At 72.3% G+C, this 57,671-nt stretch carries 43 protein-coding genes and 3 pseudogenes (1 of these 46 running past the window's edge); 19 read left to right on the top strand and 27 right to left on the bottom strand.

The features are described from left to right. The first annotated feature begins 171 nt into the window (after positions 1-171). Positions 172-681 (top strand): DinB family protein, encoded by a 510-nt coding sequence (locus tag B086_RS0108390; RefSeq protein WP_018565967.1) that lies wholly within the window; start codon positions 172-174, stop codon positions 679-681. Between the two features lie 31 nt (positions 682-712). Here the strand turns inward: B086_RS0108390 and B086_RS39535 are convergent. Further along, a pseudogene (locus B086_RS39535) lies at positions 713-1,808 on the bottom strand (IS630 family transposase). 266 nt (positions 1,809-2,074) lie between these two features. On the opposite strand from B086_RS39535, the pseudogene B086_RS42670 reads away from it, so the two are divergent. Continuing rightward, positions 2,075-2,570, top strand: a pseudogene (locus B086_RS42670) (transposase); the annotation flags it as partial. Here the strand turns inward: B086_RS42670 and B086_RS0108375 are convergent. Continuing rightward, a complete protein-coding gene (locus B086_RS0108375; RefSeq protein WP_018565965.1) occupies positions 2,518-3,204 on the bottom strand; it encodes a response regulator in 687 nt (228 codons plus the stop codon). The pseudogene B086_RS42670 and the gene B086_RS0108375 overlap by 53 nt on opposite strands. Next, positions 3,201-4,496, bottom strand: a complete 1,296-nt coding sequence (locus B086_RS0108370) for a sensor histidine kinase (RefSeq protein ID WP_037873130.1) — start codon at positions 4,494-4,496, stop codon at positions 3,201-3,203. Before B086_RS0108370 ends, B086_RS0108375 begins: the two co-directional genes overlap by 4 nt. Positions 4,497-4,738: 242 nt before the next feature. On the opposite strand from B086_RS0108370, the gene B086_RS0108365 reads away from it, so the two are divergent. Continuing rightward, on the top strand, positions 4,739-5,431 hold the full coding sequence (locus B086_RS0108365; protein WP_026252226.1) for an ABC transporter ATP-binding protein: 693 nt from the start codon (positions 4,739-4,741) through the stop codon (positions 5,429-5,431). Next, on the top strand, positions 5,428-7,836 hold the full coding sequence (locus B086_RS0108360) for an ABC transporter permease (protein ID WP_018565962.1): 2,409 nt from the start codon (positions 5,428-5,430) through the stop codon (positions 7,834-7,836). Before B086_RS0108365 ends, B086_RS0108360 begins: the two co-directional genes overlap by 4 nt. 284 nt (positions 7,837-8,120) lie before the next feature. On the opposite strand, the gene B086_RS0108355 is transcribed toward B086_RS0108360, so the two are convergent. Both B086_RS0108355 and B086_RS41900 read right to left on the bottom strand, forming a co-directional pair. After that, positions 8,121-9,335 (bottom strand): glycosyltransferase, encoded by a 1,215-nt coding sequence (locus B086_RS0108355; RefSeq protein ID WP_026252225.1) that lies wholly within the window; start codon positions 9,333-9,335, stop codon positions 8,121-8,123. Between the two features lie 338 nt (positions 9,336-9,673). Continuing rightward, positions 9,674-10,153 (bottom strand): hypothetical protein, encoded by a 480-nt coding sequence (locus tag B086_RS41900; RefSeq protein ID WP_018565959.1) that lies wholly within the window; start codon positions 10,151-10,153, stop codon positions 9,674-9,676. Between B086_RS41900 and B086_RS0108345 the strand changes: the two genes are divergently transcribed. Beyond that, positions 10,131-11,300 (top strand): LysR family transcriptional regulator, encoded by a 1,170-nt coding sequence (locus B086_RS0108345; protein WP_324604220.1) that lies wholly within the window; start codon positions 10,131-10,133, stop codon positions 11,298-11,300. The genes B086_RS41900 and B086_RS0108345 overlap by 23 nt on opposite strands. A 62-nt stretch (positions 11,301-11,362) precedes the next feature. Here the strand turns inward: B086_RS0108345 and B086_RS42665 are convergent, their stop codons facing one another. Next, positions 11,363-11,659 (bottom strand): hypothetical protein, encoded by a 297-nt coding sequence (locus B086_RS42665; protein WP_018565957.1) that lies wholly within the window; start codon positions 11,657-11,659, stop codon positions 11,363-11,365. Positions 11,660-11,900: 241 nt separating this feature from the next. Between B086_RS42665 and B086_RS0108335 the strand changes: the two genes are divergently transcribed. Then, the gene (locus B086_RS0108335) at positions 11,901-12,929 is read left to right on the top strand and encodes an iron-siderophore ABC transporter substrate-binding protein (protein WP_026252224.1); all 1,029 of its coding nucleotides are present in this window, start codon (positions 11,901-11,903) and stop codon (positions 12,927-12,929) included. Continuing rightward, the gene (locus tag B086_RS0108330) at positions 12,926-13,966 is read left to right on the top strand and encodes an erythromycin esterase family protein (RefSeq protein ID WP_018565955.1); all 1,041 of its coding nucleotides are present in this window, start codon (positions 12,926-12,928) and stop codon (positions 13,964-13,966) included. Before B086_RS0108335 ends, B086_RS0108330 begins: the two co-directional genes overlap by 4 nt. On the opposite strand, the gene B086_RS46190 is transcribed toward B086_RS0108330, so the two are convergent. Further along, positions 13,865-14,356, bottom strand: coding sequence for a carboxylesterase family protein (locus B086_RS46190; protein WP_420712543.1), 492 nt, complete (start codon positions 14,354-14,356; stop codon positions 13,865-13,867). The two genes, B086_RS0108330 and B086_RS46190, sit on opposite strands and share 102 nt — an antisense overlap. A 741-nt stretch (positions 14,357-15,097) precedes the next feature. Continuing rightward, positions 15,098-17,581 (bottom strand): helix-turn-helix transcriptional regulator, encoded by a 2,484-nt coding sequence (locus tag B086_RS39520; RefSeq protein ID WP_018565953.1) that lies wholly within the window; start codon positions 17,579-17,581, stop codon positions 15,098-15,100. 768 nt (positions 17,582-18,349) lie between these two features. Between B086_RS39520 and B086_RS41890 the strand changes: the two genes are divergently transcribed. The 4 genes from B086_RS41890 to dctA all read left to right on the top strand — a co-directional run bounded on the left by B086_RS41890 (position 18,350) and on the right by dctA (position 23,294). Next, the gene (locus tag B086_RS41890) at positions 18,350-19,336 is read left to right on the top strand and encodes a hypothetical protein (RefSeq protein ID WP_018565952.1); all 987 of its coding nucleotides are present in this window, start codon (positions 18,350-18,352) and stop codon (positions 19,334-19,336) included. Positions 19,337-19,665: 329 nt separating this feature from the next. Further along, a complete protein-coding gene (locus B086_RS0108310) occupies positions 19,666-20,550 on the top strand; it encodes a LysR family transcriptional regulator (protein ID WP_018565951.1) in 885 nt (294 codons plus the stop codon). A 73-nt stretch (positions 20,551-20,623) separates the two neighbouring features. Beyond that, positions 20,624-21,682: a tartrate dehydrogenase gene (locus B086_RS0108305; protein WP_018565950.1), complete on the top strand. Its 1,059-nt coding sequence runs from the start codon at positions 20,624-20,626 to the stop codon at positions 21,680-21,682. A 229-nt stretch (positions 21,683-21,911) separates the two neighbouring features. Next, positions 21,912-23,294, top strand: a complete 1,383-nt coding sequence (dctA, locus tag B086_RS0108300) for a C4-dicarboxylate transporter DctA (RefSeq protein ID WP_051115783.1) — start codon at positions 21,912-21,914, stop codon at positions 23,292-23,294. A 188-nt stretch (positions 23,295-23,482) separates the two neighbouring features. On the opposite strand, the pseudogene B086_RS42655 reads toward dctA, so the two are convergent. Next, positions 23,483-23,623 (bottom strand): annotated as a pseudogene (locus tag B086_RS42655) (transcriptional regulator); the annotation flags it as partial. Positions 23,624-24,839: 1,216 nt separating this feature from the next. On the opposite strand from B086_RS42655, the gene B086_RS39510 reads away from it, so the two are divergent. Further along, positions 24,840-26,045 carry a magnesium transporter MgtE N-terminal domain-containing protein gene (locus B086_RS39510; protein WP_234029276.1) on the top strand — a complete coding sequence of 402 codons (1,206 nt, stop codon included), beginning with the start codon at positions 24,840-24,842 and terminating at the stop codon, positions 26,043-26,045. Between the two features lie 341 nt (positions 26,046-26,386). Then, positions 26,387-27,979, top strand: a complete 1,593-nt coding sequence (locus B086_RS0108285; RefSeq protein WP_018565946.1) for an NRAMP family divalent metal transporter — start codon at positions 26,387-26,389, stop codon at positions 27,977-27,979. Between the two features lie 105 nt (positions 27,980-28,084). Here the strand turns inward: B086_RS0108285 and B086_RS0108280 are convergent, their stop codons facing one another. From B086_RS0108280 to B086_RS0108245, 8 genes are all read right to left on the bottom strand, one after another. Continuing rightward, positions 28,085-29,512 (bottom strand): M1 family metallopeptidase, encoded by a 1,428-nt coding sequence (locus tag B086_RS0108280; protein ID WP_018565945.1) that lies wholly within the window; start codon positions 29,510-29,512, stop codon positions 28,085-28,087. After that, positions 29,509-33,438, bottom strand: a complete 3,930-nt coding sequence (locus tag B086_RS39505) for a Pls/PosA family non-ribosomal peptide synthetase (protein WP_018565944.1) — start codon at positions 33,436-33,438, stop codon at positions 29,509-29,511. The genes B086_RS0108280 and B086_RS39505 overlap by 4 nt, the downstream gene beginning before the upstream one ends. Positions 33,439-33,818: 380 nt before the next feature. Then, positions 33,819-35,195, bottom strand: coding sequence for a sensor histidine kinase (locus tag B086_RS0108270; RefSeq protein WP_018565943.1), 1,377 nt, complete (start codon positions 35,193-35,195; stop codon positions 33,819-33,821). Between the two features lie 3 nt (positions 35,196-35,198). Continuing rightward, entirely contained in the window at positions 35,199-35,876 is a 678-nt protein-coding gene (locus tag B086_RS0108265; RefSeq protein ID WP_018565942.1) for a response regulator transcription factor, read from the bottom strand. 93 nt (positions 35,877-35,969) lie between these two features. Beyond that, positions 35,970-36,668, bottom strand: coding sequence for a BPL-N domain-containing protein (locus B086_RS0108260; protein WP_018565941.1), 699 nt, complete (start codon positions 36,666-36,668; stop codon positions 35,970-35,972). Beyond that, the gene (locus B086_RS0108255) at positions 36,665-41,029 is read right to left on the bottom strand and encodes a Pls/PosA family non-ribosomal peptide synthetase (protein ID WP_018565940.1); all 4,365 of its coding nucleotides are present in this window, start codon (positions 41,027-41,029) and stop codon (positions 36,665-36,667) included. The genes B086_RS0108260 and B086_RS0108255 overlap by 4 nt, the downstream gene beginning before the upstream one ends. A gap of 264 nt (positions 41,030-41,293) precedes the next feature. Beyond that, positions 41,294-41,986, bottom strand: a complete 693-nt coding sequence (locus B086_RS0108250; protein WP_018565939.1) for a hypothetical protein — start codon at positions 41,984-41,986, stop codon at positions 41,294-41,296. Beyond that, positions 41,983-42,543, bottom strand: a complete 561-nt coding sequence (locus B086_RS0108245) for an RNA polymerase sigma factor (RefSeq protein ID WP_018565938.1) — start codon at positions 42,541-42,543, stop codon at positions 41,983-41,985. Before B086_RS0108245 ends, B086_RS0108250 begins: the two co-directional genes overlap by 4 nt. Before the next feature lie 430 nt (positions 42,544-42,973). Here B086_RS0108245 and B086_RS0108240 point away from each other — a divergent pair, with 430 nt between their 5' ends. Beyond that, a complete protein-coding gene (locus B086_RS0108240) occupies positions 42,974-43,798 on the top strand; it encodes an SAM-dependent methyltransferase (protein ID WP_018565937.1) in 825 nt (274 codons plus the stop codon). A 45-nt stretch (positions 43,799-43,843) separates the two neighbouring features. Here B086_RS0108240 and B086_RS0108235 read toward each other — a convergent pair whose 3' ends face one another. From B086_RS0108235 to B086_RS0108225, 3 genes are all read right to left on the bottom strand, one after another. Continuing rightward, complete coding sequence (locus B086_RS0108235) at positions 43,844-44,203, bottom strand: hypothetical protein (RefSeq protein ID WP_158690372.1); 360 nt, start codon at positions 44,201-44,203, stop codon at positions 43,844-43,846. Between the two features lie 255 nt (positions 44,204-44,458). Further along, positions 44,459-45,193, bottom strand: a complete 735-nt coding sequence (locus B086_RS0108230; protein WP_018565935.1) for an SDR family oxidoreductase — start codon at positions 45,191-45,193, stop codon at positions 44,459-44,461. A 316-nt stretch (positions 45,194-45,509) separates the two neighbouring features. Next, positions 45,510-45,746 carry a hypothetical protein gene (locus tag B086_RS0108225; RefSeq protein WP_026252222.1) on the bottom strand — a complete coding sequence of 79 codons (237 nt, stop codon included), beginning with the start codon at positions 45,744-45,746 and terminating at the stop codon, positions 45,510-45,512. A 396-nt stretch (positions 45,747-46,142) separates the two neighbouring features. Between B086_RS0108225 and B086_RS0108220 the strand changes: the two genes are divergently transcribed. Continuing rightward, entirely contained in the window at positions 46,143-46,406 is a 264-nt protein-coding gene (locus tag B086_RS0108220; protein WP_018565933.1) for a GlsB/YeaQ/YmgE family stress response membrane protein, read from the top strand. A 300-nt stretch (positions 46,407-46,706) separates the two neighbouring features. Beyond that, a complete protein-coding gene (locus tag B086_RS0108215) occupies positions 46,707-47,873 on the top strand; it encodes a PP2C family protein-serine/threonine phosphatase (protein ID WP_018565932.1) in 1,167 nt (388 codons plus the stop codon). 175 nt (positions 47,874-48,048) lie between these two features. On the opposite strand, the gene B086_RS0108210 is transcribed toward B086_RS0108215, so the two are convergent. From B086_RS0108210 to B086_RS0108195, 4 genes are all read right to left on the bottom strand, one after another. After that, complete coding sequence (locus B086_RS0108210) at positions 48,049-48,546, bottom strand: MarR family winged helix-turn-helix transcriptional regulator (RefSeq protein ID WP_026252221.1); 498 nt, start codon at positions 48,544-48,546, stop codon at positions 48,049-48,051. A 279-nt stretch (positions 48,547-48,825) separates the two neighbouring features. Further along, positions 48,826-49,221 carry an STAS domain-containing protein gene (locus tag B086_RS39500; RefSeq protein WP_018565930.1) on the bottom strand — a complete coding sequence of 132 codons (396 nt, stop codon included), beginning with the start codon at positions 49,219-49,221 and terminating at the stop codon, positions 48,826-48,828. Positions 49,222-49,243: 22 nt separating this feature from the next. Continuing rightward, positions 49,244-50,353: a cobalamin B12-binding domain-containing protein gene (locus B086_RS0108200; RefSeq protein WP_018565929.1), complete on the bottom strand. Its 1,110-nt coding sequence runs from the start codon at positions 50,351-50,353 to the stop codon at positions 49,244-49,246. Then, complete coding sequence (locus tag B086_RS0108195; RefSeq protein ID WP_234029275.1) at positions 50,350-51,942, bottom strand: PP2C family protein-serine/threonine phosphatase; 1,593 nt, start codon at positions 51,940-51,942, stop codon at positions 50,350-50,352. The genes B086_RS0108200 and B086_RS0108195 overlap by 4 nt, the downstream gene beginning before the upstream one ends. Before the next feature lie 233 nt (positions 51,943-52,175). Between B086_RS0108195 and B086_RS0108190 the strand changes: the two genes are divergently transcribed. Further along, positions 52,176-52,535 (top strand): STAS domain-containing protein, encoded by a 360-nt coding sequence (locus B086_RS0108190; RefSeq protein WP_063725558.1) that lies wholly within the window; start codon positions 52,176-52,178, stop codon positions 52,533-52,535. A gap of 144 nt (positions 52,536-52,679) precedes the next feature. Here B086_RS0108190 and B086_RS39495 read toward each other — a convergent pair whose 3' ends face one another. The 3 genes from B086_RS39495 to B086_RS0108175 form a co-directional block, all read right to left on the bottom strand. Then, positions 52,680-53,858, bottom strand: coding sequence for an MAB_1171c family putative transporter (locus B086_RS39495; RefSeq protein WP_018565926.1), 1,179 nt, complete (start codon positions 53,856-53,858; stop codon positions 52,680-52,682). A gap of 1 nt (position 53,859) precedes the next feature. Beyond that, a complete protein-coding gene (locus B086_RS39490) occupies positions 53,860-54,366 on the bottom strand; it encodes a hypothetical protein (protein ID WP_234029274.1) in 507 nt (168 codons plus the stop codon). 148 nt (positions 54,367-54,514) lie between these two features. Next, a complete protein-coding gene (locus B086_RS0108175) occupies positions 54,515-55,006 on the bottom strand; it encodes a hypothetical protein (protein WP_018565924.1) in 492 nt (163 codons plus the stop codon). Positions 55,007-55,829: 823 nt separating this feature from the next. On the opposite strand from B086_RS0108175, the gene B086_RS0108170 reads away from it, so the two are divergent. Together B086_RS0108170 and B086_RS39485 are read left to right on the top strand one after the other, a co-directional pair. Then, the gene (locus B086_RS0108170) at positions 55,830-57,050 is read left to right on the top strand and encodes a DegT/DnrJ/EryC1/StrS family aminotransferase (RefSeq protein ID WP_018565923.1); all 1,221 of its coding nucleotides are present in this window, start codon (positions 55,830-55,832) and stop codon (positions 57,048-57,050) included. A gap of 554 nt (positions 57,051-57,604) precedes the next feature. Next, positions 57,605-57,671 carry the start of a DNA methyltransferase gene (locus B086_RS39485; RefSeq protein WP_018565922.1) on the top strand. Its footprint extends 251 nt past the window's final position, so the window shows 67 of its 318 coding nt (coding positions 1-67); its start codon is at positions 57,605-57,607; its stop codon lies off the right edge, out of view.

Genomic DNA, 57,671 nt, shown 5'->3' with positions numbered 1-57,671 from the left:
GATGACGTGGCTGCACGCTCGGCCAGGCTTTGTCGTACCCCCGGTGTAGCGTCCAGGCCGGAGTCAGGCTCATGCTCTACGGTTGACGGAGGCGCGCGGATGACGAGTACGGAAGTTGCAGACGCAGATGGCGAGCACCCTGGAACGCCTCGCCGAACTGTGCGCCGTCCAGTGAACGCCGAACTCGATGCCCTCAAGGGCGCTCTGGACCATCAGCGCGAGCACGTTCTCGGGATCCTCGAAGGGCTCTCGGAGAAAGATCTGCGGCGGCCGGTGCTGCCCAGCGGCTGGAGCTGCCTGGCTTTGGTGCGCCACCTCACCCTGGATGTCGAACGCTTCTGGTTCCCCGGGGTGATCGCGGGTGAGCCAGATGTGGCCGCCCAGCTCGCGGCGGGCGCGGAGGCGCACTGGTACGTACCCGAAGGGATGGGCACCGAGGAGGTCTTCGCCGACTACCGGGCGGCCATCGCGCGGGCGGACGCCGTGCTCGCCGCTGCCACGCCCGAGCAGGAGCCCGCCGCCTGGCCCGTGGAGATCTGGCCGGCTTGGCGGCTGCCTGACGTGCGGCACATCCTGATCCACGTGCTCACCGAAGTTGCCTGCCATAGCGGTCACTTGGACGCGACGCGTGAACTGATCGACGGCACCACCTGGCTCGGTGGCAACCCCTACGCCGGCTAGTTCTGTGACCGGGTGAGGTTCGCCGGGTTCTTCAGGCCGCGGTGGCGAGGGGGCGTCTGCTCCAGCGGACGTCTTTCTCGCTGCGGATGCGGGCGCGTTCGCGGCGCTGGGCGGCGAGGACGTCGGGATGCCGGGCGTTGGCGTTGCGCCAGCGCAGGTAGGCGTGCAGAGCGCGGGTCTGCGCGGTGTGGTTGCGGTGGTTGGGTGTTGGCGACGGTGAACTGCCGCAACGGCCCGAAGTGCGCCTCGATCGGGCTGGCCCAGGACGCGTAGGTCGGGGTGAAGCACAGCTCGACCCGGTGCTTCTTCGCCCAGCGCCGGATCTTCTCGCCCTTGTGGGCGGACAGGTTGTCCAGGATCACGTAGACCGGGGCGCCGTCCGGGCGGGCCTCGCGGATCGACCTCAGCGCGGCCAGAGTGTTCGCGGCGCCCTTCTTCCTGCGGTTGACGCCCCACAGGGTGTCGTCGCCGACCGAGTAGCAGCCGTGGAAGTAGCGCACCCCGTGAGTGCGGTGGTAGGTCGCGGGATGCCGCTCGGGCCGGCCCTGAGCGGCCCAACACGACCCGACGGTGGGCCGGATCCCGAGCGGCCCGAACTCGTCGAACGCGAACACCCGGTCCGGGAAGCGCTCCAGCACCTGCTCGATCCGGTCCAGCTTGGCCTCGCGCTCCGGGTCGGGTGACTCCTTCCATGTCTTGGTCCGCTGGAAGGTAACCCCGCGGCGTGCGAGCAGGCACCGTAACGCCTCTCGTCCGATCCTGATCACACGGCCGTGCACTATCCGCAGGAAGGCGGCGAGCTTCCTGATCGACCAGCGGGTGAAGGGCCGGCCGAGCTTGGTCGGGCGGGTAGTAGCCGTCGCCACGACGAAGTCCTCGTCGTCATCGCTGAGCAGGCGGGGACGGCCTCCCGCCCACCGAAGGTCCAGGCAGGCCAGGCCGATCTCGTTGAACCGATGGATCACGTCGCGGACGATGTCCTCGTCGGCCTGCACCAGCTTTGCGATCACAGGCACCCGGTTCCCGCCGGCCGAAGCGAGCAGCATCATCGCCCACCAGTAGCGCACCGAGCTGGTACTGCCCCGACGCACGATCTGCTGCAACTTCTGCCCCTCCTGGTCAGTGATTCGAGCAGAAACGAGCGGCGTGCGGTCAGTGCTCTTTCATCACGAGATGCAGCAGCGTCACCACACCGACACCCACCATGAGGGCGGTGCCAAAAGCCGGATGCTCGAAGGCGACATACACAGCGCCGCAGCCACCGCTCATCCGAAGGCCCTCCCTGCGTCTGCTCCGTCATCGCTGTCACAGGGGATAAACGACTGGGAGATGGACAGGATCCCCAACTCGATTACAGGCTATTGCGATCGTGTGGTATAAGAGGTCATCTTATTTGGTGAGTGGGCTGTGGGTTCGGCTGGTGCCGGACAAGCTGTGGGAACTGTTCCAGAAGGTCGTGCCGGAGGTGCCATCGCGGCCTCAGGGTGACGGCCGACGTCGGCACGGCGACCGCGAGGTTCTGGCAGCGATCGTGTTCGTGGCGACGTCGGGCTGCATGTGGCAGCAGTTGCCGAAGTCGTCGTTCGGGTCCGAATCCTGTCGACCGGGGTAAGTACGGCTCGAAGATCCACCTGATCACCGAGCGGACCGGTCTGCCCGTGTCTGTCGGCATCTCCGGTGCCAACGTCCACGACAGCCAGGCGCTGATCCCGCTGGTGAAGGGCATACCTCCGATCCGATCCCCGCGAGGTTCCCGTCGACGCAAGCCCGGCACACTGCACGCCGGCCGCTCGTGCCGCACGTTCCGGACAGGGCCTTGCCTCAGGAATGGTGTATCTACGTTCCTCCGCCGGGGGCGATCAGCCCCGACTCATAGGCGAAGACGACGGCCTGAACGCGGTCACGCAGGTCCAGTTTCGACAGGATGCGGCCGACATGGCTTTTGACCGTGGTCGGGCTGAGGAACAGCCGGGAGGCGAGTTCGGCGTTGCTGAGTCCCGTCGCGAGCAGGCGGAGCACTTCGAGTTCACGCGGGGTCAGGCCGGACAGATCGCGGTGCGGGGCGATGGTCTGCGGTTCGTCGTGTGGGGCGAAGCGCTCGATCAACCGACGGGTGATCGTGGGCGCGAGGAGGGCGTCGCCCGTCTGTACCAGGCGCAGGGCGGAGACCAGGTGTTCGGGGGTCACGTCCTTGAGCAGGAAGCCGCTGGCGCCGGCAGTGATGGCGGCGTAGACGTAGTGGTCGAGGTCGTAGGTGGTGAGGATGACGACCCGCGTTCCGGTCGGGCCGGCGTCGTCGATGATGCGCCTGGTGGCCTCGATGCCGTCCATCTGCGGCATCCGGATGTCCATGAGGACGACGTCGGGCCGCGTGCGGCGGACGGCTGCGACGGCTTCGATGCCGTCGGCGGCCTCGGCCGTCACTTCGATGCCGTCCGCGGTAAGGATCATCTTGAAGCCGGTGCGTACGAGGGCTTGGTCGTCGGCGATGACGGCGCGCAGGGGTGTCCGGTCCACGGTCATCGCGTGCTCCGTGGGATGAGGGCTGTCACACGGTAGCCGCCTGACGGCGTCGGTCCGGCCGTCAGCTCACCGTTGTAGACGGCCAGCCGTTCGCGCAGCCCCAGGTGGCCGCGGCCGTTGCTCTGCACCGGCGGAGCATCCTCGACGCCACCGGTGTCGGCTATCTCGATCTCCAGGCAGGTATCGGTGTGAGCGATCGTGACGGTTGCCTGGGCACCGCGTGCGTGTTTGATCGTATTGGTCAGCGCCTCCTGTACGACGCGGTATGCGGCGAGGTCCACGCCGGGTGACAGATCCGACGGAAGCGACACTCCGACGCTCACGGGCGTACCGGCGGCGCGTATCCGGTCGACGAGCGCGTCGAGCTGCGCGAGCCCAGGTTGGGGTTCCAGGCTGTCGGGCCTTTCGTGGTCCGGGGCAGCCAGCAGGCCCATGACGTGGCGGAGTTCGGTCATGGCGGCCCTGCCGCCCGCCTCGACGGCCAGCAGTGCCTCTTTCGACTGCTCGGGCGCCGTGTCCATCACTTTGCGGGCCGCGCCCGCCTGGATCACCATCACACTCACATTGTGGGTCACGACGTCGTGCAGTTCGGCGGCGATGCGGGCCCGCTCCTCCTCGACGGCGCGACGCATGGCCTCCTCCTGAGCGGTCTGCAGTTCTGTCAGCCGGTCCCGGCTGGAGGCGAGGCGCAGTTGGAGGAAGCGGACGAGGCTGGCCAGCATCCCTGCCACCAGGAGCACGAAGCCCGGGCTGGACCATCCGGGGACCACGGGGCCCGCATCGCGGAAAGCGAGACCGGACAGCGCGGCGGCCACCACCAGGACGGCGATCGCCACTGTCCGGTATCGGCTGTGCACAATGGCGCTGTAGGCGCCGACGACACAGGCCGATACGGTGATCCAGGTCGCGGAACTGCCGATGGCCAGTGCCGCGCCCAGGACCACCACGAACACCGTGAGCGGATAACGGCGCCGGACCGCCAGTGGTAGCGCCGACAGCACGACCAGGACCCACGGCACAGGGGAGTGTCCTTCCGCCACGGGCAACTGGGCGGGGCCGGGTGGCGAGGGCGGGGCCGGGACACCTGTCCCGATATCCACCGCAGGCGGGTTGACGTCGGCCGGTCCCTGACCGGGGTAGCGCACCGCCACGATCAGGGCGACGACGGTCAGTACAACGGCCAGCACCACATCGGCACGTACCGCTCGCCTCGACAGCGGGGCCGGCTTCGCCTCCGGGCGCAGCGTGTCGATGAGTTGTCGATGCCGGCTGCGCCGGTCTTCCGTGATCATCAGTGCATTGTGCTGGGCTCGCCGCCCGGTCCGCATCCACCTGCCCGAGGGGGCATGCCCTTCCCCGGGCCTCCTTCTCACGGATGACCGAGGGACTTCTCACGGATGACTCCTCGGCAGGATCCTCCGTGGGGAGGGTGTGGTGTCGGTTCCGTGGCCGACGCGCGCCGGACGCGGTCTGTCTAAGTTCTCAGGGCCAGCACTGGCATGTGTCTCCCGTGACCGTGAGGACGGACAACCGTATGCATCAAGTGATCGAACTGAAGGGTGTGTCGAAGCGCTACGGCAGCTCTGGCGCGCCGGCGCTCGGACCGCTCACGCTCAGCGTCGCCAAGGGGGAGGCGCTTGCCGTGACGGGTCCTTCCGGGAGCGGCAAGTCCACGCTGCTGAACCTCGTCGCCGGCCTGGACCGGCCGACCGATGGCGCCGTGACCGTGGCCGGGCGACGGATCGACCGGTTGAGCGAGTACGCCCTCGCGAGGTTCCGCCGCGAGTACATCGGCATGGCGTTCCAGTTCTTCAATCTTCTCGACGACCTCACCGTCACCGACAACATCCGGCTCCCGGCCCAGCTGTCCGGGACCGGTCGGCGTGAGGCTGCGGCCCGCGCGGGTGAGCTCATGGAGATGCTGGGCATCCACAAGCATGCCCGCGTCTACCCGGGCCGGCTGTCCGGGGGCGAACGCCAGCGGGTCGCGGTGGCCCGTGCGTTGGTCAACCGGCCTGCACTGCTGCTCGCCGACGAGCCCACCGGTGCGCTCGACACGGCCTCGGCTCATGGCGTCCGCGATCTGCTGGTGGATCTGCACCGCGCCGGGCAGACCATCGTGCTGGTGACACATGACCTGACGCTGGCGCAGGAGTGCGCGAGCCGCACGATCCACCTGGTCGACGGTCATGTGGCTCTCGACACGTGTGTGCGGGCCGTCCGGTGAGCCTGTTCGGTACCGGTGCGCTCGGCCGGGTCGTGCGTTCCGGGTTGGGCCGGCGGCGGGCGCAGACGGTGGTGATCGCCGTGGCCGCGATGATGGCCGTGGCCTCGGCCGTGGTCGCCGGGGCGCTGATGGTCGCCGCGTCCGCACCCTTCGACCGTGCGTTCGAGAAACAGCGGGGTGCGCACATCACCGCCCAGTACGATCCGGCCAAGGTGAGCCCGGGAGAGCTGGCGCAGACCGGAAAGCTGACCGGCGTCACCGCGAGCGCGGGACCGTACCCGGCCACAGAGTTCCGCCCAGTGGACCCGACGGGCTTTCGCCTGCCGACGTTGACCCTGGTCGGGCGGTCCGGTCCGGACGCCGACGTGGACCACGTGGAACTGAAATCGGGCCGGTGGGCGCAGAAGCCGGGAGAGATCGTGCTCAGCGCGGCCTTGGAGAGTCCCCTGGTCGCGATCGGCTCCGCCCTCAGGGCGTCGGGCGCCGCTGATACCCCCGCCCTCTCGGTCGTCGGCTTCGCGGTGTCGGCCAGCAGGTCCGCCGACGCCTGGGCGACCCCGGCGCAGGTCGACGCGCTGGCGGCGCCGGGCAACTCCGTCAGGAGTCAGATGCTGTACCGCTTCGACTCCGCGGGCACGCAGGAGCAGATCCTCGCCGGCCGGGCGAAGATCGCCGCCTTCGTGGGACCCGGGGCGCTGCTGGGTACGCAGTCCTGGCTGGACACCAGGCGCGCCGCGGATCAGGGTGCGGCCGCGACCGTCCCGTTCGTGATGGCTTTCGGTGTGCTCGGCATCGTGATGTCGGTGATCATCGTCAGCAGTGTGATCAGCGGGGCGGTCGGCACCAGTCTGCGCAGGATCGGCATCCTCAAGGCCATCGGCTTCACACCGTTCCAGGTCGTCCGAGCCTACGTGGCCCAGGCACTGATCCCGGCCGGGGCCGGCATCGCCGGGGGCGTCGTGCTGGGCAACCTGCTGGTGGTGCCGCTGCTCGCGGACACGGCGTCGGTGTACGGCACCGCCTCGCTCTCGGTGGCCTGGTGGGTGGATGCCGCAGTGCCGGCCGTCGCACTGCTCGTCGTGGGGCTCGCAGCGCTGATTCCGGCACTGCGCGGCGGACGACTGGATACGGTCGGGGCCCTCGCGGCCGGCCGGGCGCCGCGCACGGGACGTGGGCAGTGGGCGCACCGGGCGACGGGACGACTGCCGCTGCCGCGGCCGGTGACCTACGGCCTCGCAGCCCCCTTCACGCATCCGGTCCGTGCCCTGGCGGTGCTGCTCGCGGTGGCATTCGGCACGACCGCGGTGACCTTCGCGGTGGGACTGACCGCGTCCCTGAGCGCGGTAGGCGGCTCGCAGGATCCCGAGAGCCGCGCCGCGGTCACGGTCACGACGGCCAGGCTGAACGAGGTCACTCCTCCGCCGCCGCCTGGGGCGGGGGGCCGTGCGGCGATCCCGTCTCCCGTCGGCAGCGGCGCGTCCGGGCCGAAGGCTGGAGACCCGGAGAGGGTCCGGGCCGCCCTCGCGTCCGAGGCGGGGCTGGAGTCGTACTACGGCAAGCTCCCCACCGAGGTCACCGTGGCCGGGGTCTCCGGCTCCGTCCGGGCCGGCCTGTACGAGGGCGATTCGAGCCCCGGCGGCTACGAACTGCTCTCCGGGCACTGGATCACCGGCAAGGGACAGGTCGTCGTGCCCACGCGCTTCCTGCAAAGGACCAGCACCAAGGTCGGTGACACGCTGCGGGTGACCTACGAGAAGGACAGCGCCGACCTGCGGATCGTGGGCGAGTCCTTCGACACCTCCGGCAGCGAGCCGCAGATCCACGCGTACATGGCCGACTTCCCGTCGGCCAGGCCCAGCACGTTCCTCGTCCGGGTGAAGCCGGGCGTCCCGGCCGAGGAGTTCGCCCACAAGCTCGCGGTGGTCCTGCGGCCGCTGGGCGGGGACGCCACGGCCGCCCCGCCCGCTGATCACAAGGGCATCATCCTCATCATGGACGCCATGGCAGTGCTCCTCACCCTCATACTGGTCTGCGTCGCCGGCCTCGGCATACTCAACTCCGTCGTCCTCGACACCCGCGAACGCATCCACGACCTGGCCGTCTGCAAGGCGATCGGCATGTCGCCGCGGCAGACCGTGAGCCTTGTGCTCGCCCCGGTGACGGCAATCGGCGTGCTCGGCGGGCTGCTGGGCGTGCCCGCGGGGCACCTGCTGCACCGTGTCGTCATGCCGGTGATGGGGCGTGCCATAGGCACCCGTCTGCCGTCACCGGTCCTCGACGTGTATGAGCCTGTTCAGCTGCTCGTGTTGGGGCTGGGCGGGGTCGTGATCGCGGTACTGGGCGCGCTGGTCCCGGCCGGCTGGGCGGCCAGGGCGCGTACGGCCACGGCGCTGCGCACCGAGTAGCGTCCGGCGGAGCACAAGCCGCTGGGCCGATCCGGTCTCCCGGCCTCGGTGGAGTCCGGGTTTCTGCGGGCGATGCGCCTACTGGTCGTCCGGCGCACCGGGAGCCTTCCATCTGCGTCGTCCTGTTCGGCATGGTGGTCGGCGCGGGCACGACACGCGTCTACCCATGGCTCTGGGAGGCGGACCCGGGGGGGGACAACGGCGTTCGAATTGTCTGCATGTTTCGGCAGCACTGGATGCGGCACAGTGACTCGGGCAGCCTGGCGCAGCACCGCGATGCGGCTTCACCCGGCGCTCTCCGAGCCGATGTGGACGAGCAGCGGTGCGGTGCCGTCCTCTGCGGCGATCTGGCGGGCGAGTTCGGCCGCGCGGCGACGATGCGACGGCTCGGACAGGCAGGTCGTGATCGCGTCGCTGAGGGAATTGGCGGTGAGTTCCTGGAACGGCACGGGCCGTGGGGCAACTCCCAGCGCGTAGAGGCGAGATGCCCAGAACGGCTGGTCGGCCATGACGGGAACGGGCACTGCGGGCACGCCGGCCCGCAGTCCGGCTGCGGTGGTACCTGCCCCCGCATGGTGGACGACAGCGGCGGTGCGAGGAAACAGCCAGTCGTGCGGGATGTCGCCGATGGCCAGGACGTCGGCGCCGCAGCCGTTCAAATCGGCCCACCCCGTCTGGACCACCGCACGCACGCCTGTCCGCTTCACCGCCGCTGCCACCAGCTCACTGAGCCGTTCCCCCTGCCCCGCCGCCATACTGCCGAATCCGATGAACACCGGGGGCGGACCGGCCTGGAGGAAGTCGACCAGTTCGGCCGGGGGGTGCCAGCCGTCCGGGCGTGCGGGCCACCAGTAGCCCGCCACTTCGGCCCACGACGGCCAGTCTTCGGGGCGCGGCACTACCAGCGGGCTGAAGCCGTGGAAGACCGGCCGGACGTCCACCGGCGCCGGGGACGCGCCCGCGGGCAGGCCGAGACGAGCACGCAGGCGGGTCACGGCGCCCGCGAAGACCCCTTCCGCGCGCTTCAGCACATCCCGGCCGGCGGCGAGGTTGCCCTCCGGCCCCAGCTCATCGATGCTCCGTGCGTTGGGCAGCGGGAACTGTCCGGTGGCGAAGGACGGTGCGAGATAGGTACCGATGACGGGGACGCCGAATGCTTCGCCGGCCGTCCGGCTGAGCGGTGCCGGTCCGAAAGCAGTGAGCAGTAGATCGGCTCTGCCGGCCACGGCCTCCGCCACCCCATCGGCGAGCCCGTCCGCGTACGCCTTCGTCAACGCCTGAGCCTCCTTCCGTGACGCCGCCCGGGCCAAGTCCCGGATCAGCCCCTGCGGGTCTCCCGGCACAGGCCGGTGGTCGAGACCACACCCGCCGACGAGTGCGGCGAAGGACGGGTGAGCGGCCACGGCGACCTGATGGCCCGCATCCAGCAGACGCCGCCCCAGTCCCGTGAAGGGCGCGACGTCTCCGCGTGAACCGGCGGTGACGATCACAATTCGCATGGAGCGATTCTCCTCGGCGAGCGCCGTCCGGCCACCGCCGCCGGCCACCTGGCTACCGCGATCAAGAGTCGATGTGTGCTGTCGTTACAGCAACCACCCCTTCTATGACGCGAGGCGGGCACCCGCACCCGAGGTGGGCTCCCGCACCCCCCGGCGCGGCGAGCCCCCCCCCGGCGCGGCGAGCGCCGCGCCGGGGCGGCATCCTCCTCGCCCCCTCACCACGGCCCAGCCGTCGAGTTTCGAGGTCCGCACGTGGGTGCGCTGGGCGGCTTTCCGGCCCTGACGCGCCGGGGTGGGGTGTGGGGAGCGTCTGGCGATGTACTACCAGGCGGGCCGGCTCACGGCTGCCAGCAGGGCTCGACCGGGTCGGTTTCGCTGATGATGTGCTTGTCCGGCACCCAGCCGATCTTGCCGTGCGGTGAATCCGCCACCACGTACAGCCACCGGGTGGGATGGGGGCCGGTCTCACCGTTGGGGGCGCCGCCGTCATCCCGGCAGACGAACCAACTGGTGCTGGTGTTCAGCGTTCCGACCTGGTTGAGGTAATTGGGACCTCCGTACACCGCGGTCGGCGCGGTGTTGCGGCAGTAGTACGCCTCGTGGGGTATGACCTCCAGGTCCACCTTCATCCCGGCGTCCCAGCAGGCGCCCGCGGCTCGCGGCCCCGCCGTGTCGACGGCCACGTGATCCGTGGCCCCACCCGGCCGCGCGGCCGGGCCAGTCGTCGTGGCGTGCGCGGTGACGGGGCCGGCCAGGCCCAGGCCGGTCAACGCCGCGACGGCGAGCGCGGTGCCCGTGACGCGTTTCGATAACGACATCGCTTCCCCCAGTGAGGTGACGCCGCGTTCCTGTCGCGGACAGCGCGTGGACTGCCCGCGGTTCCGGCGCGGCGATGAGTGGTCTGGACCCATCCTGTCCGAGCGCATCGTGCAGGGTAAAGAGAAGACCGATGCCGACCGAGGGGGGATTGATACCGTGATGGATATGGATACCTCGGCAGAGGGCGGCTTAGCCGACGGCGGGAAGGGCTCGGCAGCCGGCTCCTTCCGTGAGCCGAGCGTGCATCAGTTGCGTCTGTTCGTCGTGCTGGCGGAGGAGTTGCACTTCGGGAATGCCGCACGGCGTATGTTCATCAGCCAGCCTGCGTTGAGCCGCCAGATCCGTGCTCTGGAACGGCGTCTCGGCGTGGGCCTGGTGGCGCGTTCGAGTCGCCGGGTGGAACTCACACCGGCGGGTCAGGTGCTGCTGCCGGAAGCCCGGACAGCGGTGGAGTCAGTGGATCGTGTACGCCGCGTCGCGCAGACTCAGGTCCGGCACACCCAGGGCCGGCTGGCGATCGGCTCCATCGGAGCGGAGGCCCAACAGCCTTACACACGAGCCATTCTGGCGGAACTCCGTGCGCGGAACCCCGATCTCAGGCTCGACGTGTGCAGTCTCGACATCGCACACCATGTCCTGGCGCTGACCGAGGGTGAGGTCGACGTGGTCTTCCTCGTCTCCCCCATGCCGCCGGGCATCGAGACCCTGACGCTCGCCACCGAGCCACGTGTGGCCTGCCTGCCGTCCGATGACCCGCTCGCCGGCCGGGCCAGCGTCACCGTGGCCGAACTGGCAGGGCGCCCGGTCGTCGACGTCCCGCCCGAATGCCCCCGGACGTGGTGGGACTTCTGGGCCGTCGACCCACGCCCGGACGGCACACCCGTGCGCTACGGGCCAGTTGTTCACGATGTCGAGGCGCTGTTCCTGGCCGTCGCCCACGGCGAAGCCATCGCCTTCCTGCCCGCCGCCGCACGGAACTTCTTCCCCCGCCCCGGTGTGCGCTACGTAGAGGTGTCGGATGTACCACCCAGCACCGCCGCCCTGGCCTGGACGGCCAGGAACCGCACGACACCCACGGTCAAGGCCATCCGCCGCGCTGCCCGCACAGTACTGCGAAGGACGCCGACGCCGGGCTCGGGCCGCTGACTCCACGCAGCACGGTGCTCCGCTGCGGCGTCCGTGCGTTCAGCGGGCCGGGCTACCGCCGCTCAGGGTGCAGCCGGACCCTGGGCGAGGTCGACGCTGGCGGGCGGTCCGGGGGCCGGGGCGGAACTGCCCCCCGCCGGAGCCCGGACCGCCTCGACGACACGACCGACGAGGTCCGCCCACGGACGCGGGGCGAGCACCGGAAAGACCGCACGCACCAGACCCCCGGGCCTCGCCAGACCGGGGAGCACGTAGTCACCTTCCACGACCACCGGCGTGTCGGTGTCCACATGGTTGGCCACCACCGCCTCGACCGCGGGCGCCAGCGCCCCGGCGACCGCAAACTGCCGCTCGACCACCGGCTCGGGCGCCCGACAGGCGGCCTCGGGGTGAGTGCGCCGGAAATGGACCAGCCCGGCTCTCTTTCTCCAAGTTCGCCCCGGCCGGGACAGAACGGCGGCCGGGCCAGCCCGACGGCAGCTGGGACATGTCGGGAGCCGCGTCGGGGTGGGACCGAGCCTTCCGCGGATGCCCGGTCGGTGAGGGAAGAGGGGTGAGGGGGGCGAAGAGAGGAGAAGAAACTTAGGTTAGGCTCACCTTATGAAAACCTGGACTGGCCGGATCCTTCCCGCCGTGGTGGCTGCCCTCTGCCTGGCAGCGGCAGGCTGTTCGAGCGACAGCAAGACGCCCTCGCACGCCTCTTCCGACGGGAAGACGACCACCGGCGACTCCTCGGCCTTCCCCGTCACCATCGACTCCGCCGTCGGCAAGGCCACCATCCCCGCCCGCCCCGAGCGCGTGGTCACGATCGGCTGGGGCAGCCAGGACGCGGCACTGGCCCTGGGCGTCACCCCCGTCGGCATGCAGGACATGAGCGGGGACACCGGGGACAAGACCGGGATCCTGCCGTGGGACGCGCCGAAACTGCACGGTGCCGAGCCGACGCTGCTGAAGTACGCCACCGGCGAGGTGCCGTACGAGCAGATCGCCGCGCTGCGCCCGGACGTCATCCTCGCGGTCGACTCCGGCCTCACCGGGGCCCAGTACCAGCAGCTCAGCCGCATCGCCCCGACGGTGGGCTACCCCGGCAAGCCGTGGCTGACCTCCTGGCAGGACCAACTGCGGCTGGTCGGCAAGGCGCTGGGAATGTCCACCGAGGCCGCCGCGCTGGAGAAGTCGACGGACAAGCTGATCGCCGACGCCAAGGCCCGGCATCCGGAGTTCACCGGCAAGACCGTCGCCTTCGGCTCCGGCACGACCACCAGCAGCTACAACCTCTACCTCTCCTCCGACACCCGGGTGCAATTGCTGCACCAGCTGGGCTTCACCGTCTCCCCGAGCCTGCCGTCGAGCGCCAAGTCCTTCGCCGCCCAGCTGAGCCTGGAGAAACTCGACTCGATCGACTCCGACGTCCTGGTCTCCTGGTACCTCAGCAAGCCCGTACAACAGCAGTTGGAGGCCAATACGCTGTTCCGGCGGATGCCCGCCGTCGAACGCGGCGGGTACGTGCCCCTCACCGACCCCGCGATGGTCTACGCGACCAGCGCCGTGTCGGTACTGAGCCTGCCGTGGATGCTCGACCGCTACCTGCCGCTGCTGAGCACAGCGGCCAAGGGAAAGACCTCGTGACCACAGGGCGCCGACGGCCGGGGCGGACAGCCGAGGACACCGGGCCGGACCCGGCCGGCGCCCCGCCGCCGCTCGACGGCCGGTGCGCGGCACTCCTCGGCGAACTGGCCGCCGACGCCCGTGTCCTCGGCTGGTCGGAAGGCGTCCACCTGCGCACCGAGTACCTCACCGCCCGCAACGCGGTCGTCCGCCACCTCGTCGAGCGGCACGCGGTCCGGGCCATCGCCGCCGAGACCAACTTCGCGCTGTCCCGGCCCACCGACGCGTACATCCGCGGCCTGGGCCCGGACGAGCCCACCCCCGCCGCCGTCACCGGCATGTGGTCCTGGAGCAGGACACCCCTGCCGGACAACCGCGCGCTGCTGCGCTGGCTGCGACGGCACAACACCACTCTCGACCCCGCCCGGCACGTACGGTTCTACGGACTGGAGATGTACGGCACAGCCCCCGAGGAACCGGGCGAAGCACCGCGGCACACCGTGCTCGACGACCCCGCCGACCGTCCGCACGCCGCCCACCTCCACCGCCTCCTGCTGGAGCACCGCGCCGCCGGTGGCGACCACCGCGACCTCGCCGTCCGCGACGCCGCCCAGTACCTGACGCTCCAGGAGGTCGCACGCCGCCACCCGGACGGCCGGATCCTCCTCTTCGAACAGGTGGAACACCTCGACCGGCGCGTGACCGGCTCGCTCGGCGCACACCTCGCCCGACGGGAACTCGGCCGCTTCCGCGCGGTCGGCGCCGTGTGGCGCGACGGCGACCCGACCGTACGGTACCCACTGGGCCGCTACCGGGAGCTGAGCCGCAGGCTGCACGACCTGACGAGGGCCGGATCGTCTGGCGTCGTCGGCGTCCCCGCCCCCGCCCCGCTCACCGGATCTGCCGGGTCTGTGGTGTTCGACCTGAGACCGTGGCAGCCGGCCACGGCCGACAAGTCACCGGCGGCGCACCCCGACGCGCCGCTCGTCGACACCGCCACCGCGTTCGACGCCGTCCTCTACACCCCCACGCTGAGCCCGGCCGGACACATCCGCTGAGCCCGGCGGGATGCAGCCCCGCCGGATGCCGTGCTGCGAGTGGTGGGCCGGCGGCCGCGCCGGCTTCCACGTCCTCCGCCACGGCGTCGCACAGCCGGTCACGGCCACCAACCCGCTCTTCACCGCCGTCGCCCTCGACGCACTGCCCAGGATCCCCGGCACCGGACGGCAGCACCTCAGTGTGCGGCAGCCGAGCGCGCCGCGGCCCTTGGCGGCGAGTTCGTTCTGCGGGGCGAAATAGGTGGCGGCGGGGTCGCCGGAGGCGAGCGTGTTCTTGGGCCAGCTCTCCAGGCACGAGCCGCTCTCGATTACCGCGCGGTGGAAGAGTCCCGCGGCGTCGGGAGAGGTGAGCCGCGCGCACACGCTCGCGCCGCCGGAGGACTCGCCCATGAGCGTGACATTGCCGGGATCGCCGCCGAACCCGCGACCGGCCGGGGGCCGGCCGCTCCTACGGCGGGGGTGGTGACGTTGAGGTAGAGGCAGTCCTCCGCGGAGTCGGGCACCTCGCACCGAGTTCCCCGAGAGCGCGAGGTCCGGCGACGGCATGCGCGTCGTCACCACGGACCAGCCCCCGGCACGCCGGTACGTCCGCGAGCGTCGAGTACGCCCGCACGGACGGCCACCCCTTGCGCGCGCATGTTCTGGCCCCTTCCGGAGGCGACTCCTCAGACGGCCGCACCACGGCGCCCACGCGCCTCACGGAGGGTGACCAGCGCGTCAGCGACGAGCCGCCGAACATCCGCTGCCTCATGGACTGCCACGGACCCATCGGCGTCTCCCGGACGAACGAGGCGCCCTCCCGTCATGAACCACATCGGGCCCGGCAGACCCGAGGGCATGCTGATCGGCGTCGTCAGCGCACCGGAGCATCCCGAACGGGGGGCACCGGCCATGGAGACGAAGTTCGTGAAGTTCGTGAAGCCCACCCCCGGACTCAGGCCCCTGCTCGTCGCGGGCGGTTGCCGTGCATGGCGGCAAGGACCGGCTCGTTCCCTCCGGCCGGCGTGTACTGCTGTACAACGCGCTCGCAGGGCCCGCGCTGACCCTGGGCGTCCGGCCGGGCCGGGCGGCGTGCCCGCGGCCGGGCCGGGCCCGTAGCTCGAAGCGGCCTGCGTGTCCCGGGCCGGTCCATCAGCTCGGTGTCGCAGGGCCGGCGGCTCGGCGGCCCGGTCCGCCGGAGGACGCCTCGGAAAGGCCCGCCCAGGAGTGGAGTTGTCTGCGCGAGGACACGGAGAGCTTGCGCATGGCGTTGGCCACATGGTGTTCCACGGTCCGCGGGGAAAGGTGGAGGGTGCTGGCTATCTCTCTGTTGGTCAGGCCCTGTCCCGCGAGGTGCGCGACCTCGTGTTCACGCGGCGAGAGGCAGTCGCGGTAGGCGGGCCGGCCCGGACGTGCGCTCGGCACGGTGACGAGAGGGCGGACGCGCGCCCGGACCCGGGACGCGTCCCAGGCAGCTCCGAGTCCGGCCAAGTGGCCTGCCGAGTCGGTCAGTTGCTGGATCGCCGCTCGGTCCGAGGCGTCCACCGCCAGAGCGCAGGCGGCAGCGGCCTCAGTGGCGAGGATCGCGGAGTAGGGCCGGGGCACAGCCGCGTACAGGTCGGCGCAGGCCCGGTAGTCGTCGGCCGCTCCGACGAGGTCGTCCCGGGCCTCGGCCAGTGCGGCACGGCACCAGCGCTGCGCGGCTGCCACCAGGGAAGAGTGCGGCGGGGTCACACCGACGGTGAACTCCGTCGCCATCTGCTGGGCGACGGAGACCCGGCCTGCGCGCACGGCCGCGGTCACGGCCCAGGGCGCCACCTCCGCCGCCCACGCCCAGATGGCCTTTCCGCGCAGCCGGGACCAGGCCGCCGCGGCCTCGGCGCAGGCCGCGACATGGTCTTCCCGGGCCAGTGCCAGCCTGATGCGGACGGTGGAGGCGACCATCGACAGCGGGACCAGCTGCCGACCGGCTCCCCCGCATCGGTCCAGCCATTGCTCCGCCTCCGGCCAGGCGCCGCGCGCCAGGGCCAGCGAGGCCAGTACGGCGTACGCCTCGTCGCAGAGGAGCGGGACGTCGGCGCTCTCGGCGGCCAGGTGCTCGGCGAGGGCCGCCAGACCTGCCCAGTCACCGGTGAACCAGCGCAGCAACAGTGTGCTGCTGCGGATGGTGTGGCCGGTGAGATGCCCCGCCTGGCGGCGGTCGGCCAGTGCCTGTGCGCTGTCGAGCAGGTCGCGGGCGTCGTCGTAGCGCCCGAGCCACACCGATGCGTCGGCCGCGTTGCACAGTCCCCGCACCCGGTGCCGTGCTTGTTCGGGGAGCTCGTCCTCGGGAGGTGCGGCGTCGAGTGTGCGGCGTACGGCGGCGTCCTGGAGGGTGAGCAGCAGGGAGACGCGGTTGGCGGCGACGGCGGCTCGTGTCACCGGGTCGGACGTCACGGCCGCCGCCGCGTCGGCCTGCTCCAGCCAGTGGCGGTGCTCGGTGAGGGAGATGCCGGGCCAGTGGGGCATCGACATACCCGATGTCACACGTGCGACCAGTTCCGTGTCGCCCGGCAGGGAGTGGACGATCTGCTCCAGGCGCAGCCAGTCGTCGCGGTCGAGCGGGGCCGGTGTGCACAGGAACAATCCGCGCAGGACGCTCGCGTGGCCGCGGATCTGCGGCGGAAGGGCCTTCGCGTCGGCAAGGGTGTCCAACAGGGTTCTGGCGGCGTCGGGGGGCAGGGCCGCGGCGATGTGCCGCAGCTGGCCGACGGCCAGCCTGGACCGATCGGCCGGTGTCATGGCGTTGTCCGCAAGGGTCTGACCGAGCAGGAGCGCCGCCTCCTTCGGGCGCCCGTCACGCAGGTGCGCCGTCAAGGCGCGTTCCACCGCCCTGCACCGGCCGCGCTGCCGTCCGGCCGCCCGCAGGTGTGCCGCCACGGACGGCCAGGGTGTGTCCTGGCGCTGCCTCAGGACGTGGGCGGCGCGGGCGTGCAGGTCACGCCGGAGGGGCCCGGGGAGGGCAGCGGCCACCGCGTGGGCCGCGAGGGGGATGCCGAAACCGTAGCGGTCCGGTCCCTGCTCGTCGATCGCGGACACCGAGAGGGCGGCGAGCAGCGCCACGCGCCCGGTGGCCGGTTCCAGACCCGACACCGCCACCAGTTCCGCCTCCGAGGCGGGCTCGGCGAGGACGGCTGCCGCGCGTATCAGGGGACGGTGCTCGGCGGCCACGGCCTGTGTCCGGGACAGGGTCGCCTCCGCCAGCCGGACCGGAGGACCGAGCCGCGCCGTGTCCTCGACCGTCAGCGGACCTGACTGCCGTGTCGAGGACGCGAGCTGGACGAGTGTCTCCACCACCACCTGCGCGATGCCGCCGGTGAGTTCGCACAGCCGGTCCGCCGCTTCCTGCTCGCACGGCAGGCTCAGCAGGTCGTCGGCCAGCCTCCCTGTCGCCTCCTTGTCCAGCGGCCCGACCCGGCACCGTGCGAGCAGGACCCGGGACGGACAGTCGAGCGGTTCGCCCAGCAGCCCTCCTGGTACGGGGAGTTCATCGGGGCGGCAGGTCATCACCAGGACCGCGCCGATCGGCAGGTCCCGCACCAGACGGCGCAGAGCGGCCATGGTGGCGGGATCGGCGGCGTGGACGTCCTCGACCACCGCGAGCGTGGGACCCCGGGCATCGGTGACGCTCCGTACCCATCGTGCCCGGACACCGTCGTCCACAGGCCGGGCGCAGGACAGGCACGACAACTCCGCCCCGGCCGGTCGCGCCGTCCCCAGCCGACGCACCAAGTGTGACTTGCCCACCCCGGGGGCGCCTTCCACCACCAGGACGAGCGATGACCGAGCCGAGGGCCGCAGGACTCGGTGCAGCAGGTCAGCGCATGCCTCCTCCTCCACCAACGGCACCGTCACGGTCTGTCGTCTTCCGTCCACGCAGCCGCCGCAGGGGTCGTCACCTGTCTGTGAACCGGCAGTCCTCTCATACCTGTGCTCTCTCCCCTGTCAGCCCATCGGGCAGTTCAATCATGGACATGTCATACATCTCCGGAGGTGTGCTGCGCCACCGGTACGGCGGACCGGCTCGCCTCCCGTGCTCTCCTCGCCGGTGCCGACGCCCGCGTTCCGGAAGTCGAGGAGCGCCGTACCGGGCCTTCGCCGCGGATCCTTCCGGTGCGGATCCTTCCGGTGCGGTGGATCCTCGTGCTTCACCGGTCTCCGGTCCGGACCCACCGGTGTTCCGAGCCGGTGCAGGAATTCTCTGGGCATCCGTATTTCGCCCCTCCGCATTGAACGGGCGTACGCCGGCGCAGCAGCCTGTTGGCCGCCGGGAGAACCGCTCCGCGCTGGCCCCTGCCGACCGTACCGTCCATCCCCCCGCCTGGCGCCTCCGCTCCGCTCGTGCGCCAAGTAAGGAACCGCATCATGAAGTCACTCGAAGCCGTGCCCACGATCGTGGCCTGCGCCGTCGTCGCACTGTCGGCGGGTACGGGCACCGCGAGCGCGTACGACGGCGCTCGAACCGCGGACTCCGCCGTCACGACGAGCCGTTCGGCGGCCCCCGCCGTCGCCGGGCTGTGCACGTCAGGTGCGCTCTCCGGCCAGGGTGTGGCAGGCGCGCGCTCTCCCGGCGAGGTGACGCGTCGGCTCGGCCCGCTGACGCGGCAACACCGGGCGGCGCGCGGCTACGTGGCCGGCAAGGGCGCCCAGGCCGCTCCCGGCGGCTCCCGGACAGACGGCAAGCCGATGGCGGCGACCATCCACCCCGCACAGGGCACCGCGTTCAAGCAGCTTCAGGGCAGCGACGGCGCCTGCGCCACACAGTCCGTCTCCACCCAGGTACGTGTCAGAGACGCCGGTACCACCATCTACACCCCGACCATGTACCCGGCGGGCGGCTCGTGCATCGAGCTGGTCACCGTCTACAACCAGGGCGAGGCATCGGTGTCCGCCTGGGACTGGTGCCGCAGCGTCACCTTCAAGGCGTCGGTGCCCATCGACAGCGCCTTTCTGAACACCTACAGCGACGGCCGCACCAGCGCCTACACCGGACGGGTCGTCAAGACGTCCGCGGCGACCAACACCTGGGCCGCCGACCTGTACAACTACCGGACCGGCGGCTGGGACCGGCTGTACACCCAGTCGGGCACCACGCAGGCCCGTTACGACGGCTGGGACATCTACGAGCTCTACTCCACGGTCGGGTCCTCGGGCCGGTCCGGCTCCTGTGACGCCATGTCGGGCATCACCTTCGAATCCGCGAACATATCGGTGCGCACCAACGGTGTCTGGGCGGCGGCCTCCCCGGCCAACTCCGACACCGGGTACGACGCACCGAACAGCGCCTTCTACTGCCCCACCCGCACCTACCGCATGGTGAACGCCTACGACCACTGGCTGGCCGTCGGCTGACGGGCTGTCCCCGGCTGTCCCGCGCCGCCATGTGGTCCCGCGGTGCCGGGACGGCGGCCGCGATGCGCGCGGTCGCCGCCGAGTGCGGTCGGGTTGCCGACGATCCGGGTCAGGGGGCAGTGCAGGGTCCGCTGCGGCAGGCTAGAGGACGGCTGCCGAGCAGAGGGCAGCAAGGGGGCAGGGATGCAGTAGCGGCCGCCAGTTGCATGCGGGGGCGGACGGGGTGCCGGGAACGGCCACGTCGACCCGTTAGGGTTCGCTTGGCTGGAGAAGCGGTACCTGGCGATCACCCGCCCGCGAAGCAGCTCGGCCGGAGCGAGGGAAACGGTATGGATGTCCGGCAGTTGGAGTACTTCCTGGCTGTCGTCGACCGGGGCGGCTTCAACCGGGCCGCGTCGGCCCTGTATGTGTCGCAGCCGTCGTTGTCGCAGGCCGTGCGCGCGCTGGAGCGTGATCTGGGGGCGGAGCTGTTCCACCGGATCGGTCGCCGGGCGGTACTGACGGAGGCGGGCAAGGCGCTCATCGAACCCGCTCGTGGCGCTGTCCGGAGCCTGGACATCGCTCGGGCAAGTGTTGCCTCGGTGCGCGAGCTGAAGGAGGGACGGCTGGATGTGGCGTCGATGCCGTCCCAGGCGGTGGAGCCGCTCACCACGTTGATCCGGTCGTTCCGGCAGCGGCATCCGGGCGTGACTCCGGCGGTCAAGGCCGTCTTCACCGCCCGGGACGTCATCGATGCGGTGCGCACGGGCGCGGTGGAGCTGGGGCTGCTGGCCTCCGCGAGTGAGGTGCCGGACAAGGAAGTACGCGCTCATGTGCTGGATGAGCAGCGGTTCGTCCTGGTGGCCCCGCCCGGTGGTCCGTTCGGTGGCCGGCGCACGGTGCGGTGCGAGGAACTGGCGGGGCAGCGGCTGATCGTGGGACAGCCCGGTACCGGTATGCGGGCCTACGTCGACTCCCTGCGTGACCACGGCATCGAGTTCAGCGTGGCGGTCGAGACGGAGCACCGGGTGGCGCTGCTGCCGCTGGTGCTGGCGGGCGTCGGGCTTGCCGTCGTCACGGAGTCCTGGCGGGGCATCGCGCAGGAGACGGGGGCCGAGGTGCTGGACATCGAGCCCGCGACCGCGCTGCGGGTGTCACTGGTCAGCCGCCGGGGTGTGCTGTCGCCGGCCGCCGCCGAGTTCTGGAGCATGACCGTCACCGCCGACGGCGACTGATAGGTGGTGCTTATAAGGCAGATTCGGTTTGTGTCTTGGACGCGGTCACCGGGTCGTTGCTGCAATCGACCGTATGACGAACCACCGCATCGCCCTGATCCCCGGTGACGGCATCGGCGCCGAAGTGCTGCCTCCCGCACAGCGGGTCCTCGGCGCCCTCGGCCGCCGGCACGGCTTCACCCTCTCCTACACCTCCTACGACGACTGGTCGTGCGAGCGGTACCTGCGCGAGGGCGCGATGATGCCCGAGGACGGGCTCGACCGGCTCCGTGACAAGGACGCCATCCTGCTGGGCGCGGTGGGCTGTCCCGGGGTGCCGGACCACGTGTCGCTGTGGGGGCTGCTCATCCCGATCCGGCGCAGTTTCCGCCAGTACGTCAACCTCCGCCCGATCCGGGTCTTCGAGGGCATCGACAGCCCGGTGCGCGGCGCGGTGGCCGGTGAGGTCGATCTCGTCGTGGTCCGGGAGAACGTGGAGGGCGAGTACAGCGAGGTCGGCGGTCGGCTGAACCGGGGTTTCGACGACGAGATGGCCGTGCAGGAGGCCGTGTTCACCCGGGCCGGGGTCACCCGTGTCCTGGACTACGCCTTCGGCCTGGCCGCCCGCCGCCGTGGCCGGCTGACGTCCGCGACGAAGTCCAACGGCATCGTGCACACCATGCCGTTCTGGGACCAGCTCGTCGCCGAGCGGGCCGAGCACTTCGATGAGGTGTCCTGGGACCAGGAGCACATCGACGCCCTGGCGGCCAAGTTCGTGCTCGAACCGGCCCGGTTCGACGTCGTCGTCGGCTCCAATCTCTTCGGGGACATCCTCAGCGACCTGGCCGCCGCGGTCGCGGGGTCGATCGGTATCGCCCCGGCCGCCAATCTCAACCCCGAGCGGGAGTTCCCCTCGATGTTCGAGCCGGTGCACGGCTCCGCGCCCGACATCGCCGGGCAGGGTATCGCCAACCCGCTCGGCGCGATCTGGGCGGCGGGCATGATGCTCGACCACCTCGGTCACCCGGACGCCGCCAAGGACATCACCGACGCGATCGCCGCCGTCCTGGCCAAGACGGACGTCCGCACCCGGGACCTCGGCGGCACCGCCACCACCGCCGAGTTCACCGACAAGCTCCTCGAACTGCTCTGACCCGCCCGCCCGGTGCGACGAGCGGACCGCACGGCGGACGTCCGCGAAGGCCGCTGCCGCGCAGCAGCCGCCGGGGCCGCGTGGACGACGCCGCTCCCTCCCGCGCGGGCTCCCGGCCCGCCCCTTCTTCCCCTTGGCCGCACGCCGCACCGGTCCACCCGCGCCGAAGGCCGGTCCACACCCCGGTTGCGCCCCGGTCGCGCCCCGTTCCTCGACGAGGAGAAACGCCATGGCAGCACCCGCGACCTGCACGTCAGAGCCCGCCGAGGCAGCACACAAGCCCTGGTACCGGCAGTTGTACTGCTGGGTGCTGACCGCCATCGTCACCGGCGTCCTCACGGGCTGGCTGTGGCCCGGCGTCGGCACCGCCCTGGAACCGGTCGGCACCACCTTCGTCGCCGCGATCAAGATGCTGATCACGCCGATCGTCTTCCTGACCGTCGTGGCGGGCATAGGCAGCGTCGACAGCCTCGGCCGGGTCGGCCGCGTCGGCCTCAAATCCCTGCTCTACTTCCAGGTCGGCACCCTCGTCGCCCTGCTCGTCGGCCTCGTCGCCGTCAACGTCTTCCAGCCCGGCGCCGGCGTCCACGCCCACCCCGGCGACCTCCACCTGGAAGGAGACGCGAGCCAGTACGTCAAGGACGGCCAGAACCAGGACTGGTGGCACTTCCTCACCGACCTCGTGCCCAGCAGCGCCGTCGGCGCCTTCGCCGAGGGCGACATCCTCCAGGTCATCTTCTTCTCGGTCCTCTTCGGCGTCGCCCTCAAAGCCGTCGGGCCCGTCGGAGAGCCCCTCGTCGACGGCGTCCAGCGCCTCAGTTCCGTGATTTTCAAGATCCTGCACTACGTGATGCTGGCCGCCCCCGTAGGCGCCTTCGGGGCCATGGCCTACACCATCGGCAAGTACGGCATCTCCACCCTGACCAGCCTCGGCCGGCTCATCGGCCTGTTCTACGGCACCTCCGCGTTCTTCGTGATCGTGGTCCTCGGCGCGGTGACCGCCGCCCTGCGGCTGAACATCTTCCGGCTGCTGCGCTATCTGCGCGAGGAGTTCTTCCTCGTCCTGGGCACCTCGTCCTCCGAGAGCGCGCTGCCGCGGCTGATGGTCAAGCTCGAAGGACTCGGCATCCGCCGCGACATCGTCGGCCTCACCGTCCCCACCGGCTACTCCTTCAATCTCGACGGCAGCTCCATCTACCTCTCCCTCGCCGCCGTCTACATCGCCCAGGCCACCGACACCCCCCTCAGCATCGGCCAGCAGCTCAGCCTGCTCGCCGTCATGATCCTCGCCTCCAAGGGGTCCGGCGGGATCACGGGGGCCGGCTTCATCGCCCTGGCCGCCACCCTCTCCACCGTCGGCACCGTCCCCGCCGCCGGCATCATGCTCATCTTCGGGATCGACAAGTTCATGTCCGAATGCCGCGCCCTGACCAACCTCGCCGGCAACGCGGTCGCCACTCTCGTCGTCGCCCGCTGGGAGAAAGCACTCGACACCGCACACGTGGTGACGGTCCTGCGGACCGGAGAGCCCGACCCGCTGCCCGAGCCGTCACCGCAGCCGGCCGTGAACCCGTCGACCGGCCTGCCCGCTCAGCAACCCTCGAACGTCTGACCACAGACGTCCCGGGCCTCATGTCGCGCCAGGCCCGGGCAGGCGGACGCCCGACGCGTACGCCGCCTCGGTGCCCGGCCCGCACTCGGCCGGGCACCTGGGCTCGGTCTGCTCCAGCCCGGACGAAGCCGACGGTGTCCGGATCGCAGCAAGAGCGGAGCGATCCCGAGGATCTCCCGCGCCTACAGGTCGGTGAACCGGCGGTACACGAAGGTCGCCGCCGGGCCGCGGTGTGCCGGGGTCCTGCCGAGCAGGGGCGGGGCCAAGTCGTTCTCCACCAGGGGCTCGTGCAGGTCGGTGACGACGCGCGCGGGGGTGTTGGACAGCACGGGAGCTGCGAGGTCAGCCGCCTGGGGGAGATCTGCGCTCCCCTGGTGTCCGCAGCGGGGAGGCCGCGTTCCGGGGTTCCGCCGGGGCCTGGCGGTGTTCTTCGGCGGCCTCGACGATGAGGCGCGCGGCGTGTGCCGGAAGGGCCAGGTTCCTTTGCAGCCATGCGGCACTGGTCTCCGGGGTCTGGGCGGTGGCCAGGATCCATGCTGCGTACATGCGTTCGATAGGTGGCCCGTTCGGTGCGTCTGAGACGGCCCGTGCCGCCTCCTCCGGAAAACCGTCCAGGGCGTGGGAAGCGAACCAGGTCGTGCCGACCGGACCGGCAGGCCGGGCCGGTGGGTTCCGTCCGCCCCGTCGCGCGAGGGACTGCCGCAGCACGGTGCCCACGGACAGGGTGACAAGGGCGGCGGTCAGCACGAGGGCAGCCACCCATGCGTGACCGGTCCCGGGGTGCTGTGTCCAGAAGGGAAGCAGCCACTCCGTCATGCGTCCGCTGGGGAGGACGTGGGGATTCGCTCGCATCTGAAGCCTTTCGTCGCCCTGGACGGGCGGCTCTGCCGGCCGGACCGGAGTCCTCGGGCACGCGCAGTCGCTGAAAGGGGCCGCCCGTACGCCGGGCGCTTGCCGCGTGCCTGTCCCGTTCGGATGACAGGCCGTATCAGGGCTACTGCCTCCATGGTCTCACCTTCCGCGGCTGTCCTGCGGGGCAGAGTCCGGCCCCGCAGGACAGCGTGGGCGGGGCGGTGCTCGCCATCGAGACCTCATCCCGGCCGGCCGGACGATCCTCACCAGTTTCTTGTGTTCATCGTCCGGGCGGGCCGCGGGTGACGGCCCGGTCGGGCGGCCGGGGGCGGTCGCTTCGTGGCGGGGGTGTTGTCGTCGGTCTCCGGGCAGGTCACCGCGTATGCAGCGGACTGAGCGGTCCGTGCCGGGTACCTCCTGCCCGAGCGGGCGGCGCGGGCGGTCCGGCACCACCGGGAAGAGGTCTTTCATATGTTCCGGACGGACCATGGACGTATGGCCTCGTGACGTCCCGCAGGCGGCGGGCCCACGTGCCGCCGAGATCGGCAGGGCAGAGTGATGACCGGCAGTCCGTCCGCGCCACGGCAACCCGCCCACCAGCGGCAGCTGCCCGGCGTTCCCCTCTCGTCGCTGGTCAGGCGACCTGTGGCGGACCGTGGTGGGCAGGTACTCGGCCGTCTGGCCGATGTGATCGTGAGGTTGCGCGGCGCGGACTACCCGTGGGTGACGGGGGTGGTGGTCGGTGTGGGCCGCCGACCGCTGTTCGTCCCGGTCGAGCAGGTGTCAGCCCTGGACAGCGAGGGCCGGGTGCGGCTGGCCAGCGCCCGGCTGGATCTCCGCCCCTTCGAACGCCGGGCGGGCGAGGTGCTCCTGCGCGCCGATGTGCTGGGGCACCGGCTGATCGACGTCGCCGAAGCCCGCCTGGTGCGGGCCTCCGACGTGGAGCTGATCTGGCGCGACGGGAAGTGGCTGGTGTCGTGTGTGGACACTCGTCGGCCCCATCGGCTGCCGGGGCTCCCCCGGGGGCACTCGGCGGTGCACGGGCTCCGGGACTGGCAGGACTGGAAGGAGTTCGAGCCGCTGATCGGGCACAGCCGCAGCGCTCTCGCCCGCCGTCCCACGGCCCGCATCCGTCGCCTGCGGCCGGCGAAGATCGCCGACCTCCTGGAGGACGCCTCCCGGGACGAGGAGCGCGAGATCCTCGGTGACGTCCGGCAGGATCCGGAGCTGGAGGCGGACGTCTTCGAGGAACTGGAGGAGGACCGGGCGTCCCGGCTGCTGGATGCCCGGACGGACGAGGAGATCGCCGCCGTCCTGACCCGGATGCGCGCGGACGACGCCGCGGACGCCATCGACGATCTTCGCCAGCGCCGCCGCCGTCCGGTGCTGGACCTGCTGCCAGCCGGGCAGCGGGCGAAGGTGCTGACCTTGATGGGCTACAGCCCCGACAGTGCGGGAGGTCTGATGGGCATGGACTTCCTGGCCCTTTCGGCGGACGCGACGGTGCGCGAGGCCGTGGCCGCTGTCCGGGACGCGCGCCGGCTCCAGCCGCAGGCGCTGACCACCGTCCACACCGTCGACGGCGCGGGGCGCCTGCTCGCCCTCGCCTCTCTCGTCGCCCTCCTTCAGACGCGGGGCGCCGTCCGGCTCGGGGAAGTGAGCGAGACGGACCCCGTGCGGGTCGGTCCGGACACCGATCTGGTGGACGTCACGCTGCTGATGGCCGACTACAACCTCCTCACCCTGCCGGTCGTCGACGAGGAGGGAGTCCTGCTCGGCGTCATCACCATCGACGACGTTCTGGAAGCGACGCTGCCGGAGGACTGGCGGCGCCGGGAGGTCGCGCCGCCCCCGGACGCTCACCGCACGGAAGGACCCGAGAGCAACGCCGTCTCCTGATGCCGCAGGGAGTCCTCACCATGAACGAGCCCCAGCCGCCCCGCCGCCAGCCTGCCCCTCCCGTCCCTCCGGCCTCTCCCGTTCCTCCCGCTGCGCCTTCCGTTCCTCCCGCTGCGCCTCCCGCGCCTGCCGACCGACGCGGCCCGCCCGGTGCGGAGGGACACGCTCCCGCGCCGGACACCGGGCCCGGAACCCCGCCTTCCGGTCACGGCCGCCCCGGCCCCGGCCCCGCCGAGCGCGGTGCGCCGCCGCGCCGCCGCAGGCCCGGCGAGGACGCCGCTCCGACGACGCCTCCGCCCGAACCCCGGCCTGCGGCCGCTCCCCGGTCGCCCCCGGCCGCGGTGCTGGACACGGCCCACCTCGGCGACATCGAGGGTGCCCTGGGGCACATCCGGTTGCAGGAGGCGGACATCGGCCGGGGCCTGAAGCGGCGGCTGCTGACCTTCCTGGCGATCGTCGGCCCCGGTCTGATCGTGATGGTCGGTGACAATGACGCCGGGGGCATCTCCACGTACGCCCAGGCGGGCCAGAACTACGGCTACAGCCTGTTGTGGGTGCTGCTGCTGCTCATCCCCGTTCTCATCGTCAACCAGGAGATGGTGGTACGGCTCGGCGCCGTGACCGGTGTCGGGCACGCCCGGCTGATCAACGAGAGGTTCGGCAGGTTCTGGGGCTGGTTCAGTGTCGGCGACCTGTTCGTGCTGAACTTCCTGACGATCGTCACCGAGTTCATCGGCGTCTCGCTCGCCCTCGGCTACTTCGGCATCAGCAAGTACGTCGCCGTACCCCTGGACGCTCTCGCACTCGTCGCGATCACCGCCACCGGCAGCTTCCGGCGCTGGGAACGCGCGATGTTCGCCTTCATCGCCGTCAGTGTCCTGCTGGTGCCGCTGACGTTGTTGTCGCACCCACGCTACGGCGCGGCCGCCCACCACCTTCTCGTCCCGGGCGTCCAGGGCGGCGTGACGTCCGGGGCGGTACTGCTGATCATCGCGATCGTCGGCACCACCGTCGCCCCCTGGCAGCTCTTCTTCCAGCAGTCCAACATCATCGACAAGCGCATCACCCCCCGGTTCATCGCCCATGAGCGGGCCGACACCATGCTGGGCTCCCTGGTCGTGGTCGGCGGTGCCGTCGCGATCGTGCTCGTGGCCGACTACGCCGTGCGGGGCACGAGCGCCGCCGGGCACTTCTCGGACGCACTGGGAATCGCCGACGCGCTCGGCGGGCACAGCCGCGTCCTCGGGGCACTGTTCGCCCTCGTGCTGCTGGACGCCTCGGTCATCGGCGCCGCTGCCGTCACCCTGGCCACCAGCTACGCCTTCGGCGACGTGTTCCATCTGCGCCACTCCCTGCACCGCAGCTTCGGCGACGCCAAGGCCTTCTACTCCACCTACGCCGCGATGGTCCTGGGCGCCGCCGCGATCGTGCTCGTCCCCCACGCTCCCCTGGGGCTGATCACCACCACGGTGCAGGCGCTGGCCGGACTGCTGCTGCCCTCCGCCAGCGTCTTCCTGCTCCTGCTGTGCAACGACCGGGCGGTCCTCGGCCCATGGACCAATCCACACTGGCTCAACCTCCTGGCCGCAGTGATCATCGCGGTACTCCTCATGCTGTCCGAGGTCCTCGTCGCGACCACCCTGTTCCCCTCGCTGAACACCGCTCTGGTCGCGGTCTGGCTGGCCGGGGTCCTGGTCGTCGGGCTCATCGCCGCCGGAGTGTGGTTGCGGCTCGGTCGTGGCCGACGGCCGCCGGCCACCCGCCGGACCCCGGAGGTACCGCGTCGTGAACGTGAGAGCTGGCGCATGCCGCCTCTCGCCCTGCTGAAACCGGTCACCTGGTCGCCCGGCATGAGACTGGGGATGAGCCTCCTGCGCGGCTACCTGGTCGTCGCCGCGCTGCTGTTGCTGGTCAAGGCCGTCCAGCTCGGCTGAGCAGACGGACCGGGACCGGACCGGGACCGGACCGGCGTACGCATCGCCCCGGGCCAGGGACCTGGCTGCCCAGCCGGGCAGGACGATCGCCGTGCCGGGCCGTCCTCAGGTCCGGCCGGCGCCCGGCGGTGGCGGTGGCAGAGGCGGGAGCGGCTCGTCGTAGAGCCAGGCGTGCAGGAGCGGTCCGGTGGTGTGGGGGGCGTGGCGGGCGGCGTGGGCGACGAAGGCGCGGGTGTCGGCGCTGCGCCCGCGGTGGGCGTGGTGCCAGGAGCGCAGCAGGGTGAAGAAGCACTCGTCGCCCATGGTCAGGCGCAGGGCGTGCAGGGTGCAGGCGCCGCGGGTGTAGACGCGGTCGTCGAAGATGCGGTCCCGGCCGGGGTCGCCGAGCCGGAGGTTCTGCGGCCGGCTGTGCAGCGCGGCCCACTCGCGCCGGGCGATCGCGTCGGCCGGGTCCTCGCCGATGTGCTCGGACCACAGCCACTCGCAGTAGGTGGCGAAGCCCTCGTTCAGCCAGATGTCGCGCCAGTCGCGCAGGCTCACGCTGTTGCCGAACCACTGGTGTGCCAGCTCGTGCGCGACGAGTGTCTCCCAGGTGCGGCCGCCGTCGATGTGGTTGCGTCCGAAGACGGGAAGGGTCTGGTTCTCCACGGGTTCGTCGAGGTCGGCGTCCACGACGACGGCGCCGTACGTCTCGAAGGGGTAGGGGCCGAACCAGCCGGTGAACGCCTCGATCATGGCGGGCTGGCGGCCGAGGTCGTGGCGGGCGCGGTGGGAGAGGTGGGCGGGATAGGCGTCGCGTCCGGTGACGGTCCGGCCGGTCGCGCTGTCGCGGGCCCGCCAGGTGTCGTGGGCGAAGCGGCCGGTGTAGAGGGCGGCGAGGTAGGGAGCCATGGGACCGCTGTGGTGATACGTCCAGCATTCGGTGGCGCCGTCCGCACGGTGTTCCGCCAGTGTGCCGTTGGCGAGCGCGTGGTGGCCCCGGGGCACGGTGATCCGGAAGACGAACTCGGCCTTGTCGTCCGGGCGGTCGTTGCAGGGGAACCAGGAGGGGGCGCCGAGCGGCTGGGCGGCCACCAGCGTTCCGCCGTGTGCGTCGCCGGTGCGGTCCCAGCCGATCGCGCCGAACGGGCTGCGTACGGGACCGGGCCGGCCGCCGTAGGCGATGTCCAGGGTGAAGGGGGCGCCTGCGGCGAAGGGGTGCGGGGTGGGCAGGAGCAGCTTGCTCCGCCTCGTCCTGGCGCGGACCCCGATGCCGTCCACGCGGGCGCTGCGCACCGTGAGCCGTGCGAGGTCGAGTTCGACCTCGCGCAGCGGCCGGGCGGCCACGGCCCGGATGAGCGCCCGGCCCTCCAGGACGCCGGCCGCCGGGTCGTAGGCCAGGCGCAGCTCGTAGGAGGTGGTGTGGTGGCCGTACGAGCCGTGGCCGGGGAAGTACCGCTCGGCGGCGGGCTGCGAGAGGCGGTCGGCGGCGGTCGCCGCGAGCGGGCCGAGGGCGGCGCCGCGGATCAGGGCCCGCCGGGTGCACCGGGTCATGCCGCCTCCTCCGTCGGGAGGACGCCGTCGGCGCGGGGCGGGGTCGCACCGGCGATGGGGTTGCCGGCCCAGCGGGTGCCGCCGGGCACGGTTTCACCGCGCATCACGAGCGAGGACGCGGCGATCGAGGCCCCGGTGCCGATCGTGGTGCCGGGCAGAGCGATGCTGTGCGGGCCGAGGGACGCTCCGTCGGCTACGCGCACCGTGTCCATCCGCATGATCCGGTCGTGGAAGAGGTGGGTCTGTAGGACGCACCCGCGGTTGATGCTGACCCCGTCGCCGAGGCTGATCAGATCGGTCTCGGGCAGCCAGTACGTCTCGCACCACACCCCGCGCCCCACGCGGGCGCCCAGGCTGCGCAGCCACCAGTTGAGCGCGGGGGTGCCGAGGTGGGCTCCGGCTCCCCATGGCACGGCCAGCACCTCCACGAAGGTGTCGAAGAGCTCGTTGCGCCACACGAACGACGACCACAGGGGGCGTTCACCGGGCTGGAACCGGCCCACGAGCAGCCACTTGGCGAGGGTGGTCAGCAGACAGGCCGTCAGGCCGGCGGCCAGCAGGAGCGGAGCTCCGGCGAGCGCCGCCAGCGGCGGTCCGCCCGCGACCAGTGCGTCCTGCTCACCCAGCAGCACGCACTCGGCGAGCAGCGTGCCGAGGACGACGGGCAGCAGGCGGCAGGTCTCCACGGCCGCGCGGGCGGCCACCAGCCGCCGGGACGGGGCGAACGTCCGTGCCGGGTCGGAGTGTTCGGCGACCCGGGGCAGCGGCATCGCCGGGCGGCCGATCCACGACGTGCCCGCCCGGCCGTGGGCCGGTGCGTCGGACAGTACGCCGATCAGCGCGCGGTCGGGGACCTCGCGGCCGGGCCCGACGATGCCGGAGTTCCCGACGAACGCGCGCGTCCCGATGCGCACAGGTCCCAACCACATCCAGCCGCCGTGCAGTTCGTACGGCGCGACGAGCGTGTCGTCGGCGAGGAACGCGCCGTCCCGCACGTCCAGCAGGGACGGCAGGGGCAGCACGGTCGAGATCTCGGTACCGCGTCCGACGCGCGCGCCGAGCAGGCGCAGCCAGTACGGAGTGGCGAGGCTCGCGTAGAGGGGGAACAGGCCGGCCCGGGACTCGTCCAGAAGCCGGGTGACCAGCCAGGCCCTCCAGGCCACGGCCCCGTCCGCGCGGTGCGGGCCGGGGGTGATGGCGCGGCTCAGCAGACGCACGGCCAGGGCCGTGATCAGCATGCCGCACACCATGGTCGTGACCGCGAGGACAGGTGCGGCGACGAGCAGGCGCAGCGCCGCCTCGGACAGGGCCGGTGTGTGGCGCACCAGGAGGTAGGTCGCGAACAGGGCGGGTGTGGAGGCCAGCAGCGACAGCAGGGGCAGTCCGGCGAGGGACAGCGCGTAGGCCAGGTGGCGGCGGCCGCGCCGCCCCTGGGGCGGCGCGGGCCGTCCGCGGTCCGCCCCGCGCCCGGCCGCCTCGGCGGGCCGGGCGGGGGAACCGGTCCACACCTGTCCGTCGGGGACATGTGTGTCCAGGCAGCTTCCGGCGGTGAGTTCGGCGCCGTCCCCGACCGCGGCGCCCGGCAGCAGCATGCTGCGATGCCCCACCCGTGCGTCGGCGCCGACGCTGACGCGTCCGATGTGCAGGGTGTCACCGTCGAGCCACCAGCCCGAGAGGTCGGTCTCCGGCTCGACGCTGCATCCGTCGCCCAGGTCGGCCAGGCCGGTCACGGGCGGCATGGCGTGCAGCCGGACGTCCCGGCCCGTCGTGCATCCCAGGACCCGGGCGTACCGGGCGGCCCAGGGGGTGCCGAGCAGGGACGGCACGCCGAAGGCCGCCACGGCGCGCTCGGCGCTCCACAGCCGCAGATGGACGGTTCCGCCGCGCGGGTGGGGGCCGGTGGTGACCGAGCGGGTCAGCATGCGGGCGAGGGCCGCTCCGATCAGGCAGCGCGCCGGTGTGCTGAACAGCACCAGCCAGCCGAGGAGGACCAGCCACCACGAGGTGTGCGGGGTCCACGCGTGCGGGGCGAACCAGCCGAGGACGTCGTCGGCCGCCGCCAGTCCGACCAGCGCGCGCAGTCCGGCGACACCGTAGGCGGCCGTCTGGACGCAGAACTGGATCACCGAGGTACGCCTCGGGACCGGGCGGGCGGGCCGTACGGCGGCCGTGGTGGTGGCCAGGGAGTCGAGGTGGTCGGCCAGGTGCCGGAGCACGGGGTGCCGGTAGACGTCGGCGACGGAGAGGCCCGGGTGCCGCTCCCTGAGCATGGACGTCATCCGGGCCGCCGTGAGGCTGGTCCCGCCCAGGGCTGTGAAGTCGCTGTCCGGGCCGGGCCGCCGGCCGAGCAGTTGCTCCCAGAGGTCGGCCAGCCGTGCGGCCGTCCCGTGCAGGTCGTGCTCCGGGCGGCCGGTGCCGCACTCGTCCCCGTCGAGGGGCACGGGCCAGGGCAGGGCCGGGCGGTCGATCTTCCCGGAGGGACGGACGGGCAGGTCGGTGACCTCTGCCAGTACCGGTACGAGCGCCGCGGGCAGCCGCTCCGCCAGCAGTGCCCTGGCCCCGGCCGCGTCGAAGACCGGCCCTGCCCCGGCGGGCGGTGCGGGGACGACGTAGCCGACGAGCAGGTCCGTGCCGCCCGCGGTCGTCCTGACGGTCGCGGCCGCCGCCCCCACCGCGGGCAGGGCGAGCAGGGCCGCGTCGATCTCCCCCAGTTCGACCCGGCGGCCGCCGAGTTTGACCTGGTCGTCGGCGCGTCCGACGAACACCAGACCTTCGGGGTCGGCACGTACGAGGTCGCCCGAGTGGTAGGCGCGCGGTGCGCCCAGGGCGGGGCAGGGCCGGAACCGTTCGGCGTCCTTGACCGGGTCGAGGTAGCGCCCTGTGCCCGCGCCCGCGATGACGAGTTCGCCCTCCTGCCCGTACGCGACCGGTTCGCCGGCCGCGTCGACGACGGCCAGCCGCCAGCCCCGCAGGGGCAGTCCGATCCGTACGGTGCGGCGTGGGGCGAGGAGTGCGGCGCAGGCCACGACGGTGGTCTCGGTGGGGCCGTACGTGTTCCACATCTCGCGGTCCGGCGCGGCGAACCGGTCGACGAGGCCGGGCGGGCACGCCTCACCGCCCAGGATCAGCAACCGGACGCGCCGCAGCGCCTGTTCGGGCCACATGGCCAGCAGCGTCGGCACGGTGGAAACGGCGGTGATGCGCCGTGCGTCGAGCCAGGGGCCCAACTCGTGGCCCGCGCGCACCAGGGCGCGTTCGGCGGGGACGAGGCAGGCGCCGGAGCGCCAGGCCAGCCACATCTCCTCGCAGGAGGCGTCGAAGGCGACCGACAGTCCCGCCAGGACGCGGTCGCCCGGTCCCAGCGGACGTTCCCGCAGGAACAGGTCCGCCTCGGCGTCGACGAAGGCGGCGGCGGACCGGTGGGTGACGGCGACCCCTTTGGGCGCGCCGGTCGAGCCGGAGGTGAAGATGATCCACGCGTCGTCCTCGGGTGCGGGTGCGCGCAGTTCGCCCGCCGCCGCGCCGGTGGGCGACGGCAGACCGGCAGGCTGCGGGCCGGGGGTCAGGACGGCGCACACCCCCGCCTCGCGGAAGACGGTGGCGGCCCGCTCGTCGGGGTCGTCGGCGTCGACCGGTACATAGGCCGCGCCGCAGCTCAGCACGGCGAGGATCGACAGATACAGCTCCGCCGTGCCCGACGGCAGCCGGACGCCCACTCTGTCGCCGGGTCCGATGCCCCGGCGGGCCAGGCGCCGGGCGCGCTCGCGGACCTCGGCGCACATGTCGCCGTAGGAGAGTGTGTCGCCGCCGGTGTCCAGGGCGGGCGCCTCTGGATGCGTGCGGGCGGTGGTGTGCAGGACGTCGATCAGCGTGCGTGGGGACGGCGCGTCCGCGGTGCGGAAGAGAGCCCGGTCACCGGACGACATGTGCGGTCGGCCGAGCGGCTCGAATACAGGCGAAGACAATGCGGTGCCTCTGTCCGTGGTGCCGGGTGGGCGTCATGCCCTTGTCGGCCTTTCAGATGCCGGGAGATGCCAGGTGGTGCACCAATGAACGGCAAGTCATTCCGCACCGGCCCATGGGAAGGAATTGAGGAACCGTAGATGATGCGTTCTTCCGTGTTCGACCGAAAGGAAATAGCGAAGGGGGTTTCGGTGATCCGGAAAGAAAGCGGCGAGAAAAAGGGGCGGAAACAGTTCTGTTCAGGTAAGGAATTGTCGGCGGTTCCCGGTTTCGAGCCCGTGCCGCTGCCGTGCGAGGCCGGGCGACGTGGACCGGTGTGCCGCAGCCGGGCGGGGCCTTCGCTTCACGGGGGTTCCGTCGGCAGCAGGACGACCAGCCGGGCGCCGGGCCGGTTGTCCTCGACGCGGGTGCTGCCGTGGTGGGCCATGACGGCGTCCCGGACGATGGCGAGGCCGAGGCCGCTGCCGCCGGTGTCCCGGGCACGGGCGTCGTCGAGGCGGGTGAAGCGTCCGAAGACGCGTTCCCGGTCGGCCTCGGGGATGCCGGGGCCGTCGTCGGCGACGACCAGTCGCGCGGTTCCGTCGTCCGTGCGCAGGCTGACGTCGACCCGTGTGGCGGCGTGCCGCAGCGCGTTGTCCAGCAGGTTGCGTACGACACGGGAGAGGGCGTCCGCATCGCCCGTCACCCGTGCCGCGCCGACGGCGTGCTGGTCGACCAGGAGCCGGGTGCGCCGCCGGACGTCGCGCACCTCGGCGAAGACGATCTCGTCGAGGTCGACGGGCCGGGCCCGCAGCCGGGGGCGGGCGTCCAGTTGCGCGAGTCCGAGCAGGTCGTCCACGAGCCGGGTGAGCCGTTCGGTCTCGTGCAGCAGACCGGTGGCGAGGTGCTGCGCGTCGGTCGAGCCGGGATGGCGGGCGGCGATCTCCAGGCGGGTGCGCACCGTGGTGAGGGGGCTGCGCAGTTCGTGGGCGGCGTCCGCGACGAACCGGCGCTGGCGCCGTGTCGCGGTGTCGAGGCGGGCGAGCAGGTCGTTGAAGGTCGCCGCGAGCCGGCCGAGCGCGTCACCGGCGGACGGTACGTCGACGCGGCGGCTCAGATCGGAGGCGCTGATCTCGGCGGTCTGAGCGCGCATGGCGTCCACCGGCCGCAGCGCGCGCCCGGTGAGCAGCCACACCACGCCGGTGAGCAGCGCGACAATCGCGGGCACACCGGTGGCCAGGCCCACGACGAGCTGGTCGAGACTGTGGTCCACGCCCTCGGTGGGCACGGCCACGTACACGGTGAGCGGGGTGTGCCGCGTGCCCGCGGGGACGCCGACGGCGCGCCAGGTGCCGCCCTCGCCCACCGGGACGTCATGGACGGTACGGGCGTGCGGGGTGTCGGACCGGCTCGCGGGGAAGGTGAACGCCCGTGGCTTCCCCCGCAGGTTGGGCGAGCTGGAGCGCACGGCCCCCTTGCCGTCGACGACCTGTACGGCGACCTCTCCGTGGTCGGTCGCCGGTACCTCGGCGGTGATGCGGTCGCTGATCTGGTCGGACGCCACCAATTGAGCGCGTTCGAGCGCGGTCTGGTCGAGACCGCCGATCAGGCTGGCGTGGAGCCAGGCGACGAGCAGCACGGCGGCTGAGACCAGTCCGGCGGCGATGCCCACGGCCGCGGCGGCGGTCAGGCGCAGCCGCAGCGAACGGCGGGCCCACCAGGACCGGACGCCGGGGACCACCTCTCACCTCGCGCCGCCGCGCAGCCGGTAGCCGGCGCCGCGGACGGTCTCGATGGTCCGGCGGTCGAACGGAACGTCGATCTTGCGCCGGAGGTAGCCGACATACACCTCGACGATGTTGGTGTCGCCGTCGAAGTGCTCCTCCCAGACATGGGAGAGGATGTCCGTCTTGCTGATGACCTCGTCCTTGTGTCTGACGAGGTATTCCAGGAGCGTGAACTCCCGTGCCGTCAGGTCGATGTCCCGGTGACCGCGGCGGCAGCGGCGGCGTGCGGGATCGAGGGTGAGGTCGTCGACGGTGAGCACGGCGGGCCGGGCCGGTGCTCCTCGGCGCAGCAGGGCTCTGAGGCGGGCGACGAGCACCACGTAGGAGAACGGCTTGCTGAGGTAGTCGTCGGCGCCGAGGTCGAGGGCGTCCGCCTCGTCGTATTCCCCGTCCTTCGCGGTGAGCACCAGCACCGGCGTCCATATCCTGGCCGACCGCAGGCGCTTCAGCACCTCGTACCCCGACAGCGAGGGCAGCATGATGTCCAGGACGATGACGTCGTACCGCTCGTACTGTGCCCGCCACAGACCGTTGACCCCGTCGTACGCGACGTTCGCGACGAAGCCCTCCGCGGCGAGCCCTTCGGCGATGGCCCCGGCGAGCGGGCGCTCGTCCTCGATGATCAGCATCCGCATGGCGGCCTCTCCGCTCCACGATAACGCCGGACGGCGACGGCCGTTTCCGGAGAGGACACCCAGGACGGCTGGAGCGGTCCTCGTGTGCGCGGGTCACCCGCGCAGCGCCGAGTCCACCAGGTCGACGGCCAGGTCCCGGGTGTGCTGGACCGGCAGGCCGTGGTCGAGATACCAGTCGTCCGTGGCCTCCGGGTGGGGGCCGGTGACCGCTACGCGGCCCGCTCCGAACCTGGTCACGAGGGCGGCCGGGGCGCCGTTGTCGTAGACGGCGAGGACGGTGGCGTCGGCGTGCTCGTCGAGGGCGAACAGGGGGCCGTCCTGGAAGTAGAGGGTGCGGGGACGGCCCCGCCAGGTCACCGGGACCAGGGCGTCCCTGTCGTGGCGGACGGTCGCGCCCGGTGAGGAGATGTACCGGTCGGTGTCCCCGGGCAGCAGCCCGAAGCCCGGTGTGGCCCCTGCGAGATAGCCGCCGAGGCAGAACCCCAGGTAGCGGCCGCCGCCCCGGACGAAGGCACGTATGTCGCGGCGGTGCCGCCGCAGCTTCCGGTAGGCGGAGGTGAGTTCCCCGCCGCCGGGCTGGGCGTACAGCAGGGCCTGCGACAGGGACTCCGCCGAGAGCGGGAGCGTCTCGCGGGGGCCGGTGAACCGGACGGCCAGGTCCCACGGCCCGGCGTCGAGCATCTCGGCCACCGTCTCGGAACATCCGGGCAGCAGGGCGGCGGGGCCGCGGTAGACGAGGGCGAGGCGACGGTCCGGGGTGGCGGTGCGGGGGGCGGTACCGCGCGCCGTCATCCGGGGCCTCCGCGTCCTCCGGGACCTTCGGGGTCTCCGGGACCTCCGGGGTCTCCGCGTCCTTCGGGGTCTCCGCCGCGTACGTCCGCGGATCCCTCCGCGCCCGCTTCCGCGGGAAGCCCGCGCCAGGACGTTCCCGGTGCGAGCCGCTCGCCCTTCATCACCAGCGAGAGCGCGCCGAGCCGGGCGCCTGCGCCCACGACCGTGTCGTAGAGCACGATCGTGCGGGTGCCGACGCTCGCGCCCGGACCGACGCGCACCGTGGACATCTTCATCACCCGGTCTTCGAACAGATGCGTCTGGAGGGAGACGTTCATGCCGACGTCGGCGTCGTCCCCCACCTCGACCAGGTCGAACTCGGTCAGGAAGGTGGTGCCGATCCAGGTGCGCCGGCCGATGCGGGCGCCGAGCGCGCGCAGCACCGGTGGCAGGAACGGCGTCCCCACCAGGGTGCCGACGCCCCCCGGGACCGCCGCCGCCTCGAACAGACCGGTGACGAACTCCGTACGGCGCACGAACAGGCTCCACAGGGGCTCCACGCGCGGCCGGTACCGGCCGGCGACGACCCACTTGGCCGCGACGCAGAACCCCAGGACGGCCAGCGCCGAGCCCGCGGCCAGCAGCGGGGAGACGAGCAGCGGCGCCACCAGCCCGGTGCCGCGGCGGGCCGTCCAGGTCAGGGCGAGCAGGTACAGGAAGGCACCGGTGGCGAGTACCGAGGCAGGCACGGTGGCCCGGAAGAACTCGATCACCAGACGGACGAGCACGGCCTCGCGGGTGGGCCGGAACGTCAGCTTCTCGGGGTACGTCCCGCTGTCCTGGCGTACCGGCAGCCGCAGCGCGGGCGAGCCGAGCCAGGTGCTGTCGGCCGGGACCCGCTCGTCGGCCGGTACCGTGCCGACGCCGACGAGGCTGCCCGGACCGAGCCGGGTTCCGGCGGGCACGAGGGCCGCGTTGCCCACGAACGCGCGCCCGCCGACCTCGGTGGGGGCGAACGCCACGCGGTCGGCGGCGAAGGTGGCGACGCCGATGCCCGCCATGTCGGCGACGAACGAACCGTCGCCGAGGGTGAGCAGGTCCGGATCGATGTGCGACGCCGTGGAGACCTCGGCGCCGCGGCCGGTCCGGGCGCCGAGCAGCCGCAGCCACGGCACCGTGTAGAGCGTGGCGTACAGCGAGTTGGTGAGGAGCAGGCTGTGTTCGAGCAACTTGTCCGCGATCCATTTGCGCACGCCGAGCGCCGACCGCACCGGGTGGATGCCCGGCGGTGTCCTCGGCAGGACCAGCCGCTTGCCGAGGGCGACGACCAGGCAGGTCGTGACGACGAGGAGCGGACCGGACACCGCGGTGGCCACCAGTGCCCCGACGATGCCCGCGCGCGGCCAGGCCCACCAGAACAGCGCGACGCCCGGCAGGGCGGCGGCGACCACGGCGGTCTCCAGCAGGGCCAGTCCGAGCAGGACGGCGGCCACGTGCCCGGGCCGCCAGTGGTCCGGTTCACGGGGGTCGGCGCCGGGCGCGCTGCGCGTGCCGTCCGGGCCGACGCGGGTGCGCAGCATCGTCTCGACGAGCGGCGAGAGCGCCGCGACGGGACGGGCCGGGGATCCGGCGCGGCGCGCGCCGGCGGGGAGCGGATCGTACGGGCCCGTCACGGACTGCTCGCCGAGCGCGGCCCCGGGACCGAGGCGGGCACCGGGTTCGAGGACGGCGTTGGCACCGACGTACGCGCCCGCGCCCACGGTGATCGGGGCCACGGTGACGCGCCCGTCGGATACCTGCCACGGCCGCAGCGTCGCACCGTAGCCGATCGCGGCGTCGTGCTCGATGCGCAGCAGTGCGGGCAGGCCGACGAGGCTGGTGGCGATGGTGGTGCGGCGGCCGATACGCGCGCCGAGAAGCCTCAGATAGGGGCCCATCAACGCGGATCCGCTGAGCACCCGCAGCGGGCTGATCCCGAGGACCAGCACGTCCAGCGCCCACAGCCGCAGGAAGGTGGCCCCCCACAGCGGGTAGCGGCCGGGGCGGATGCCCGCCGCCAGCGGTCGGGCCAGGACGACGGGGAGGAGCCAGCGTACGGCCAGGTAGCCGGCCAGTACGGCGATCGTCGGCACGACGGCCCCCGCGGCCGAGGTCTGCCCGTGACGCAGGGCGTAGGAGAGCGCCACCGGGCCGGTGAGCAGGAGCAGCAGGCCGTAGAAGGCCATGGCCTGGACCAGTCCGGCGCGGGCGATCCTGGCACTGCTGTGCCGCAGGGGTGCGGGGCGCGGGGTTCCGGGCCGACGACCGCCGTCCGTGGCGGCGCGGGTGCGCAGACGTGCGGCGAGGGTGCGCACGGTGGGGTTCTCGTAGAGGTCGCGGAGAGTGGGGGCGGCTGTGCCATCGCGGCCGCCGTCGGGGTCGGGGTCGGGGTGGCATCGGCCTTCGCCGCCGCCGTCGCCGTCGCGCAGGAGCGAGACGGCGCGCGCCGCGAGCAGGGAATGACCACCGAGTCCGGTGAAGAAGTCCGCGTCGGCGGAGAGTTGGCCGGGAGCGATGCCGAGCACCCGCGCCCAGGCGTCACGTACCCTGCGTTCCGTCTCGTCCCTGGGCGCAGTCACGCGGCCCGTGCGGGCGGCGAGCCGGTGGCCGGTCGGCGCGGGCAGCCGCGCGCGGTCGGTCTTGCCGCTCGGCATGACCGGCAGACGGTCGAGGAAGTCCAGCGTCACGGGCACCATGTAGGCGGGCAGCGAGCGGCGCAGGCGCTCGTGCAGCCGGGCGGTGAGGGTGTCGTCGTCCTCGGAGCGGCACACGGCCGCGTCGTCGGGGCCGGGTGCGGGCGGGGTGCCGGAGGCCGGACGGGATGTGCCGGTGCCGTCATCGGCGCGCACCACGTACGCGGCGAGGACGTGGTCGCGGGCCTCGTCGGCATCGTCGTGCTCGTCGGCGCCGGTGCGGCGGGCGCCGGGCGGGGTGGTGAGGACGGTGGCGGCCTGGGCCACGGCGGGGTCCTCCAGCAGCACGTTGTCGATCTCGTCCAGGGACACCCGGTAGCCGCGGATCTTCACTTCCGCGTCCGCCCGGCCGAGGTATTCGATCTCGCCCTCACCGGTCGCCCTGCCGAGGTCTCCGGTCCGGTAGAGCCGGCCGCCGTGGGCCGCGGGGGAATGCTCGATGAAGCGGTCGGCGGTGAGATCGGGGCGGCCCACGTAGCCGCGGGCCAGGCCGGGTCCGCCGAGGCAGATCTCGCCGACCGCGCCGTGCGGCACGCGCCGTCCCCGCTCGTCGAGGAGGACGGCGCGGTACGTCGGCAGGGGCCGGCCGATGGTCACCGGCCGGTCCGGGAGCAGTTCCTGCCAGGTCGCCGTGACGGTGGCCTCGGTCGGCCCGTAGGTATTGAGGACACGCCGGCCGGGACGGCTCCAGCGCCGGACGAGTGAGGCGGGGCAGGCTTCGCCGCCCACGACGAGGGTGCGGACCCGCGGCAGGTCACGCGGGACGGTCTCCAGCAGCGTCGGCACGCAGTACAGGACGGTCACCTCGCGCTCCTCCAGGAAGCCGGCGAGTTCGACGCCGAGGTGGGCCGGGCCCGCCGGTCCGGCGACGAGCGCGGCTCCTGCCGTCCAGGTGGGCCAGATCTCCTCCAGGGAGAAGTCGAAGGAGAGGGACATACCCTGGTACACACGGTCCTGGGGCCGGACGCCGTAGACGGGGCCGACGACACGCAGGAAGTTGCAGATGCTCGACCGGGCGATCTCCACGCCCTTGGGCCTCCCGCTCGATCCCGAGGTGTACATGATGTACGCGAGGGGGTCGCCCGTACCGCTCGGGTCCTCGTCCGCCGTCCGGCGGACGGCCGGCAGCGTGGCGAGTTCCGCGGCGCAGGTGTCGGTGCGGACGACCCGGCGCGCCCCACCTGCCGCTCCGCGGTCCGTGCGGGCCGCGAGGGCGGACGTGGTCAGCAGTACGGCGGCGTCCACGTCGCTCAGGATGAAGGCGACCCGGTCCGGCGGCGCCGCCGGGTCGATCGGCACGAACGCCGCGCCCGTCTTGCACACACCCAGCAGCCACACGTACAGGTCCACGGAGCGGGGCAGCAGGATGGCGGCGCGGCTTCCCGGACCGATTCCGGCGGTGCGCAGGTAGTGGGCCGCCCGGTCGGCTCGGGCGTCGAGGTCGGCATAGGACAGCCGCCGCGTCCCGCATACGAGGGCGAGGGCCGCCGGGGTGCGGTCGCGTGCGGCCTCGAAGAAGCGGTTCAGTCCGCCGGTGATGCCTACGGGACTCGCGCTGTCCGGAGCGCCGGGACCGGGGGCCGGAACGACGGGCGTGGTGGTGACGGGCGTGGTGGTGGTGACGGGCGTGGTGGTGGTACGGGGAGCCATGGGCTTCCTTTCCCTCTGTCCGGGTTCCTCTGTCCGGGCTCCTCTGATCGGGACGTACTTGCTCGGGACGTACTGCTCGGCCGTCCGCCCCTCGGCGGGGCTTCCTGTGACTCCTCCAGCCTGGGCGGAGCTTGCTGAGAAGACGCTGAGAAGGGGGTGCCCTGGGCGGAAACGCGGCCGCCGCGGATTCCTCGGGTTCGCCGTGGCGGCCGGAGGCCGGCGCTCGAAGCCGGAGCCCACCGCTCCGACCGGTACGGACGGGACCTACATGGCCGCCGCCAGTTCGCGGACGAGGCTGGCGCTGACCTGGGGCACCTCGCCGTACTCCGGGTCGTCGCTGTCGACGGGGAGCTGGTGGAGCACCGCGGCGATGCGTGGCGGGAGGCGGACGCCGAGGCCCTCGTGGCAGCGGGCGATCATGTCGGCGCGTATCGCGTGGGGCAGGAGTGTGCCGGAGGTGTCCAGGACTTTCTGGACGCGTTCGCGTCGGCGGGTGTCGGCGAGGGTGTCTGCCTGTCGGCGCCAGGTCTCGGCGTCCAGGACCTCGCCCAGGGCGCGGTGCAGGAGGCTGAGGAGGGAGGCGGCGGTGTGGTTGCCGCTGCCGGCCGCGAACTGGAGCCAGAACTGGCTTCCGTCGCGGTGGCCGGAGATGTACAGGAGCGCTCCGAGGACGAGGGCCCCTTCGGGGTGGATGCGCCGGCTGTTGGCGAGCAGTGCCAGGGAGGCCGCGGCGGTGGGCATGGCCAGGATCAGGGCTGCGGCCAGGTCCAGTTCGTGGGCTGCTTGCTCCTGGTCGGAGGGGAGTGGGCTGGGCGCCGCCAGGAGCCGGGTCCAGCCGCTGTCCCGGTCTTCGGCGGACAGGGACCGCGGCAAGCGGTCCGCCTCGGCGTTGTGCTGGACCTCGGGGTCGGCGGGCTGGTACGTGTCGTGCAGGAGTTGCTGCCGTTCCGTGGTCACCGCTGTCCTCGCTGGTCTCGCTGGTCTCGCAGTGCTCGGGCGAGGCGGGCGAGGGCCTGGGACGCGGTGGAGCGGATGTTCGCCTCGGTGGTGTCCAGGTACTCGGCGATGACGCTGTCGGGGAGTTCGAGCAGATAGCGCAGGACCACGACGTCATGGCGGCGTTCCGACAGCCCCTTGATCGCGTCGTACAGGGCTTCGTGGACTCCCTGGGCCTCGGCGCGGTCCTCGGCGAGCTGGGCTGCCTTGCGGACGACCGCCACCCAGTCCGGCACCTGCACCTGCTCGTCGGCCGTCATCGCCCTCTCCGCCAGGGCGGCGCCGATCTCCTCCTTGACGAACGCCCAGGCGCGGAACGCCGGGACCGGTTCACGGAGCACGCGCGGCCACTGCCGCCGCAGGCGGCCCTTCATCCTGTCCACCGCGGCCTGTGCCGCGCTCTCGTCACGCAGGCGTGCTCGGGCGACCCCGAGCCAGGCCCGCTCGTGCGTCTCGCAGAACGCGTCGTACGTCAGCCGAAGGGCTGGTCGGACCGCCGCCCAGTCGCTCCCCGTCACGTGCCCATCCCCTCCCGGCGCCTCTTCTTCATGGTGGCGCCCGGCGCAGGCCGCCCGCAGCCGTTCAGGGATTCCCGGGCGGTGCGAGCGGCGGTCGGTGAGGGGAACTGGAGTCCCCCACAGGCACATTGGAGCGCATCAGCACGCCTGGTGTTCAGGCGTCACTCGCAGCGATCGTTATTGATCGGAAAATCAGGCAACTTGTATGATCCGATCAACACGACGCCTGTCTGGACGGTACTATCCGGTCATCGCGAGTCGCCGTTCCGGCCGGTGCGGCACCGGAGAGCGATATTCCGTCTGACGCGGTGGGCATAGTGACTGAGGCCGCGCCAGCCGGCCCGCGATCCGCCTGGGCGTGCCCCGGGACGCGAGTGCGGACCCTCGCGCGGTCGCGGGATCGGAGCAGTCCAGGACCCAGGGGGAGCGCATGGCCGCAGGAACCGCCCATGAGGACGCCGACGGGGATCCGGAGGTCAACCTGGACTTCCATGTGCCGCACTCGGCGCGGATGTACGACTACTTCCTGGGCGGGACGACCAACTTCCCGGCTGACCGGGAGGCCGCGGGGCGCGCGCTCGCGGTCTTCCCGTACGCGCGGACGGCCGCTCGCGCCAACCGCGGCTTCATGCGGCGCTCGGTCCGTCACCTGGCCGAGTCGGGGATCCGGCAGTTCATCGACATCGGGACCGGGATCCCCACATCGCCCAACCTCCACGAGGTCGCCCAGCAGATCGACCCCCGGGCGCGGGTGGTGTACGCGGACAACGACCCGATCGTCCTCATCCATGCCGAAGCTCTGCTGAAAGGAGCCCCCGAGGGCGTCACGGCCTATGTGCAGGCCGACGTGACCCAGCCGGAGGCCATCCTCGAAGCCGCCCGCAACCACCTGGACTTCTCCCAGCCGATCGCACTCAGCCTGAACGCCGTGCTGCACTTCGTACCCGAAGGCGCACACAAGATCACCGACGTGTTCAAATCCGCTCTGCCGAGCGGCAGCGCGCTGGCCGTCAGCCATCTCACGGCGGAGTTCGCCCCCGAGGAGACCTCCCGTCTCACCCAGGTCTACACGGCCGCCGGAACCCCCACGCGAGCCCGCGACCGCAACGAGTTCGCGCGCTTCTTCGACGGCTGGAACCTCGTCGATCCCGGCATCGTCCCCACCCCCCGGTGGCGCCCCGACGACAGCAGCGCCGACGAACCCGTCACCGACGCCGAAGCGTCCTGCTACGCAGCCGTGGCCATCCGCCCCTGACCCCCACAGCCGCCGGTGCGGGTCCGGGGAGCCCCGCCGTTTCACCTATCGGGGTGTGTCCGCCTGCTCGGCCTTCCGACGCCGCTTGTTCTTGCGACGCAACTCGTTCCTCGCGGCGTATGCCTCAAGCACGCTCCGGACGTACTCCTCCGCCGTCGCTGTATGCGGCGGCGGAGCATTCGTTGTCCACGCGTGGAAGAAGGAGTCCATGTGCTCTTGCAGTTGTCGCAGACGGGGTGTCCCGTCGGCGACGACCACGTGGACAGAGTCCTCGGCGCACGTGAGCAGCAACGGGCGCGCTGACCCGTCGAAGGCGTCCACGATGTCGTCGACGAAGGCCGGCTCGACGTCGTGGGCGAGGTCTTCCGCGGTGAAGCAGACGTACACCCACTGGTCGTCATCCACGATGATCAGCGGACTGCGCGGGACGTCCGTGCCGCTGACGGAGTGCGGCGCTTCTCCCACTCGCGAGTCTTGCCCACCCGGTATTCCTCGCACCTGCCGCAGGGGAGTCCGGGTTCGGCGAACTCGTACCCGTAGATGAATCCGGTGCCCCCAAGCCGCGAAGTTGACATCAATACTACAGATGCCCGGTGAGGCGACGGAGAGCCGAGGAAGGGGGCAGGGTCGGGCCGTGCGTCACGGGGCCCGCGCCACGGATCACTGGGTGCTCGCGGCGGGCCGGACGACGATCTCGTTCACATCGGTGCCGGGCGGCTGGCCGACGGCGTAGGCGATGGCCTCCGCGATGGCGGAGGCGGGCAGTGCCACGGCACGGTAGGTCTTCATCGCGGCCCTCGCCTCCGGATCGCTGATGCCGTCGGCGAGTTCGGACTCGGTCACGCCCGGCGAGACCAGGGTGACCCGGATGCTGCCGTCGGACTCCTGGCGCAGTCCCTCCGAGATCGCCCGGACGGCGAACTTGGTGGCGCAGTAGACGGCCGCCGTGGGCGAGACCTCGTACGCTCCGACGGAGGCGATGTTCACGAAGTGGCCGCCGCCCTGGGAGCGCATCGCGGGCAGGGCGGCGGCGATGCCGTGGAGCACCCCGCGTACGTTCACGTCGATCATGCGGTCCCACTCGTCGGTCCTGAGAGCCTCCAGCGGCGACAGGGGCATCACTCCGGCGTTGTTGACGACGACGTCGATCCGGCCGTACTCGTCCAGCGCCGCGTCGACGAACGCCTGTGTGGCGGACGCGTCGGTCACGTCCAGGGTGCGGAAGGCGGCGGTGCCGCCCTCCTCCGTGATCTGCGCCGCCAGCCGCCGCAGGCGGTCGGTACGGCGCGCGCCGAGGAACACCCGGTGCCCGTCCGCCGCCAGACGGCGCGCGGTCGCGTCTCCGATACCGCTGCTCGCCCCGGTGACTGCCACGGTCTTGCTGCCCCGCCTCATGCTGTTCCCTCCCGGCCGAACGGGGCGGCCCTGCACGAGTGCCGCGCTCCGTGTGTCGCCGACGGAGACATCCGCCGTCGGTCGCTTCCCCGAGTCTGGGCAGCGACCGACACGGCGACCAGGACACGCTGTGGCTGGGTGCGGCGCACCCGGTCACACGGTGGGTCTGCGGCGGGTGACTGTCACCCGCGTACGCCTGCACGGCCCGTACAGCGGCCGGTCCTGTCGGGCGGCCCCCGCGCCCGGCGCGGAGGCCGCCATGAGCCGACGGCGCCTGCGGGAGGCGCCGGCCCGGGGAGTGCGGGCGGCTACGGAGTCAGTAGAGCACCCAGAGGGAGATACGCCCGTTGTTGTCGACGCAGGTGGCGTCCTGGTAGTGCTTCTTCGCCTCGGGGATGTCCGCCTGGCACGCCGCCATGTCGGGGTACATCTCGGGTCCACCCGCGATGTCGTGCCAACTGGCGGCGGAGGCGGAACCAGCCGTCAGCGGAATCGCGACCGCGGCGGCAACGGCAGCAAGCCCGTAGGTCATTCGCTTGCGCCACGACTTCATGCATCTCTCCTCGTGTGAAGGCCGGACCCGGGTCGGGTCCCTTCGTGTCAGCTCAACCGGTGCCCGAGGAACCACCGGGCAGTCCTCACTTCACAGCACCGGCACCAGATCTCCCACCGGCACCAGGTCTCCCACAGGCACCGTCGGGCGGCGAGCGGGGGGCGCCCTTCGGGGCCACGGCGGTGTCGCCCGGACGCAGGTGCCGGCCGCTGTGCGGTCGGCGAGCCGGTGGAAGCGCGCGGCCTGCGCAAGGAGTCCGCGGGCGTGTGGCCTGTTCAGGTTTCGACACGCGCCCCTCAGCCCGGCATATCCCGCCTCGCAGGGGATATCAGGGAGTATGCCGAGAGCCCCCGGGGGCTCTCGACGTCGCCACACCAGAACGGAAGGAACACTCTCGTGGGCATCATCGCCTGGATCCTGATCGGCCTCATCGCGGGCGCCATCGCCAAGGCACTGACCCCTGGCAAGGACCCGGGCGGCTGCCTGGTGACGATCCTGATCGGCATCGTGGGCGGACTGCTCGGCGGCTGGCTGGGCAAGGTCATCTTCGGCGTCCACTCGATCAACGGCTTCTTCAGCCTCTCCACCTGGATCGCCGCGATCGTCGGTTCCGTGATCGTGCTGCTGGTCTACCGCCTGGTGACAGGCCGCTCGCGCTGACATCCGGTGCGATGACGAGGCAGGCGACGCCCACCGGCGTCGCCTGCCTCGTGTCGCGGGTCGACGGCCGGTGCGGCGCGGCGGGTTCGGTCGGCCGCTGCGCAACCCGGTCGGGCCGCCTCGCGACGCCGTCCCGGCCCCCGGCGGCCCGGCGGCCCGGCACACGCCGACCGGAGACGACCAGGGCAGGAAGTAGAATCGGACGGGCCGGGCGACGGCAGGCCATGACGCCTGACCGCGGGGATCGGTCAGTCACTGCCTGGGACAGCCGGTCCCGATGCGCAGGGAAAGCGGGATGGCGTGGACAGACTTACCGCCGTCGAGCATGCGCTGCGCGCGGCGATGCCGAACGCCCTGCTCGACATCGTCACGGTGGCTCTCATGGAGCACTACGGTGCCGTACGCGTCGAGTTGCGGCTGGCCGACTACAGCATGAGGTCGTTGCAGGCGGTCGAGACGGTGCCGTTCTCGACGGAGCCGGTCCTGATCCACAACAGCCCCCAGGGGCGGGCCTTCGGGGCCCAGGAACCTCACGTCGTCGCCGATCCCGACGGGCACGCGGTGACCGTGCACTTCCCGGTGACCATCCGGGGTGACCGCATGGGGGTGCTGTCCGTCACCCTGCCGGAGGACCGCTTCGTCCAGACACTGATCCCGGAGATGCAGCACATCTGCGACGTCCTGGGTCATGAGATCCTCGTCGCGGAGCGCGACACCGACCAGTACGTGCTGGCCAGGCGGGCCGCGCGCCTCACGCTGGCCGCCGAGATGCAGTGGCAGCTGCTGCCGGGGCGGGCCTGCTCCCGGCCCGAGTTCTCTCTCGGGGGCCACCTCGAACCCGCGTACTCGATCTTCGGGGACAACTTCGACTGGTCCGCCTCCGCCGACCATCTCACGCTGACCGTGACCAACGGCATGGGCGAGGGCATCCAGGCCGCTCTCCTGACCAACCTCGCCGTCAACGCCATGCGCAACGCCCGGCGTGCCGGACTCGGCCTGGCCGATCAGGCCTGCCTCGCCGACCAGGCCGTTTACGCGCAGTATCACGGTACGGCCCACGTGTCGGTCCTGCTGCTGCGCTTCGATCTCGCGACCGGCGAGGTCCAGGCCGTGGATGCGGGGTCCCCCCGGCTCTGGCGGCTGAGGGGCAATCATGTGGACGCCATGTCGCTCGACGCCCAGTTGCCTCTCGGCATGTTCGAGGACACGCCCTACGAGTGCGAGTACTTCCAGGTACGGCCCGGCGACCGCCTTCTCATCGGCAGCGACGGTGTGTACGACACCCCGTCCTCCGCGGGTGAGAAGTACGGAGAGCGGGCCCTCGCGCGGGCGCTGACCGCCACCCGGCTGCTTCCCCCGCCCCAGGTGCCCGGAGCGGTGCTGCGCGAACTCGCGGCCTACCGGGGAGAGACGCCGCTGGACGACGACGCGCTGGTCGTCTGCCTCGACTGGAACGGGCGGCCCTGAACCCGGGATGCGCGGAGCGGCGGCGAGCGTGACGCGTCGGGCCCGGTGATCCGGGCGGCCACCGCCGGATCCGGACCCGTGCGCCCACCGCCGCGGCCGACGCTCCGAGCAGGGTCCGCGGGTCGGCCGCGACGCACGGGCGGGCGGTCTCAGCCGGGGTGACACGCCCGGCGCCTCAGGCTGTCCTGCCGGTCCGGTCGGTGCGGCGGACCGGCGCGATGTCCTCCGCCGAGTCACGGAAGGCCGACAGTCCCTTGAGCAGGGCCACCCGGGACGAGCGGGGCATGGCCTCGATCACGGATCGCAGCACCTCTTCACGCTGTGCCCTGAGCTCGCGCAGATACGTCTCGCCCCGCTTGGTCAGGTGGAGCGTCAGCTCTCTTCGGCTGACGGGGCTCGGGGTCCGCTCGACGAAGCCGAGCGCCTGGAGCCGGTCGCACAGACGGCTGACGGACGGCGCGGAGGAGCCGAGCAGTTCGCCCAGCGTGCGCAGGTTGATGCCGTCCTGCCGCTCAAGGCTGTAGAGCACCCGCAGTTGCGAGGAAGACACCGGAGTGACCTGGACGGCGTCGCGGCCGCGCTCCCACAGCACTTCGAGGAGCTCGATGATCTCACAGGCCGCTTCGGCCGCTTCCCTGGACGGAGGCGAGGGGGAGGTGGCTTGTGGGTTCATGGCGTGGAGCACTCCGTTGGGATGGTCATCCCCGTCTCACGGGTCGAACCGGCTGGACTCGCCCCGCTTCCAGGGTCTGGTGTTGCGTCCCGCCCTCTGCTCCCGCAGCCTGACAGCCGCACACTCGTGGCCGCAACATCCGGAGCACAGGTGAACCATATCCTCCCACGGGCACCGTCCCACCGGTGACTGCGCGCCCCGGCCGGGCACTTCACGCGCTCGTCCGGCTGTCCGGCGTGGTGACCACAAAGACCGGTGCCCGTGGTCCCGCGCGAGCCGCTAGGTGCCCGAGTCCCCTGTCTCGATCGCCGGTTCCGGGTCGGCGGGCAGGTGGGCCGGGGAAGCGCCCGTGAGGTACTCGTAGGTGCCCGTGATCCGAAGGAGACGCTCCAGTCGCGGACCCGTCCGGTCCAGTTGGAAGCCGAGGCCGGCCTCGTGGGCGTCGCGGTGGAGCTGCAACAGGACGGCCAGGCCGGCGGAGTCGGCCGTGGCCACCTCCCGGCAGTCCAGCCGCAGTCCGCGTACGCCGTCACAGCCGCGCAGGGCTTCCCGGATCTCGTCGAGTACGTCGTCTCCGGTCTCGTGGTCCAGGTCGCCGACGAGAGCCAGGCACAGTGTGTCCGGGGCGGTGGAGGGCAGGATCCGGAGGAAAGCTGCGTCAGGGGTGGTGGGCACGGGTCGATTCCAACGTCCGGGGTCAGCAGTGGGCGGCCAGCTCGGCGCGCGCGGTGCCGAGGAGGCCGCGGGCGCGAGGAAAGTCGTGGAGTTGTTCGGTGAGCAGTTCGAGGCCCGGCAGCAGGGAGCGGGCCGGGACACCGCGGGCGGTGAGCACGTCGGCGGTCCAGGCAAGGAAGCCGGTGAAGATGTCGGCGTCGTCCACATAGAGGGCGGCGGCCAGGAAGTCGACGATGTGGGCGAGGTCCTCGGCCGTGCGTTCGCGTTGCTCGTCGTCGTAGTCGCGCATCGCGGGGAACCGCTGTTCCAGGCGGTGGAGGGTCTCACGTACGAGGCTGCGCGCGGAGCGGGTGACCATGGTGTATTCCTGGTCCGCCAGGTGCGGCAGGTCGTCGACGGCCTGGTGCGGCGGCCGGGGCCCGGTCAGGGGTCCGGCAGCGAGCCGGTCGGCGGCGGTTCGGGCTTCGGGCGCCCAGGCGTCGGCGCCGAGGCGGTGGGCGCGGCGGCCGTCGGTGCCGAAGGCGAGACCGCCGACCATGACCGGCGTGCCGACGGCCTGCACGGCGGTGATCGCCGCGTGTGCCAGGGGCAGGCGGGTGGGCAGGGCGGCCGACAGGCACACGGCGGTCGCCCCGCTGCGGTGGATCTGGCTGACCAGGTGCGCGGTGGGCACCTGGGCCCCGAGGTAGCTGACCTGCCAGCCGCGCAGGCGCAGCGTCTCGGCGAGCAGACGCGCGGGGAGCGCGTGCCACTCCTTGTCCACGCAGGCGACGGTCAGCGTGCCGCGCGGGGTGGCCGGGCGCGGCATGGGCAGGGCGGCGATGACGCGGTCGTTGATGGCGGTGGCGGCGTGCTCGTCGGCGACGCTCATCCGGTTGGCGGCCCATTCGGTGCCCACCTTGTGCTGGACGGCGCCGATGACGTCCAGCAGAACCGTCTCCGCCGCCAGCCCGGCCTCCAGGCAGTTGTGGATCACATCGACGGCCGAGTACTCGTCCGCCGCCCGGACGGCCGTCCAGAGCTTGTCCGTCCATTCCACGGCCCGCTCGTCACGGTCGGGGGAGGCGAGGCGGGCTCCGACGCGGTGGCGGACGCTCTCCCCGTCGCGGCCGGGGCGGGAGGTGGTCGTCATGTGGTGTACCTGCCTCGCGTCGTTCCGTCCACGGCGCTGAGGTGCGCTCCGCGGGGTGCGGTGATGGCCAGGACGGCGATGTCGTCGTGGCGCCCGTCCCCGATCCACTCGTCGGCGAGCATCTGGACACGCTCGACGACCGCTGCGGCGGGGATGCCGGCGCATTCGGCCAGGGCTCGCTTCAGGCGCTGTTCACCGAACATGGTGCCGCCGAGAGGCCCTCCCCTGGCCTCGGTGACACCGTCGGTGTACAGCAGGCAGGTCTCGCCCGGGGCGAGCCGTACATGGGCGGTGCGGGAGCTGATCGTCGGCATGGCTCCGATCAGAGTGCCCCCGGTGTCGGCTTCCTCCACCCGGCCGTCCCGTCGCACGATCAGCGGCGCGGGGTGGCCTGCCGACGTCAGCCGCAACAGCACGTCGCGGTCCTCGCGGCGTACGGAGGCGAGCACGAGTGTGGCGAAGCGCACCCGTTCGCTGCCGCGCATGGCGTTGTTGAGCCGCCGCAGCATCCGCGCGTGGTCGTCGGCCATCGGCAGCAGGGCGTGCAGCGTGTTGCGGATCTTGCCCGTGAGGACGGCGGCCTCCAGGCCCTTGCCCGCCACGTCTCCCAGGACGGCGAGGGTCTCGGGGCACTCCTCGCCGGGCGGGTGGACGTCGTAGAAGTCACCGCCGATCCGGTCGGTGTCCACGCTGGCCCGGTAACCTCCGGCGAATTCAACGCCCTCCACGTGCCGCGGTGTGGGCGGGAGGAGAGCGCGTACGAGGGTGTCCGCGACGGCGTTCTGCTCCGCGTACAGCCGCGCGGCCGACATCGCCGCACCCGCACGGGCGGCGAACAGCCCGGCGAACGCCTCCTCCGACTCGGTGAAGGCGGCCTCCTCCGCCCGGCGCAGCAGGATCAGCGCACCCGCCGGTACTCCGTGTCCGGGAAGGGGGGTGATGGCCAGTGACCCGACTGGAGCGAGGCCCTCAGGGATGAGCCAGTCCGGGGCGGTGGCGGGATCTATCCAGCGTGAGGGCACCGGCGGGAAACCGCGCAGCGCCTCGGCGAGTCCCGGTACGTCCTCGGGTTTGCTGGACACGGTGACCTGGGTGAGGCGCCCCTGCTGGTCGCAGACGACCACCGGCAGCTTGCGCGCTCTGCTCGGGGCGATGACGAGTGCGGCGTCGGCCAGATGTGCGGCGGCCAGTCTCGCGGTGACCTCCATGCACCGGTCCAGGTTCAGCGAAGCCAGCAGCGCGCTGGAGGCTTCCGCCAGGAAGCGGGTGCGCTCCCGCTCCGTGGCGAGTTCCGCCGCCACCGCCCGGTGGGCGGTCTCGTCCACCAGCCACCACGCCGTCCCGCCGTCGGCGAGGCTGGTCCTCTGCGCCGAGAAGTAGCGGTCGCCCACCTCGCCGCCGACGTCGCCGGGTTCCGCGGCGTGCTGTGCGGAGGCGAGCCAGGGCGGCGAGGACAGCGGCTCATGGACGCGCGTGGCGGGAAACAGGGCTGAGGCGGCGTCGTTGAGCTCCACGACCCGCCCCGCGCGATCCACGACCACCACCGGGTAAGGGGCAGTTGCCGGACTCACCGCGCCGACGGTGTTCATACCGGTACTCTCCGGGAGAGCAGTCATGGAACAGGGCCCTCCACGTGGCCCTTCACCTCACATCACGCGTGTGCATCACTTGCCGGACGACAACTATTCCGCAATCCTGGCATCCGGGCAACCCGCCCCTGCGCCCGGGTGGGTACCCACGAGCGTCCGTCGCATTCCCCGGGACCGGCTTCACTCCGGGGCTGCCTTGGAGCCAGGACGGAGGTGCTGGCAGAGTGCAGAGCATGAGCGACGAACAGCTGGTCACAGTCAGGGCAACCGAGCGGGCGTTCGTGGTGGCAGCCTCCGGAGAGATCGACGTCGACACGGTCAACGAGCTCCATGAGGCCATGGCTCAGGCGTGGCGGGCGAATGTCGCGGTGACGGTGGTGGACCTGTCGGAGACCGAGTTCGCCGACTCAAGTCTCCTCAACCTGCTCCTGGAAGCCCACCAGAGATACGCGGCCGAGGGGCGGCTGCTGGCTGTGGCGGGCCCCTTCCATCCGAACGTGACACGCCTGTTCAAGGTCACCGGCACCGCGGACTACCTGCCGCTCGCCGCGACCATGGACCTGGCTGTCCAGCGGGCGGAGTCTCGCCCCTGAGCCACGCGGTCCGGCGGCGTCGGCCCGGCCGGTTCCCAGTGGTCCCCTCCCCCATACCCGCGCGGCACGGTTCGGGTGCCGGTGACGGCCTCGGTGTCCGGGGTGTCCGGGGTGTCCGGCCCGCCGAACTGACGCGACTCGGTCTCAGACGGTGCGTCGGCCGTCGTCCTTCCCGGGTGCGGCGCCGGACCGGAACAGGCGGAGGGCCGGGCAGTGGTGAGCGGCGTGGAGCAGGAAGGCGACCTCGGCGGTCACGGCCGTCGCGCCGTCGCCCGCCGGGCCGGTGCGGGGCGCGGCGGGTGGGGCGAAGCGGGGTTGCTGGGCGCAGCCTCCGCCGAGCAGGCAGGCGGGCCGGTCGGCCTCGTCGCTGTCGGGCGGGTCGGCCGGTCGGCGCTGCGGGCAGTCGAGGGCGGCCGGTCCGGCGCGGTCCCGGAGCACCAGCACCGCGTCCCGGGTCTCGATCACCTTGCGGTAGGCGAGGAAGCGCCAGTGGGAGGGCGGGGCCAGCAGTTCGGCGCAGCGGGAGGGGTAGCGGTCGAGCACCACCTGGGGCGATGCCCGGACCAGTTCGTGCCAGAGCGGCCACAACCGCCACAGGGCACGGGCGTCGGCGGCGGCCCGGCGGGCCGCGCCGAGCAGGGGGACGAGCAGTGCGGCACCGCGCAGCACCGCGTGCAGCCCGATGACCAGCCGCAGCGCCGCGCCTTCGCCGGGCAGCGACGCGGGGGTCAGGACCGCGGCGAGGCGCCCGGCCCAGTAGATGCCCGCGCAGACCGCTCCGGCGCCGAAGAGTCCGAGGCTCAGGCCGAGTCCCCGGTCGGCCGTCCGGCGGCCGTGGCGGAGGCAGAGCGTCGCGCAGGCGGCGTTGGCCGCGAGGTGGATGCCGCCCAGGACCAGCCAGTAGAGCGCCGAGTGGGTGACCCGGAGCACGCCGTCCACCAGCGTGGGCCCGCGGGAGCGTTCGGCGAGCACCAGTGCCGACAGCACCGCGAGGGCGATCGGGGCGCCGGCCCGTACCGCGGCGCGCAGCCGGGGCTTGTCCGCCGCCCGCGCCACGAAGAGCAGAACGGCACCGGCCGAGAGGACTCCGGCGGCGTTCCTGACCAGGGGCAGGGCCCAGGGCGCGCCGTACGGGCCGGAGGTGTGCCGGACGAGCGGCAGGTCGAGCACCATGGCGACGGCGGCCAGGGCCACGCCGCCCCACAGCAGGCGCTGGCGGGGGCGGCGGACGGCGCCCGGCAGGCTGGAGAGGACCGCGGCGACCAGGAATCCGGTGGTCAGCGGCTGGTACCAGAGGAGCCAGACGGGCAGGTGCGCCCTCATGTCAGGGCCACATTCCGGTGGCTTCCCGCAGCCGGTCCAGCACCTCGTCCGGGCGGCGGGCGGGGGCCTCGCCGTCGAGCCGGAGCATGGTGGCGAGGGTCTCGGCCTCGCGCTCCTGCGGGGTGGAGTAGTCGGCGCGGGGCATCAGCCGGCGGACGAGTCGCCGGTCCAGGTCGGGCAGCAGCCGCTCGGCGGCCGCTCCGCCGGGGACGATGCGGTGGTGGTCCAGGAGGATGTGGGCCAGTTCGTGGAGCACGATGTGTTCCTGGTGGAGCCGTCCGGTGCGCTGCTCGTAGAAGATGTGGTCGGCGGCCTCGGTGCCGAGCCACAGCCCGCAGGTACCCGCCGCCGCCGCGGCGGCCGGGAGCGGGTGGAGGTGCAGGGGCCGGCCGCGCCGCTCGGCGACCTGCTCACAGAGCTCCGGCACGGAGAAGGGCCGGGGCAGCCGGAGTCCGGCCATGGCGGCCTCGCACCGGCGGCGGCGTAATCGGGTGTCGCACATGGACATCTGCTCTCCTGCGAGGCGGGGCCGGGGCGGCGGGGAACGCGCGCGTGACGGAGCCCGGCGAGGGCGGCGACGGGCCGGGCGGAGGGCCGTCGGGCGCGGAGTGCGGCCACGGGCCGCCGCGGGGCCCGGGGGGGTGTGTGATGGTGGGCTACGCCCCGGGACCTCCCTGCTCCGGGGGTGGCCCGGCGGAGTCGTCGACCGGGAGGTTCTGCACTTTCCGTGCCTCGTTGACCATGGTCAGCAGGGCGTCCAGGGTGGCGGGTGACAGTCCGTCGGCGCGCAGCGCGAGGTTGCGCACCCGGGTGTCCCGCAGGGCGGCGGCGAGCTGGAGCTGTGTGTCGACGCGGGCGGCCACCTCGTCGTCCACGAAGTAGCCGGCCGGTACGCCGAAGTAGTCCGCCAGCACGCTGACCTGATCGAGCGTCACATTGCGCTTGCGCCCGGTGGCGAGCTCCCAGAGGTAGGTGCCGGAGATGGCCCGGCCGGTCTTCTCGGAGATCTCCCGGGCCAGCCGCGCGTAGCCGGGGCGCTTGCGCTCACCGGCGTAGCAGACGGTGATCAGCCGGACCAGCCGTTCGCCGAACCCGCCGGGCACCGGCCGGTCCGGCGCCGGTCTCGCCGTGTCGTGCTCGCTGCTCATCCAGCACCCCTGTCCGAGTCTTCGGCGGCCCGGGTGTGTCGGGCGGTCCGGGCGGCCGAAGGGGTCCGGGCCCGGAACGCCGGGCCGGGCGCCCTGGTCCAGTCAAACAGCCGTCCGTGTCGGCTGACAACAGGCAACTGCCAGCGGAACTTGGCCACTTCGCGGGCGAGCGATCGAACCCGGCCACCGGGGGCCGGGCGGGTGCCGGACGTGCACCGGGCCACCGGAACGACTTCCACCGGTCAGGACGCGTACCGGGCCCGGTCGTCCGGCGTACGCCATAGCGGACGCCGAGAGGCCGGATGCGCGGAGAACCGGTCATCCGCCGGGCTCGGCTTGACATGCCCACCAATCGCTGGCGTACGGTTACGGGACTCGACAACCGCTACAGCGGACACACCGGCCACTCCTCGCGGTCGGCGGCACCGGCCGGACTCCGGTCGGGCGCACCACGGTCGCGTCCCGTGTCCCCTCCGGTCCCGTCCCGCTCCGTCCCCCGTTCCGCCGCTCTCCCGCGCGATCCGTCCCGGTCTCCCACCGGCTTCCCGTCCCTCGCCTCCGGCACGCCCCCGACCGGCCGTCCCCCGGCCCTCCCGGCCGGATCCCCCAGGTGTTCCACCCCGGGCGCACGTGTTCCACTCCGGGCGCATGTGTTCCGCCCCGGGCGCGTCCCTCGGGCCCGCGCCCGCCGCGGGTCCGTCCCATCGCCCCGCGGACGGCACCCGGCGGCCCGGCCCGGTGTTCCGGCGTTCCTCCCGGCGTCACCCCGATCCCCGGCACGTTCCCCGGCCGTACGGCCGGAGGACCCCATCGGAGGTTCTTGATGACCGACGCACAGCCATGGCCGGCCTGGCCGGTGCACACTCCCGACACCGAACGGCGGCTGCTCGACGTGGTGCGGTCCGGCCGCTGGGCGGTCAGCGGCGCGTTCACCGGCCGGCCGTCGTACGAGCAGGAGTTCGCCGACGCCTTCGCCCGGTTCATCGGCGTCCCGTACGCGGTGCCCGTGTGCAACGGGTCGGCGGCGCTGACCGTCGCGCTGGAGGCGCTGGGGGTGCGGGCCGGTGACGAGGTGCTGGTACCGGGCCTGACCTGGGTGGCGTGTGCCTCGGCGGTGCTCCGGGTGGGAGCCGTACCGGTCCTGGTGGACATCTCCCCGCGGACGCTGTGCCTGTCGGTGGAGGCAGCGGCGGCGGCGATCACCCCGCGCACCCGGGCCGTGATGGCGGTCCATCTGCACGGTTCCGCCGTCGACATGGACGCGCTCACCGAGCTGGCGCGCCGCCACGGTCTCGCTGTGCTGGAGGACTGCTCGCACGTCCACGGCGCCGCCTGGCGGGACCGGCGGCTCGGGTCGCTGGGCGACGCGGCGGCCTTCAGTCTCCAGCAGACCAAGCTGCTCACCGGTGGCGAGGGCGGGGTGGCCACCACGTCCGATCCGGCCGTCCACGAACTGCTCTACCGCAAGCGGGCGGACGGCCGCGAGCCCCGGCCGGACGCGCCCGTCGGCGAGCTGCAACTGGCCGAACACCCTGGCGTGCAGGGCTACAACTACTGCATGAGCGAGTTCGGCGCGGCCGTGGCGCTGGACGGTCTGGGCAGGCTGGCCGAGGAGAACGCCCGTCGCCGTCTGTCGATGCGGCGGCTGGAGGAACTGCTCGCCGGCTTCGACGGGGCGGCACCGCTCTCCCGGCCGGAGGCGGTCACCGAGGACGCCGCCTACCAGGTCTGCGTCCGGCTGGACCCGGACGTGTTCGGTCCGGCCGCCAAGCACACCGTGGCCGCGGCCCTGTCCCGGGAGCTGGGTGTGCACGTGGAACCGATCGACTCGGCGCTGAACCGCAACGACCTGTACCAGCCGCTGGCTTCGGTGTGGGCCACCGGCGACCGGCGGCGCGAGCTGGATCCGGCGCGGTTCCGGTTGCCGGTGGCGGAGGCGGCCGGGGAGAACGCGGTGGTCCTGCCGCACCGGATGTTCCTCGCGGAGCCCGAGCGGATGGGCGAGATCGTCGCGGCGCTGGAGAAGGCGAGAGCCGCATCGTGACGGCTCCGGCCGAGGCCGACGGTCCTGGGCCGTCCGGTCCGGACGGCGGGACCCGGGGCGGGCCGTCCGGATACGGCCGGACCGTCCGGACCCCCAGCCCCGCTGGTCCTTCCGACCCCTCTGGTCCCTCCGGCCCCGCTGGTTCCTCCGGTCCGGTCCGGCCGGCCCCGGCCCCGTCCGGCTCGTGCGGCCCGGCCGAAGGCGGCGGGCCCGTACCGCGGCCCGTACCCCGGCCCGTGCCCCGTCCTGACGAGCCCGTGCCCCGTCCTGACGAGCCCGTACCCCGTCCTGACGAGAGAGAGGTTCGGCGATGAGTCTCCGCACCGAGGCCGAGTCCCCGGCGCGCCCCGTGGCGTCGACCGCTCAGGGGACGCTCTTCCACGGCGACGCCACGGACTTCCTCCGTGCGCTGCCCGAGCGGAGTGTGCGTCTGGTGGTCACCTCCCCCTGGTTCACCGGGCCCTGTGAACCGTCGTCGCAGGACCCGACCAGCCCCGCCTTCGGCCTGGTTCTGGCTCTCCCGGTCGCCGGACGCGCCGGCCGACACCCGCCGGGTGCGCGGCTTCCAGAGCCGGCTGACCCACCCGTTCGGCAACCTCCTCGCACTGGGCGACTCCTGGG

Origin of the sequence: Streptomyces sp. PsTaAH-124, from assembly GCF_000373685.1 — a bacterium.
GTDB lineage: Bacteria > Actinomycetota > Actinomycetes > Streptomycetales > Streptomycetaceae > Streptomyces > Streptomyces andamanensis.
The sequence above is the reverse complement of the archived record's forward strand: the minus strand, read 5'-3'. Positions and strand labels throughout refer to the sequence as shown.

Coding starts and splice junctions, on each gene's coding strand:
- B086_RS0108375 (WP_018565965.1), bottom strand. CDS start 3,204: ATGACCGTGGACCGGACACCCCTGCGCGCCGTCATCGCCGACGACCAA.
- B086_RS0108370 (WP_037873130.1), bottom strand. CDS start 4,496: ATGATCACGGAAGACCGGCGCAGCCGGCATCGACAACTCATCGACACG.
- B086_RS0108365 (WP_026252226.1), top strand. CDS start 4,739: ATGCATCAAGTGATCGAACTGAAGGGTGTGTCGAAGCGCTACGGCAGC.
- B086_RS0108355 (WP_026252225.1), bottom strand. CDS start 9,335: ATGCGAATTGTGATCGTCACCGCCGGTTCACGCGGAGACGTCGCGCCC.
- B086_RS41900 (WP_018565959.1), bottom strand. CDS start 10,153: ATGTCGTTATCGAAACGCGTCACGGGCACCGCGCTCGCCGTCGCGGCG.
- B086_RS0108335 (WP_026252224.1), top strand. CDS start 11,901: ATGAAAACCTGGACTGGCCGGATCCTTCCCGCCGTGGTGGCTGCCCTC.
- B086_RS46190 (WP_420712543.1), bottom strand. CDS start 14,356: ATGGGCGAGTCCTCCGGCGGCGCGAGCGTGTGCGCGCGGCTCACCTCT.
- B086_RS41890 (WP_018565952.1), top strand. CDS start 18,350: ATGAAGTCACTCGAAGCCGTGCCCACGATCGTGGCCTGCGCCGTCGTC.
- B086_RS0108310 (WP_018565951.1), top strand. CDS start 19,666: ATGGATGTCCGGCAGTTGGAGTACTTCCTGGCTGTCGTCGACCGGGGC.
- B086_RS0108305 (WP_018565950.1), top strand. CDS start 20,624: ATGACGAACCACCGCATCGCCCTGATCCCCGGTGACGGCATCGGCGCC.
- dctA (WP_051115783.1), top strand. CDS start 21,912: ATGGCAGCACCCGCGACCTGCACGTCAGAGCCCGCCGAGGCAGCACAC.
- B086_RS0108280 (WP_018565945.1), bottom strand. CDS start 29,512: ATGACCCGGTGCACCCGGCGGGCCCTGATCCGCGGCGCCGCCCTCGGC.
- B086_RS39505 (WP_018565944.1), bottom strand. CDS start 33,438: ATGTCGTCCGGTGACCGGGCTCTCTTCCGCACCGCGGACGCGCCGTCC.
- B086_RS0108265 (WP_018565942.1), bottom strand. CDS start 35,876: ATGCGGATGCTGATCATCGAGGACGAGCGCCCGCTCGCCGGGGCCATC.
- B086_RS0108260 (WP_018565941.1), bottom strand. CDS start 36,668: ATGACGGCGCGCGGTACCGCCCCCCGCACCGCCACCCCGGACCGTCGC.
- B086_RS0108255 (WP_018565940.1), bottom strand. CDS start 41,029: ATGGCTCCCCGTACCACCACCACGCCCGTCACCACCACCACGCCCGTC.
- B086_RS0108240 (WP_018565937.1), top strand. CDS start 42,974: ATGGCCGCAGGAACCGCCCATGAGGACGCCGACGGGGATCCGGAGGTC.
- B086_RS0108230 (WP_018565935.1), bottom strand. CDS start 45,193: ATGAGGCGGGGCAGCAAGACCGTGGCAGTCACCGGGGCGAGCAGCGGT.
- B086_RS0108225 (WP_026252222.1), bottom strand. CDS start 45,746: ATGAAGTCGTGGCGCAAGCGAATGACCTACGGGCTTGCTGCCGTTGCC.
- B086_RS0108210 (WP_026252221.1), bottom strand. CDS start 48,546: ATGAACCCACAAGCCACCTCCCCCTCGCCTCCGTCCAGGGAAGCGGCC.
- B086_RS0108200 (WP_018565929.1), bottom strand. CDS start 50,353: ATGACGACCACCTCCCGCCCCGGCCGCGACGGGGAGAGCGTCCGCCAC.
- B086_RS0108195 (WP_234029275.1), bottom strand. CDS start 51,942: ATGAACACCGTCGGCGCGGTGAGTCCGGCAACTGCCCCTTACCCGGTG.
- B086_RS0108190 (WP_063725558.1), top strand. CDS start 52,176: ATGAGCGACGAACAGCTGGTCACAGTCAGGGCAACCGAGCGGGCGTTC.
- B086_RS39495 (WP_018565926.1), bottom strand. CDS start 53,858: ATGAGGGCGCACCTGCCCGTCTGGCTCCTCTGGTACCAGCCGCTGACC.
- B086_RS39490 (WP_234029274.1), bottom strand. CDS start 54,366: ATGTCCATGTGCGACACCCGATTACGCCGCCGCCGGTGCGAGGCCGCC.
- B086_RS0108175 (WP_018565924.1), bottom strand. CDS start 55,006: ATGAGCAGCGAGCACGACACGGCGAGACCGGCGCCGGACCGGCCGGTG.
- B086_RS0108170 (WP_018565923.1), top strand. CDS start 55,830: ATGACCGACGCACAGCCATGGCCGGCCTGGCCGGTGCACACTCCCGAC.